At 71.4% G+C, this 57,049-nt stretch carries 53 protein-coding genes, 1 tRNA gene and 1 riboswitch (2 of these 55 running past the window's edge); of the genes, 33 read left to right on the top strand and 21 right to left on the bottom strand.

The features are described 5' to 3' along the window. Positions 1–1,577: the 5' portion of an acetate--CoA ligase gene (gene acs, locus FJ657_RS01035; RefSeq protein WP_141161848.1), read on the bottom strand. 388 nt of this gene lie to the left of the window's left edge; only the first 1,577 of its 1,965 coding nucleotides appear in the window; its start codon is at positions 1,575–1,577; its stop codon lies off the left edge, out of view. A 590-nt stretch (positions 1,578–2,167) separates the two neighbouring features. Here acs and FJ657_RS01030 point away from each other — a divergent pair. From FJ657_RS01030 to FJ657_RS16960, 14 genes are all read left to right on the top strand, one after another. Next, positions 2,168–3,292: a TadA family conjugal transfer-associated ATPase gene (locus FJ657_RS01030; RefSeq protein WP_141161847.1), complete on the top strand. Its 1,125-nt coding sequence runs from the start codon at positions 2,168–2,170 to the stop codon at positions 3,290–3,292. After that, on the top strand, positions 3,289–4,347 hold the full coding sequence (locus tag FJ657_RS01025) for a type II secretion system F family protein (RefSeq protein ID WP_141161846.1): 1,059 nt from the start codon (positions 3,289–3,291) through the stop codon (positions 4,345–4,347). The genes FJ657_RS01030 and FJ657_RS01025 overlap by 4 nt, the downstream gene beginning before the upstream one ends. A gap of 250 nt (positions 4,348–4,597) precedes the next feature. Further along, the gene (locus FJ657_RS17245) at positions 4,598–4,786 is read left to right on the top strand and encodes a DUF4244 domain-containing protein (protein ID WP_255447161.1); all 189 of its coding nucleotides are present in this window, start codon (positions 4,598–4,600) and stop codon (positions 4,784–4,786) included. Positions 4,787–4,881: 95 nt separating this feature from the next. Further along, the gene (locus FJ657_RS17150; RefSeq protein WP_255447061.1) at positions 4,882–5,262 is read left to right on the top strand and encodes a TadE family type IV pilus minor pilin; all 381 of its coding nucleotides are present in this window, start codon (positions 4,882–4,884) and stop codon (positions 5,260–5,262) included. A gap of 3 nt (positions 5,263–5,265) precedes the next feature. After that, positions 5,266–5,670: an Rv3654c family TadE-like protein gene (locus FJ657_RS01010; protein ID WP_141161843.1), complete on the top strand. Its 405-nt coding sequence runs from the start codon at positions 5,266–5,268 to the stop codon at positions 5,668–5,670. A gap of 134 nt (positions 5,671–5,804) precedes the next feature. Beyond that, positions 5,805–8,534: a type I DNA topoisomerase gene (gene topA, locus FJ657_RS01005; RefSeq protein WP_181408817.1), complete on the top strand. Its 2,730-nt coding sequence runs from the start codon at positions 5,805–5,807 to the stop codon at positions 8,532–8,534. Continuing rightward, positions 8,531–9,214 carry a dTMP kinase gene (gene tmk / locus FJ657_RS01000; RefSeq protein WP_255447060.1) on the top strand — a complete coding sequence of 228 codons (684 nt, stop codon included), beginning with the start codon at positions 8,531–8,533 and terminating at the stop codon, positions 9,212–9,214. Before topA ends, tmk begins: the two co-directional genes overlap by 4 nt. Before the next feature lie 202 nt (positions 9,215–9,416). Next, entirely contained in the window at positions 9,417–10,574 is a 1,158-nt protein-coding gene (locus FJ657_RS00995) for a DNA polymerase III subunit delta' (RefSeq protein WP_141161842.1), read from the top strand. Next, positions 10,571–12,175, top strand: a complete 1,605-nt coding sequence (locus tag FJ657_RS00990) for an alpha/beta hydrolase (protein WP_141161841.1) — start codon at positions 10,571–10,573, stop codon at positions 12,173–12,175. Before FJ657_RS00995 ends, FJ657_RS00990 begins: the two co-directional genes overlap by 4 nt. Further along, positions 12,175–12,843 carry a TetR/AcrR family transcriptional regulator gene (locus FJ657_RS00985; RefSeq protein WP_141161840.1) on the top strand — a complete coding sequence of 223 codons (669 nt, stop codon included), beginning with the start codon at positions 12,175–12,177 and terminating at the stop codon, positions 12,841–12,843. The genes FJ657_RS00990 and FJ657_RS00985 overlap by 1 nt, the downstream gene beginning before the upstream one ends. 110 nt (positions 12,844–12,953) lie before the next feature. Then, positions 12,954–13,026 (top strand) — tRNA-Thr (locus tag FJ657_RS00980). 138 nt (positions 13,027–13,164) lie between these two features. Further along, a complete protein-coding gene (locus tag FJ657_RS00975) occupies positions 13,165–14,385 on the top strand; it encodes a Fic family protein (protein ID WP_141161839.1) in 1,221 nt (406 codons plus the stop codon). Positions 14,386–14,440: 55 nt separating this feature from the next. After that, entirely contained in the window at positions 14,441–15,346 is a 906-nt protein-coding gene (locus tag FJ657_RS00970) for a DUF1444 domain-containing protein (RefSeq protein ID WP_141161838.1), read from the top strand. Then, a complete protein-coding gene (locus tag FJ657_RS16960) occupies positions 15,343–16,170 on the top strand; it encodes a luciferase domain-containing protein (protein ID WP_181408816.1) in 828 nt (275 codons plus the stop codon). Before FJ657_RS00970 ends, FJ657_RS16960 begins: the two co-directional genes overlap by 4 nt. 38 nt (positions 16,171–16,208) lie before the next feature. Here FJ657_RS16960 and FJ657_RS00960 read toward each other — a convergent pair whose 3' ends face one another. From FJ657_RS00960 to FJ657_RS00950, 3 genes are all read right to left on the bottom strand, one after another. Next, entirely contained in the window at positions 16,209–16,610 is a 402-nt protein-coding gene (locus tag FJ657_RS00960; RefSeq protein WP_141161837.1) for a cupin domain-containing protein, read from the bottom strand. Continuing rightward, on the bottom strand, positions 16,610–18,040 hold the full coding sequence (locus FJ657_RS00955) for an NAD(P)/FAD-dependent oxidoreductase (RefSeq protein ID WP_141161836.1): 1,431 nt from the start codon (positions 18,038–18,040) through the stop codon (positions 16,610–16,612). The genes FJ657_RS00960 and FJ657_RS00955 overlap by 1 nt, the downstream gene beginning before the upstream one ends. A 131-nt stretch (positions 18,041–18,171) precedes the next feature. Beyond that, complete coding sequence (locus tag FJ657_RS00950; protein WP_141161835.1) at positions 18,172–19,230, bottom strand: CobW family GTP-binding protein; 1,059 nt, start codon at positions 19,228–19,230, stop codon at positions 18,172–18,174. Positions 19,231–19,349: 119 nt separating this feature from the next. Here FJ657_RS00950 and ykgO point away from each other — a divergent pair, with 119 nt between their 5' ends. The 6 genes from ykgO (at position 19,350) to FJ657_RS00920 (ending at position 24,473) form a co-directional block, all read left to right on the top strand. Beyond that, the gene (ykgO, locus tag FJ657_RS00945; protein ID WP_141161834.1) at positions 19,350–19,472 is read left to right on the top strand and encodes a type B 50S ribosomal protein L36; all 123 of its coding nucleotides are present in this window, start codon (positions 19,350–19,352) and stop codon (positions 19,470–19,472) included. 202 nt (positions 19,473–19,674) lie between these two features. After that, positions 19,675–21,042, top strand: coding sequence for an aminotransferase class V-fold PLP-dependent enzyme (locus FJ657_RS00940; RefSeq protein ID WP_141161833.1), 1,368 nt, complete (start codon positions 19,675–19,677; stop codon positions 21,040–21,042). Beyond that, entirely contained in the window at positions 21,039–21,488 is a 450-nt protein-coding gene (sufU, locus tag FJ657_RS00935) for a Fe-S cluster assembly sulfur transfer protein SufU (protein ID WP_141161832.1), read from the top strand. Before FJ657_RS00940 ends, sufU begins: the two co-directional genes overlap by 4 nt. A gap of 194 nt (positions 21,489–21,682) precedes the next feature. Further along, a complete protein-coding gene (locus tag FJ657_RS00930) occupies positions 21,683–22,054 on the top strand; it encodes a histone-like nucleoid-structuring protein Lsr2 (protein ID WP_141161831.1) in 372 nt (123 codons plus the stop codon). Between the two features lie 161 nt (positions 22,055–22,215). Then, positions 22,216–23,859 (top strand): D-alanyl-D-alanine carboxypeptidase, encoded by a 1,644-nt coding sequence (locus FJ657_RS00925; RefSeq protein ID WP_141161830.1) that lies wholly within the window; start codon positions 22,216–22,218, stop codon positions 23,857–23,859. 32 nt (positions 23,860–23,891) lie between these two features. After that, on the top strand, positions 23,892–24,473 hold the full coding sequence (locus FJ657_RS00920; protein WP_141161829.1) for an isochorismatase family protein: 582 nt from the start codon (positions 23,892–23,894) through the stop codon (positions 24,471–24,473). A 36-nt stretch (positions 24,474–24,509) separates the two neighbouring features. On the opposite strand, the gene FJ657_RS00915 is transcribed toward FJ657_RS00920, so the two are convergent. Beyond that, on the bottom strand, positions 24,510–26,414 hold the full coding sequence (locus FJ657_RS00915; protein WP_141161828.1) for an ABC transporter ATP-binding protein: 1,905 nt from the start codon (positions 26,412–26,414) through the stop codon (positions 24,510–24,512). Between the two features lie 144 nt (positions 26,415–26,558). On the opposite strand from FJ657_RS00915, the gene FJ657_RS00910 reads away from it, so the two are divergent. From FJ657_RS00910 to FJ657_RS00895, 4 genes are all read left to right on the top strand, one after another. Continuing rightward, a complete protein-coding gene (locus tag FJ657_RS00910) occupies positions 26,559–26,894 on the top strand; it encodes a CHY zinc finger protein (RefSeq protein ID WP_141161827.1) in 336 nt (111 codons plus the stop codon). 69 nt (positions 26,895–26,963) lie between these two features. After that, positions 26,964–27,899 carry an ABC transporter ATP-binding protein gene (locus FJ657_RS00905; protein ID WP_439653924.1) on the top strand — a complete coding sequence of 312 codons (936 nt, stop codon included), beginning with the start codon at positions 26,964–26,966 and terminating at the stop codon, positions 27,897–27,899. 5 nt (positions 27,900–27,904) lie between these two features. Beyond that, positions 27,905–28,786, top strand: a complete 882-nt coding sequence (locus FJ657_RS00900; protein ID WP_255447059.1) for an ABC transporter permease — start codon at positions 27,905–27,907, stop codon at positions 28,784–28,786. Positions 28,787–28,860: 74 nt separating this feature from the next. After that, positions 28,861–29,640 (top strand): ABC transporter permease, encoded by a 780-nt coding sequence (locus tag FJ657_RS00895; protein WP_255447160.1) that lies wholly within the window; start codon positions 28,861–28,863, stop codon positions 29,638–29,640. 18 nt (positions 29,641–29,658) lie between these two features. On the opposite strand, the gene FJ657_RS00890 is transcribed toward FJ657_RS00895, so the two are convergent. From FJ657_RS00890 to FJ657_RS00860, 7 genes are all read right to left on the bottom strand, one after another. Then, entirely contained in the window at positions 29,659–29,946 is a 288-nt protein-coding gene (locus FJ657_RS00890; protein WP_141161823.1) for a GNAT family N-acetyltransferase, read from the bottom strand. 139 nt (positions 29,947–30,085) lie between these two features. After that, entirely contained in the window at positions 30,086–31,513 is a 1,428-nt protein-coding gene (locus FJ657_RS00885; RefSeq protein WP_141161822.1) for an MFS transporter, read from the bottom strand. A 230-nt stretch (positions 31,514–31,743) separates the two neighbouring features. Further along, positions 31,744–32,238, bottom strand: coding sequence for a 6,7-dimethyl-8-ribityllumazine synthase (gene ribH, locus FJ657_RS00880; RefSeq protein WP_141161821.1), 495 nt, complete (start codon positions 32,236–32,238; stop codon positions 31,744–31,746). After that, on the bottom strand, positions 32,235–33,623 hold the full coding sequence (gene ribB / locus FJ657_RS00875) for a 3,4-dihydroxy-2-butanone-4-phosphate synthase (RefSeq protein WP_141161820.1): 1,389 nt from the start codon (positions 33,621–33,623) through the stop codon (positions 32,235–32,237). Before ribB ends, ribH begins: the two co-directional genes overlap by 4 nt. After that, a complete protein-coding gene (locus FJ657_RS00870; RefSeq protein WP_141161819.1) occupies positions 33,620–34,300 on the bottom strand; it encodes a riboflavin synthase in 681 nt (226 codons plus the stop codon). The genes ribB and FJ657_RS00870 overlap by 4 nt, the downstream gene beginning before the upstream one ends. After that, a complete protein-coding gene (gene ribD, locus FJ657_RS00865; RefSeq protein WP_141161818.1) occupies positions 34,300–35,499 on the bottom strand; it encodes a bifunctional diaminohydroxyphosphoribosylaminopyrimidine deaminase/5-amino-6-(5-phosphoribosylamino)uracil reductase RibD in 1,200 nt (399 codons plus the stop codon). Before ribD ends, FJ657_RS00870 begins: the two co-directional genes overlap by 1 nt. A gap of 78 nt (positions 35,500–35,577) precedes the next feature. After that, positions 35,578–35,700, bottom strand: a riboswitch (FMN riboswitch). Between the two features lie 277 nt (positions 35,701–35,977). Next, the gene (locus FJ657_RS00860; RefSeq protein WP_141161817.1) at positions 35,978–36,961 is read right to left on the bottom strand and encodes a sugar-binding transcriptional regulator; all 984 of its coding nucleotides are present in this window, start codon (positions 36,959–36,961) and stop codon (positions 35,978–35,980) included. Between the two features lie 95 nt (positions 36,962–37,056). On the opposite strand from FJ657_RS00860, the gene FJ657_RS00855 reads away from it, so the two are divergent. The 3 genes from FJ657_RS00855 to glpK all read left to right on the top strand — a co-directional run bounded on the left by FJ657_RS00855 (position 37,057) and on the right by glpK (position 41,322). Then, positions 37,057–38,781 (top strand): glycerol-3-phosphate dehydrogenase/oxidase, encoded by a 1,725-nt coding sequence (locus tag FJ657_RS00855; RefSeq protein WP_141161816.1) that lies wholly within the window; start codon positions 37,057–37,059, stop codon positions 38,779–38,781. Positions 38,782–38,974: 193 nt separating this feature from the next. After that, positions 38,975–39,661 (top strand): MIP/aquaporin family protein, encoded by a 687-nt coding sequence (locus FJ657_RS00850; RefSeq protein WP_439653929.1) that lies wholly within the window; start codon positions 38,975–38,977, stop codon positions 39,659–39,661. 149 nt (positions 39,662–39,810) lie between these two features. Continuing rightward, a complete protein-coding gene (gene glpK, locus FJ657_RS00845) occupies positions 39,811–41,322 on the top strand; it encodes a glycerol kinase GlpK (RefSeq protein ID WP_141161814.1) in 1,512 nt (503 codons plus the stop codon). A 191-nt stretch (positions 41,323–41,513) separates the two neighbouring features. Here the strand turns inward: glpK and FJ657_RS00840 are convergent, their stop codons facing one another. The 5 genes from FJ657_RS00840 to FJ657_RS00820 form a co-directional block, all read right to left on the bottom strand. Further along, positions 41,514–42,335 carry an HAD family hydrolase gene (locus tag FJ657_RS00840; protein ID WP_255447058.1) on the bottom strand — a complete coding sequence of 274 codons (822 nt, stop codon included), beginning with the start codon at positions 42,333–42,335 and terminating at the stop codon, positions 41,514–41,516. A gap of 77 nt (positions 42,336–42,412) precedes the next feature. Continuing rightward, a complete protein-coding gene (locus FJ657_RS00835) occupies positions 42,413–42,991 on the bottom strand; it encodes a GNAT family N-acetyltransferase (RefSeq protein WP_141161813.1) in 579 nt (192 codons plus the stop codon). Positions 42,992–43,003: 12 nt separating this feature from the next. Further along, entirely contained in the window at positions 43,004–44,005 is a 1,002-nt protein-coding gene (gene trpS, locus FJ657_RS00830) for a tryptophan--tRNA ligase (RefSeq protein ID WP_141161812.1), read from the bottom strand. A gap of 156 nt (positions 44,006–44,161) precedes the next feature. Further along, on the bottom strand, positions 44,162–44,995 hold the full coding sequence (locus FJ657_RS00825; RefSeq protein WP_141161811.1) for an exodeoxyribonuclease III: 834 nt from the start codon (positions 44,993–44,995) through the stop codon (positions 44,162–44,164). A gap of 76 nt (positions 44,996–45,071) precedes the next feature. Next, a complete protein-coding gene (locus FJ657_RS00820; protein ID WP_141161810.1) occupies positions 45,072–46,085 on the bottom strand; it encodes a YihY/virulence factor BrkB family protein in 1,014 nt (337 codons plus the stop codon). A gap of 153 nt (positions 46,086–46,238) precedes the next feature. Between FJ657_RS00820 and ptsP the strand changes: the two genes are divergently transcribed. From ptsP to FJ657_RS00800, 4 genes are all read left to right on the top strand, one after another. Beyond that, positions 46,239–47,885 carry a phosphoenolpyruvate--protein phosphotransferase gene (ptsP, locus tag FJ657_RS00815; RefSeq protein ID WP_439653928.1) on the top strand — a complete coding sequence of 549 codons (1,647 nt, stop codon included), beginning with the start codon at positions 46,239–46,241 and terminating at the stop codon, positions 47,883–47,885. A gap of 264 nt (positions 47,886–48,149) precedes the next feature. Then, entirely contained in the window at positions 48,150–49,898 is a 1,749-nt protein-coding gene (locus FJ657_RS00810) for a sigma-70 family RNA polymerase sigma factor (RefSeq protein ID WP_141161808.1), read from the top strand. A gap of 60 nt (positions 49,899–49,958) precedes the next feature. Continuing rightward, a complete protein-coding gene (locus FJ657_RS00805) occupies positions 49,959–50,786 on the top strand; it encodes a DUF433 domain-containing protein (RefSeq protein WP_141161807.1) in 828 nt (275 codons plus the stop codon). Positions 50,787–50,794: 8 nt separating this feature from the next. Further along, positions 50,795–51,196 carry a PIN-like domain-containing protein gene (locus tag FJ657_RS00800; protein WP_141161806.1) on the top strand — a complete coding sequence of 134 codons (402 nt, stop codon included), beginning with the start codon at positions 50,795–50,797 and terminating at the stop codon, positions 51,194–51,196. A 73-nt stretch (positions 51,197–51,269) separates the two neighbouring features. Here FJ657_RS00800 and FJ657_RS00795 read toward each other — a convergent pair whose 3' ends face one another. Genes FJ657_RS00795 through sdhC form a run of 4 tightly spaced genes read right to left on the bottom strand, consistent with a single transcriptional unit; the run spans position 51,270 to position 54,778 of the window. Further along, entirely contained in the window at positions 51,270–52,064 is a 795-nt protein-coding gene (locus FJ657_RS00795) for a succinate dehydrogenase iron-sulfur subunit (protein WP_141161805.1), read from the bottom strand. Positions 52,065–52,104: 40 nt separating this feature from the next. Beyond that, a complete protein-coding gene (gene sdhA / locus FJ657_RS00790) occupies positions 52,105–53,901 on the bottom strand; it encodes a succinate dehydrogenase flavoprotein subunit (RefSeq protein ID WP_141161804.1) in 1,797 nt (598 codons plus the stop codon). A 5-nt stretch (positions 53,902–53,906) separates the two neighbouring features. Continuing rightward, on the bottom strand, positions 53,907–54,350 hold the full coding sequence (locus FJ657_RS00785) for a succinate dehydrogenase hydrophobic membrane anchor subunit (RefSeq protein ID WP_141161803.1): 444 nt from the start codon (positions 54,348–54,350) through the stop codon (positions 53,907–53,909). Further along, positions 54,350–54,778, bottom strand: coding sequence for a succinate dehydrogenase, cytochrome b556 subunit (gene sdhC, locus FJ657_RS00780; protein ID WP_255447057.1), 429 nt, complete (start codon positions 54,776–54,778; stop codon positions 54,350–54,352). The genes FJ657_RS00785 and sdhC overlap by 1 nt, the downstream gene beginning before the upstream one ends. Before the next feature lie 253 nt (positions 54,779–55,031). Here sdhC and FJ657_RS00775 point away from each other — a divergent pair, with 253 nt between their 5' ends. Both FJ657_RS00775 and FJ657_RS00770 read left to right on the top strand, forming a co-directional pair. Then, positions 55,032–56,147 (top strand): mannose-1-phosphate guanylyltransferase, encoded by a 1,116-nt coding sequence (locus FJ657_RS00775; protein ID WP_141161801.1) that lies wholly within the window; start codon positions 55,032–55,034, stop codon positions 56,145–56,147. Between the two features lie 203 nt (positions 56,148–56,350). Then, on the top strand, positions 56,351–57,049 hold the 5' portion of the coding sequence (locus tag FJ657_RS00770; RefSeq protein ID WP_141161800.1) for a BMP family lipoprotein. 432 nt of this gene lie beyond the right edge of the window; only the first 699 of its 1,131 coding nucleotides appear in the window; it begins with the start codon at positions 56,351–56,353; its stop codon lies beyond the right edge, outside the window.

The raw sequence follows: 57,049 nt of genomic DNA, 5'->3' as shown, positions 1-57,049 counted from the left end.
ACGTCGTCGACGCGGCCGAGCAGCCAGATGTCGCCGTCCTCGTCTTTGCGGGCGCCGTCGCCGGCGAAGTACCTCGGCGGCTCGCCGTCGCCGCCCGGGAACTTCGACCAGTAGGTCTCGACGAAGCGCTCCGGGTCGCCCCAGATGCCGCGCAGCATGCTCGGCCAGGGCTCGGTCACGACCAGCAGTCCGCCTTCGCCGTTTCCGACGGGCGTGCCGTCTTCACTGAGCACATCCACCGAGATGCCCGGCAGCGGCACCTGCGCCGATCCCGGCTTCAGCGTCGTCAGGCCCGGCAGGGCGCTGATCATGATGCCGCCGGTCTCGGTCTGCCACCAGGTGTCGACGATGGGCGCCGCGCCCGCGCCGATGATGTCGCGGTACCAGATCCACGCTTCCGGGTTGATGGGCTCGCCCACCGACCCGAGCAGGCGGATGCTCGACAGGTCGTACTTCTGCGGCTCCTGTCGCCCGATCTTCATGAACGAGCGGATGGCGGTCGGCGCCGAGTAGAAGATCGACACCTTGTACTTCTCCACGACCTCCCACCAGCGCGCCGGGTGCGGGGTGTCAGGCGTGCCCTCGTAGATGACCTGCGTGGCGCCGTTCGCGAGGGGGCCGTAGACGACGTAGCTGTGGCCGGTGATCCAGCCGACATCGGCGGTGCACCAGTAGACGTCGGTCTCGGGGTGCAGGTCGAAGACGTTCTTGTGCGTGTACGCCGCCTGGGTGAGGTAGCCGCCGGAGGTGTGCAGGATGCCCTTCGGCTTCCCGGTGGTTCCCGAGGTGTAGAGGATGAACAGCGGGTTCTCGGCCTCGAACGCCTCCGCGTCGTGCTCGTCGCTCGCTTCCTCGACCGTGTCGTGCCACCACAGGTCGCGTCCTTCGGTCCACTCGACGGTGTTCTCGCCGCGGCGCACGACCAGCACGTGCTCGACCGTGCTCGCGCCGTCGGCGAGCGCCGCATCCACCGCGTTCTTGAGCGGGAAGACCTTGCCCTTGCGCCAGCCGCCGTCGGCCGTGATCACGAGCTTCGCCTCGGCGTCGTCGATGCGGGCGCGCAGGCTGTCGGCGCTGAAGCCGCCGAACACGACCGAGTGGATGGCGCCGAGCCGGGCGACCGCGAGCATCGCCACGACGGCCTCGGGGATCATCGGCAGGTAGATCGCGACCCGGTCGCCGTGGCCGACGCCGAGCTCGGCGAAGGTGTTGGCGGCGCGCTTCACGTCGGCGGTGAGCTCTTCGTAGGTGATCGAGCGGCTGTCACCCGGCTCGCCCTCCCAGTGCAGCGCGATGCGGTCGCCGTTGCCGGCCTCGACGTGCCGGTCGAGGCAGTTGTAGGCGACGTTGAGACGGCCGTCGGCGAACCACTTCGCGAACGGGGCCTCGCTCCAGTCGAGCGTCTGGGTGAAGGGGGTGGACCACGAGAGCAGCTGCCGCGACTGGTCGCCCCAGAAGGCGAGGCGGTCGGCGGCGGCGGCCTCCGCGAGCTCCGGCCCGGCCACGGCGTTCTCGACGAACGCGGGGGCGGGAGGGAAGCGGCGGGTCTCGTGGAGCAGGCTGTCGATCGAGTTCATGGACGTCGTCATCCTTGTTTCTCTGGCGTGACGCCGCGACGTGCCTGGTCGCCGCAGCGCTGCGGTGGTTCGGTGTGCTCGATCCTAATCACGGGCGGGTTGCGGGCGGGTTGCGCGGGGGACGCCGCGGGGCTGTCGCGCGGTCGACGCGGGGTCGTCGGAGGGTCGTGACGGGACCGGCGCGGAGGTTGTCGCGGGCTGTCGGGCGCCCGCCGGGCAGCGGGCCGGGCCGGCCGGCCGAGGCGACTCGGCGTGTCGTCGCCCGAGACGGGGTACGTTCACGATCCGCTTTTCGTGCGTTCGCATGAGTTCAGGTCACGATCCCCGGATTTCCGGGGTACAGCCCGTTGCCAAGCCCCCCTTTTGGAGTACACTCGACCCTGCCGAGGGCGACCTCGGTTCTGCAACGCAAGCGATTCCCCCCGATCCTGTGTTGCCGTGGCGGCGCCCGTTCCCCCCGATGGGCGCCGCCCCTCTTTAACCGGCGTTCCTGCCCGCGGTCCGGGCGACGGCGTTCTCCACAGGCGCGGCCTGTCCACCGATCGCCGCGCTCGTCCCCGCTCCGGCCGGCGGCGGCTCACAGTCTGAGGATGCGCGACGCCCCTCCTCTCCTGCCCGCCGAGCCGAGCGTCCGGCACGATGCCGTTCCGGTGCTGCCGTTCGTCGCCCGTCCGGGCGCTGATCCGCCGAGCGCGGCCGTCGCGACGACGGCGTCGCGAACCGCCGACGTCCGTGTGCCGGCCCTCGCGGCATCCCCGCGCCTCGCTTCGGCCGCCGGCCGCGACGACCTCAGCGAGATCGACTTCGGCCCGCTCAGCCCTCTCGTCGCCGACCCGCGCGCGACCGACGTGTTCCTCACCGCCGACGGCGCGCTCTGGGTCGACCGCGGCGTCGGACTGGAACCCGACGGCGACGCCCGGCTCACATCGACTCAGGCGCGGGAGCTCGCCGTGCGTCTCATCGCCGCCGGAGGGCGTCACGTGGATGAGGCGACCCCGTGCATGGATGTGCGGCTGGGCGACGGGGTGCGTGTGCACGCCGTGCTCCCTCCCGTGTCGCCGGGCGGGCCGGTGCTCTCCATCCGGCTGCCGCGGCGGTCGCCGCCCGGATTCCCGGACCTGTGCGAGAACGGCTTCTTCGCGCGTGACGGCGACGCCGAGCGGGTGCGCGAGCTCGTGCTCGCCCGGCGCAACATCCTCGTCACCGGTGCGGGCGGCAGCGGCAAGACCACTCTGCTCGGCGCGCTGCTGGCTCTCGCCCCGCCGACCGAGCGCATCGTGGTGATCGAGGACGTGGGCGAGCTGCGCATCGCGCATCCCCACGTCGTCGCGCTCGAGGCCCGCCAGGCGAATCTCGAGGGGCGCGGCGGCATCGGCCTCGACCGGCTCGTGCGCGAGGCGCTGCGCATGCGACCCGACCGTCTCGTGGTCGGCGAATGCCGCGGTGCGGAGCTGCGTGAGCTGCTCTCGGCGCTCAACACCGGGCACGACGGCGGGGCCGGCACGCTGCATGCCAACTCGCTTGCCGACGTGCCGTCGCGGCTCGAGGCGCTGGCGGCGACCGTGGGTCTCGGCGCTGAGGCGCTGGCCCGCCAGGCGGTGAGCGCGATCGACGCCGTGCTGCACCTCGAGCGGCGGGAGGGACGCCGCCGGCTGGTCGCGATCGGCCGCCCGCTGCTGGACCAGCGCGGCCGGCTCGCCGTGGAGTCGACATGACTGCGGGCCTGACGAGCAGACCGCGACGCCGCCGCCGGCAGCGGCCCGACTTCGGCCGCGCCGCACTCGACGTGCGGCGGCTCGCGGTGATGCTCGACGCCGGCCTCGCTCCCGAGTCGGCGTGGCGGCAGCTCGCCGCAGGACTCGACGACGCGGCGGACGCCGGGCGCGACCGCGACGAGATCGACGGGCCACGATCCGATCGGCCCGCGGCCGCCGCCGGGCGGTCCGGCGTCGGCGGGGTGCCAGGCGAGACGGAGGAGGGGATCGCGGGCGCGGTCGTCGACGGGCTCGCCGAGGGTCACCCGCTGTCGTCGGCGATCACGGACGCGGTCGCCTCCGCCTCGGCAGGGACCGCGCGATCCTGGGCGCCGGTCGCGGCCGCCTGGAGCGTCGCGGCCGCGAGCGGGGCGCCTCTCGCCCCGACACTCGATCGGCTCGCCGTCGTGCTCTCGGGGCTCGACGAGTCCGCCCGCGAGGTCGAGATCGCGCTGGCCGGGCCGGCCGCCTCGGCGCGCATCGTCGTCGTTCTGCCCGTCGTCGGCATCCTCTTCGGCCTGGCGATCGGCACCGACACGATCGGCACCCTGTTCGGCACGGCTCCGGGTCTGATCTGCCTGGCGGTCGGCGTGCTGCTGCTCGTCCTCGGCGCCCTCTGGTCGCGGCGGCTCGTCGGCCGTGCGCGCAGCACCGACCCCACGCCGGGGCTCGCCGCCGAGCTCGTCGCGGTCGCCGTCTCGAGCGGCCTCGGCGCCGAGCACGCCCGCGAGCTCGTGGATGCCGCCCTCGACGAGGCCGGACTGCTCAGCGCCGACCGCACGGTGACGGCCGCGCTCGCCTTCAGCAGGCGTGCCGGAGTTCCTGCCGCCCGGCTGCTGCGCGCGGAAGCCGAGCAGGCCCGGCGTCAGGCCGCGACCGAGGCGCGGCGGCGCGCGGCGGCGCTGGGGGTGCGGCTCATGCTGCCCCTCGGCGTGTGCGTGCTGCCGTCGTTCCTCGCGCTCGGGGTGATGCCCGTCGTCCTCTCGCTCGTCTCCTCCACAGCGCGGGTTCTCTGATGGCATCCACGGATGCGCGGAGCCGACGCCCGGAGAACGTCGCACGAGCGCAGGCTGGACCTGCTCGTGCCGCACTCCATCCGACGTCGACCGACGGCGTCGGAGCAAGACCGATGAACGATCGAGAGAACAAGGAGCAGCGATGAGCGAGCAGAACCGAGGAGAGACGGCCGCGGGCGGCGGAGCAACGTCGGGGACGGCAGCCGGCCGCGGGCGGGCCGGCCACGCGAGCCTCGCGCGGCAGCAGTGGATCGCCCCGGAGCAGCGGGGCATCCGTTCCCGTCTCGCCGACGAGGGCGGAGCGGCGACGGCGGAGTACGCGATCACGATCATGGCGGCGGTCGGCTTCGCCGGGCTGCTGGTCGTCATCCTGAAGTCGGGCGAGGTGCAGAAGATCCTCACCGATCTGGTGCACAAGGCCCTGACGGTCGCGGGATGACCGGGCGAGGGCGGCGGGCCGGCTCCGGCGGCGACGCGGATCGGAGCCGAGAACTCCGCAGCGCGGAAGGACAGGATGCGATTCGCGCGGCGGACGTGTCCGGCTGGGCCGGCCGCCGCGGCCCGTTCGGTCGGGGCGGTCTCGTCAGTGCCCTCCGCGCGCAACACGGAGGAGCCGCGGCCGAGTTCGCGATCGTGCTGCCGGCCGTGCTCGCCGCCCTCGCCCTGTGTCTCGGTGCGGTGCAGCTCGCCGCGACCCAGCTCCGCGCTCAGGACGCGGCAGCCGACGCGGCCCGCGCCTGGGCGCGCGGTGACGACGCGTCGCTCGCCGGGCGCGCGCTCGGCTCTGCGAGCGTCGCCCGCTCCGACGAGGGCGACCTCGTCTGCGCGACCGTGACCGCCCGCGCGGCCGGGGCCGCGGGGGTCCTCGGTCTCGACGTCAGCGCCCGAGGCTGCGCCCTCGGCGGCGGGCTCTGAGCCGTGAGCGGTGGGATCGCCGGAGTCGGCGTCGTCGTGACGACGGCGGGCATCGCGCTCGCCGTGGTCGGCCTCGGCGCCGGGCTCACGGAGCGCCAGCGCGTGATCGCGGCGGCGGATGCGGCCGCGCTCGCGGCGGCCGACACCGCATCCGGAGCCGTGTCCGGCGACCCCTGTACGCAGGCGGCGCGCCTCGCCGCGGCGCACCGCGCCGCGCTCGCCGCCTGCCGGATCAGCGGCGCCGAAGCGACGGTCGAGGTGCACGGCGAGTTCGCCGGAATCCCGCTGACCGCGCGGGCCCGAGCAGGCCCGCCGCAGAGCGATGCCGCCGCGGTCGCCGACCCGTCCGTCGACTCGCCCGACAGCGTCCGCCGCCGCAGCGCACCGATTCGAGGTGAAAGCACTTGACAGTCGGAGATGTGTATGGTGTGGCTCGAAACACCCGGCCGACCGCGCTCACCGCGCCGCCGGTCGAGTCGCACGGGGGCCTGCTTCTTCGAGCACGGCATCCGCGCGTTCCTCTCTTGTTCTTAAGGAGCCCCGTGCCCGCCACGAAGAAGCTGGTCATCGTCGAGTCGCCGGCGAAGGCCAAGACGATCGCCCAGTACCTCGGCGACGGCTACGAGGTGCAGGCGTCGGTCGGTCACATCCGCGACCTGATCGAGCCGAAGAACCTTCCCGCCGAGCTCAAGAAGGGCCCGCTCGGCAAGTTCTCGATCGACGTCGAGAACGGCTTCGCGCCCTACTACGTCGTCAGCGACGAGAAGAAGCGCACCGTCACCGACCTCAAGAAGGCGCTGAAGGAGGCCGACGAGCTCTACCTCGCAACGGATGAAGACCGCGAGGGAGAGGCGATCGCCTGGCACCTGCTCGAGGTGCTGAAGCCCAAGGTGCCGGTGAAGCGGATGGTGTTCCACGAGATCACCAAGGACGCGATCCAGGCCGCCCAGCAGAACACCCGCGAACTCGACACCGCGCTCGTCGACGCGCAGGAGACCCGCCGCATCCTCGACCGCCTCTACGGCTACGAGGTCTCGCCCGTGCTCTGGCGCAAGATCGGACCCGGACTCTCCGCCGGCCGGGTGCAGTCGGCCGCGACGCGTCTCGTCGTCGACCGCGAGCGCGAGCGTCTCGCCTTCGTGACCGCCAGCTACTGGGATCTCGACGTCGAGCTCGCGACCTCGGCCGAAGAGAAGGCCCCGCACTTCGCGGCCCGCCTCGCCCGTCTCGACGGAAAGCGCGTCGCCACCGGCCGCGACTTCACCGACGCCGGCGCGCTCAAGGGCGAGGCCGTCGCCCTCGATCAGGCCGCTGCCGAAGCGCTCGCCGCCGGCATCCGCGATGACCGCGCGAAGCTCACCGTCGCGAAGCTCGAGACGAAGCCCTACACGCGCCGTCCCGCCGCGCCGTTCACGACGTCCACGCTGCAGCAGGAGGCCGCGCGCAAGCTGCGCTTCACCGCCCGCCAGACCATGAGCACCGCGCAGTCGCTCTACGAGAACGGCTTCATCACCTATATGCGCACCGACTCGCCCGGGCTCTCGAAGCAGGCGATCGACGCGGCCCGCGCCCAGGCGACCAAGCTCTACGGCGCCGACACGATCCCCGAGAAGCCGCGCGTCTACAGCGGCAAGTCGAAGAACGCGCAGGAGGCGCACGAGGCGATCCGTCCCTCGGGCGACACCTTCCGCACACCCGACTCGCTCACCGGAACGCTGCGCGGCAACGAGCTCAAGCTCTACGACCTCATCTGGAAGCGCACCGTCGCCTCGCAGATGGCCGACGCCCGCGGATCCACCGCGACCGTCATGATCGAGGCCGCGACGCCCGAGAACGGCACCGCCGAGCTCACCGCCTCGGGTACCGTCATCACCTTCCGCGGCTTCCTCGCCGCCTACGAGGAGTCGCGCGACGACGACCGCGACACCCCGGCCGAGCCCAGCGAGTCGCGGCTGCCCGAGCTGGCCGAGGGCCAGACGCTGCACGCGCAGGACGTCGAGGCCAAGGGGCACGAGACCAGCCCGCCGCCGCGTTACACCGAGGCGAGCCTGGTCAAGACGCTCGAAGAGCTCGGCATCGGGCGCCCCTCGACCTACGCGGCGATCATCTCCACGATCATCGACCGCGGCTACGTCACCCCGCGCGGCACCGCGCTGGTGCCGAACTGGATCGCGTTCAGCGTCGTCCGTCTGCTCGAAGACCACTTCAGCGAGCTCGTGCAGTACGACTTCACCGCCGCGATGGAGGGCGACCTCGACCGCATCGCCGGCGGCGAGCAGGACCGCGTCGACTGGCTCAACAGCTTCTACTTCGGCAACGACGCCCACCAGGGCCTCCGCGGCGTCGTCGACAACCTCGGCGAGATCGACGCGCGCGACATCAACTCGGTGCGCATCAGCGACGACATCACGCTGCGCATCGGCAAGTACGGGCCCTACCTCGAGGTCGTGGAAGAGGGATCGGAGACGCCGCGCCGCGTCAACATCCCGCAGGAGCTCGCGCCCGACGAGCTCACCCCGGCGAAGGCGCGCGAGCTCGCCGACGCCCCCGTGATCGGCGACCGCGTGCTCGGCACCGACCCCGCCAACGGCAAGCAGATCGTCGTCAAGGACGGCCGCTTCGGCCCCTACGTCACCGAGCTCGACCCCGAGCCGGAGCCTGTCGTCGACCCCGCCACCGGCGAGGTCGTCGCGGCCGAGGCCGAAGAGAAGCCGAAGCCGAAGCGCGGCGCGAAGAAGGAGGCCGCGGTCAAGCCGCGCACCGCGTCCCTCTTCAAGAGCATGGACCCGGCCACGATCGACTTCGAGACCGCGCTCAAGCTGCTCACCCTGCCCCGGGTGGTCGGCACGGACCCGGCCGACGACGTCGAGATCACCGCGCAGAACGGCCGCTACGGCGCGTACCTCAAGAAGGGCGCCGAGACCCGGTCGCTCGAGAGCGAAGACCAGATCTTCGCGATCGACCTGACCAGCGCGCTCGAGCTGCTCGCGCAGCCGAAGTACGGCAACCGCCGCGCCTCCAGCGCGCTCAAGGAGTTCGACGCCGACCCGGTCAGCGGCAAGCCGATCAAGATCAAGGACGGCCGCTTCGGCCCCTACGTCACCGACGGCGAGACCAACGCGACCATCCCGCGCGGCGAGGAGGTCGACGACGTCGACTTCGAGCGCGCCGTGCAGCTGATCGCCGACAAGCGCGCCAAGGGACCGGTCAAGCGCAAGGCCCCCGCCAAGCGCGCGCCCGCGAAGCGCAGCACCGCCGCCAAGAAGAAGTGACCGGCGACGGAGTGGCCGACCACGTCGTCGCGAATGCGGCGAGCGGATCGGCACGCGGCCTCTTCATCACCTTCGAAGGCGGCGACGGCTCGGGCAAGACCACGCAGCAGGGCATCCTCGCCGACTGGCTCACCGACCGCGGCGAGACCCTGACCCGCACTCGCGAGCCCGGCGGCAGCGAGCTCGGCCTCGAGCTGCGCGAGATCGTGCTGCATCGGCGCGGGTACATCGCGCCCCGCGCAGAGGCGCTGATCTACGCCGCCGACCGCGCGCACCACATCGCCACCGTCGTGCGCCCCGCCCTGGAACGCGGCGAGGTCGTGCTGCAGGACCGCTACCTCGATTCCTCCGTCGCCTACCAGGGCGCCGGCCGGGTGCTCGACGGCACCGAGATCCGCGACCTGTCGCTCTGGGCCGCCGAAGGGCTGCTGCCCGACCTCACCGTGCTGCTCGACCTGCACGAGGGCGAAGGGCGCGGCCGACTGGATGCCGCGCGCGACCGCTACGACCGGCTCGAGGCCGAGAAGAGCGACTTCCACGGCCGCGTGCGCGCCGCCTATCTCGAACTCGCCGCCGCCGAGCCCGAGCGCTTCCTGGTGCTGGATGCCCGGCGCGCGATCGACGACATCGCCGCCGACATCCGCGACCGGGTCGAGCAGCTGATCGACGCCCGCGCCTGACGGATCCGCGCCCGCACCCCGTGTCCGGACCCGAGCGCGCGCATCGGCTCCGCCGCACCGCACGAGAGAGCCGGGCGTGCTCACCGGATCGCGTCGGACGCGCCGGTTAGGCTGAGCCCGACCCGCCCGGCATCCGCCCCGGCTCGAGCGATCACCGACTCGACCGGCATGCACCCGCCCGCCGGCGCAGCGAGAGGACCCTATGGGCTGGAACGACCTCATCGGCCAGGCCGATGCCGTCGCCTCCGTGCGTCGCGCCGCCGAGACGGGGCAGGGACTCGCCCACTCCTGGCTGATCACGGGCCCGCCCGGATCCGGCCGCTCGACCCTCGCCTACGCCTTCGCCAGTGCCCTCCTGGCGCGGCCAGGGCAGGAGGAGGCGACCGACGCGCAGGTCGACGCCCGCACGCATCCCGACCTCTCCGTGCTCAGCACCGAGAAGGTCGTGATCACGATCGACGAGGTGCGCAAGCTCGTCACGGCGAGCCAGTTCTCACCCTCGGTCGGCCGCTACCGCGTGATCGTCATCGAAGACGCCGACCGGATGCCCGAACGCACCAGCAACGTGCTGCTCAAGGCCCTCGAAGAGCCGCCGGAGCGCACGATCTGGATCCTCTGCGCCCCGAGCGAGGCGGATCTGCTGCCGACGATCCGCTCGCGCGTGCGCAGCGTGCGCCTCGGCATCCCGACCGTCGCCGAGGTCGCCGAGCTCATCGCCCGTCGGGAGAACGTGCCGGCGGATGTCGCCGCGCGCGCGGCCCGCGAGGCACAGTCGCACATCGGCATGGCGCGGCGTCTCGCGACCGACGACGAGGCGCGCCGCCGCCGCAGCAGCACGCTCGACCTCGCGCTCGGTCTGCGTTCCGTCCCCGGCGCCGTGCGCGCCGCCGCCGAGCTGCTCGAGGTCGCCGGCGCCGACGCGAGCGCGATCACCGAAGAGCGCGACCACCGCGAACGCGACGAGGTGCTGCGCTCGCTCGGCATCGAACCCGGTGGCACCGTTCCGCCGGCGCTGCGCAGCCAGCTCAAGAACCTCGAAGAAGACCAGAAGCGCCGCGCCACTCGAAGTCTGCGCGACGGGATCGACCGCATCCTCGTCGACCTGCTCTCGCTCTACCGCGACATCCTGCTGCTGCAGCTCGGGCTCGACCTCGACCGCGCCCAGCTGGTGAACCTCGCGATCCTCGACAAGCTCGAGGCCGCCGCCGCGACCTGCTCGGCGCCGCAGACGCTCGCGACCCTCGACGCCCTGGCTGAAGCGCGCGAGCGCATCACCGGCAACGTCGCCCCCGCCCTCGCCCTCGAGGCCGCCCTGATCACCGCGGTGCGCAGCCGCCCGAGCTCCGGAGCCGCCGCATGAGCCGAGCGTCCACCGCATCCAACCCGTCCACCGCGTCCGATCGCCCTGCCCACTCGCCGCGCGTCGCCCGCCGCCGCGGCCTCGCCGTCGTCGCCCTCGCGGCGGCGCTCGCGGTCGGGCTCAGCGGCTGCGTGCAGTGGTTCCTCCCGCCGCAGGGCAGCCGCACGTCCACGCCGTCGGACGAGAAGGTGGATGCGGCGCTCAAGCCCTACTACCAGCAGAAGCTGGCCTGGAAGGGCTGCAGCGACGGCATGCAGTGCGCGACCGCGAAGGCGCCGCTCGACTGGGCCGACCCGTCCGGGGAGACGATCGACCTGGCGCTGATCCGCCAGCCCGCGACGAGCGGCACCGCGAAGGGATCGCTGCTCATCAACCCCGGCGGCCCCGGCGGATCGGGCTACGACTTCGTGCGCGACAGCGTCGACTACGCCACGAGCAAGAAGCTGCAGGCGAGCTACGACATCGTCGGCTTCGACCCGCGCGGGGTCGGCCACTCCAGCGCGGTCAGCTGCTACACCGACCCGAAGGCCTTCGACGACTACATCTACGGCATCACGCCCGGCGTGCCGGGCAGCGCCGAGTGGCTCGCCGCGGCCGAGAAGAGCAACCAGCAGTTCGGTCAGGACTGCCTGAAGGGCACGGGCGAGCTGCTCGGGCACGTCGACACCGTCAGCGCCGCGCGCGACCTCGACATGCTGCGTGCGGCGCTCGGCGACAAGAAGCTCAACTACCTCGGCTACTCGTACGGCACCTTCCTCGGCGCGACCTACGCCGACCTGTTCCCGAAGAAGACCGGCCACCTCGTGCTCGACGGCGCGCTCGACCCGGCGACAAGCGACTTCGATGTGACGCTCACGCAGGCGAAGGGCTTCGAGAGCGCCTTCCGCGCCTATCTGAAGGACTGCCTGACCCGCAAGGGATGCCCCTTCGCCGGCACCGTCGACGACTCGGTCGCCGAGGTCGAGCAGCTGTTCGCCAGCGTTCAGGCGAGCCCCATCCGCAACTCCGACGGCCGCGAGCTGGGCACGAGCGCGCTGTTCACCGCGATCATCTACCCGCTCTACAGCAAGGAGAGCTGGCCCTACCTCGACCAGCTCTTCGCCGACGTGTTCAGCGGCAGTGCCGAGATCGCGTTCAAGCTCGCCGACGCCTACTACTCGCGCGACGACAAGGGCGACTACGCCGACAACTCGACCGAGGCGTTCATCTCGATCAACTGCCTCGACTACAAGAACGACGACGCCGATCCCGCGACCATGCGGCAGCAGGCTGTGACGCTGGCGGCCGAGGCGCCGCTCTTCGGTCCGCAGATGGCCTACGGCGGTGTCGGATGCGTCGGCTGGCCGTTCCAGGGCACGCGCGACCGCGTCGCGATCAGCGCCGACGGCTCGGCCCCCATCATCGTCGTGGGCACGACCAACGACCCGGCGACGCCGTACGTGTGGGCTCAGGCGATGGCGAAGCAGCTGCAGAACGGCCACCTCGTGACCTACCACGGCGAGGGCCACACCGCCTACAACAAGTCGAACTCGTGTGTGAACGACGCGGTCGACGGCTTCTTCCTCGACGACGAGGTCCCGACGAGAGACCCGGACTGCTGATGAGCGACACGCGCGACACGACCTCCGACCGCGACGCCTCCGAGGCCGACGAGCCGGTCGGCCTGCGCGAGCGCAAGCGCCGTGCGACCCGCCGCGCGATCCTGCTCGCGGCAGCGCAGCTGGTGAAGGAGCGCGGCATCGACGGGGCGACGGTCGACGAGATCAGCCGTCTCGCCGACGTCTCGCCGCGCACCTTCTTCAACTACTTCGCGTCGAAGGAGGAGGCGGTCTCGGGCGAGCTGCCGTCGTTGCCGGCCGCCGAGCACATCCAGGCCTTTGTCGCCGCCCGCGGCCTGCTGCTCGACGACCTCGCCGAGCTGGTCGTCGCCTCGGTGGATGCGACGCTCGCCGACCGCGAGGTCGTGCTGCTGCGCCGTGAGCTGGTCAAGGTGTCGCCGCAGCTCGTCGCCCAGCGCATGACCGGCATGCGCGAGTACGAGCTCGAGCTCGCCGGGGTGGTCGCCCAGCGGCTCGCGGCGCAGCATCCGGAGACCTTCGCCGACGCCGAGGCGGCGTTCCTGCGCGCGCGCCTGCTCGTGTTCTCGGCGTCCGGCGCCCTCCGGCACGCCTGGATCGCGTGGGCCGACCACGAGGGCGACGACGACCTGACGACGATGGTGCGCCGCGCCTTCGCGGCGCTGCGCGAGACGATCCGCCTCGACGGCTGACGCCTCACCGGCGGGCATCGTGCGGGTCGGACTCCGCCCCGCGGACGCGGTGCAGGAGCAGCCGCTCGCATCGGCTATGCTCGTCTGCTGTGCCACCGTTCACGGTGCACGCCGCCTTAGCTCAGTCGGCAGAGCGTCTCACTCGTAATGAGAAGGTCGTGGGTTCGATTCCCACAGGCGGCTCAGATGGAAGCCCCGGTCGTGAGACCGGGGCTTCTCCCTATTTCGGTGCTTCCCGCTTCTTTGGGATCTCCATGTTCATGCAACTTCACGAGCATTGACATCATCACAATGATCGTCATTGGCATCTAAGCTTTCATTGTGGATCTCGAACAGTTTGCGAACTCGGCTCCGGGGAGCCTTGTTCCGATCTTCGGAGCCGACCCCGCCCTGGGAGAGTGGAGCCACAAGGCATTCGTTCCCGATCCGCTTCCTGACAGCACTCCCGAGTTGAGCAACGCGACCTACATGGCGGTCGCCGAGGCCCGGGCGGCGCTTGCCGCGCTCGACAGCACAGCTCGCCAGCTTCCCGACCCGACGCTTCTGCGCCAGCCCACCTTGCGACGGGAGGCGCAGAGCACCTCCGAGCTGGAAGGAACCTATGCGCCGCTCGCCGAGGTGCTCACTGCTGACGAGGACGCACCGGCGAGCGCTGAACTGGTCGAGATCCTCAACTATGTCCGAATGGCGACTTTCGGCTTCGATGGTGTAGTTGCCGGGTGGCCGCTGACCGAGGGATTCTTAAGCGAGCTCCAAGGGCTTCTGATGCTCGGCACTCCGCTGGAATCGGAATCGGGGCATCTCCGGCGAGGTCAGGTCGTCATCGGGCGTCGCGCCGAAGCTGATGCATCCGGATTCCCCGCGCACGCCGCACGATTCGTTCCGACGCCCCCGGGACTGGCCCTGGAGACCGGGGTCCGGGACCTCGTCGATTGGCTCCGCGCAGACCATCGCGCTCAGATCGATCCAGTCGTTCTCGCGGCCATGTCGCACTACCAGTTCGAGACGCTGCACCCGTATCGCGATGGCAACGGCCGCCTCGGCCGTTATCTCGTCGTCATCACGTTCATGCTGACTGGCGTGCTCAGCGAGCCGACGCTGACGGTCTCGCCATGGTTCGAAGCTCGGCGTGCCGAATACTACGACCGGCTCTTCGCTGTCAGCAGCCGTGGTGACTGGGATGGGTTCGTGCGATTCTTCGCAGCCGGTATCCGGCAGTCCGCTGAATCGACCCGACGCCAGATGCTCGGACTCGTCGCAGTTCAGACCGAACTCAACGAACGAGTGCGTCAGTCCCCGCTCCGAGCCGGTACTGCGCATTCGCTGATCGACTTCGCCATCGGGAATCCGTCGTTCACGGTAGGCCGTGTGCAGGCCGAGCTGGGACTCTCCTATCCGCGCGCCAACAAGCTCATCTCGCAGCTGGTCGATCTCGGTGTGCTCGACGTCGTGAACCCCGACGCGTACAAGCGTCGCTTCTTCGCGCCCGATGTGATCCGTGTGCTCATCAATTCGCCGAGGGCAGCGGAAACCGCCGGGTGAGGTCCGCTCAGGCGTCGCCGGCGCGGTCTACGGTGGCGGGGTCGAGGGGATGAGCATGGGCTGGTTCGGCAGAAAGCCGTCGGAGGACGATGTGGTCGCCGAGGTGACCCGTCTGGCGCGCACCGCGCTCGCCGAGCGGGGGATCGAGACGGTGGTCGAGTCGACCGGCGATCCGGCGAATCCGCTGCTGCGCGCGGATGCGAGTACGAGCTACCAGCTGGGCAATCTCATCGCCCAGTGCCACGGAGCGCCGCGACGTCAGTGGGCGGAGCTCGTGCAGAACCACGTCGCGATCGTCGACGCGGCGATGCACGCCGACCGCGACACGGTGCTCGACGCCGATGCGCTGCGCACGCAGATCCGCACCCGGCTGCTCGCCGACCTCGGCCCGGAGGATCCGACCGACCTCGGCTACGCCCGTCCTCTCGCGCCGGGGCTCGTGCTGGCGCTCGGCATCGACTTCCCCGACACGGTCGCGACGCTGACGGGCTCGGCGCTGGGCGATCTCGCGATCGGGGTCGACGAGGCCTACGAGCTCGGTCAGCGCAACGCGGATGCGGAGCCGATCGACGAGCGCGACGCGCTCAGCTCCGAGATCACGATCCTGGTCGGCGACTCGCTGTTCATCGCCACGAAGGTCGCGAACATGGAGAACCTGGTGCGCACCGAGATCGGGCCGGCCCCGAACGGCGTCATCTTCGCGGTGCCGCATCGCAGCCTCATCGCCCTGATCGTGGTGCGCGATGCGCAGTCGCTCGTCGCGGTCGGCGCGCTGAAAGCGGTCGTCGACGGCTTCGCGAGCGGGCAGTACGGGCCCCTGCCGGGCGGCCTGATCAGCCCGGATCTGTACTTCTGGTTCGACGGCGAGATCGAGCGGATCACCGGCAACCCCGACCTGGCGCCCGACGCGGTGGATGCGCGCGGACGCCTCGGCGAGGTCGCGGCGCGGCTCGACGCATGAGCCCCGATCCCGTGCGCCGCTCCGGCGACCGCCCCGAGGTCACGAACGAGGGTCCGCAGTCTCAGCTCACCCAGCGTTCGACGCCGGAGCTCTGGGGGCGCCTCGTCGCTGCGGTGTTCGCGCTGCCCGACGTGGTCGAAGCGCACAGCCAGGTCTCGCCCGCATCCTCGCGCGCGGTCTTCCTCGACGATCGACGTGACCATCGCGCGCCCGAGACCGGTCTCGCCCCTGACGGGCGCCTCGAGCCGGTTCACCTGCACGGCGTGGACGACACCTCGCTCCACCTCGTGCTGCCGCCGGAGCGCGGCGCCGAGCTGACCGGCCTGGGCTGGGCCGAGCCGCATCAGTACGGCGACTTCGGCACCGAGTTCTTCGTCTATGGCCCCCGCGACGATGTCGAGCTGGAGGCCGTTCTCGGCTTCGTGCGCGAGGCACTGGCCTTCGCCCGCGGGGAGGAGCGCTCGGCGCCGGGCGTCGATGCGGCGGATCCCGACGGGCCGCCCGGCGACGCAGCGGATGCCCGCGAGCACGGCGAGCAGTCCGTCGCCGACTGGAGCTTCGCGCTAGGCGATCCCGCGGCGATCGCGACCCCGCCGACGCCGGAGCAGTCGGCGGCACTCGAGCGCGCCGCCGCGAGTCTTGCCCGGGCGCGCGCCGCCTACGCGGCCGCGCGTGAGGCCGCCGCCGACGCGGAGGCGCTCATCATCGCCGCGCACGAGGCGGGAGCCTCCCGCGATGCGATCGCCACGCACCTCGACCTCGCGTACACCCACGTGCCCGCGCTGGTCTCGGGCGAGCGCGGGCTGCTCCCGCCGATCGGGTGATCACGGCGTCAGTCCCGTCGGCCATACGCTGACGCGCGTCACGCGCTCGGCGTCACGTAGACCTTCCGCAGGGGCTCGGTGATCGTCCAGAGGGTGCGCTGGCCGGCGTGCAGGCGCACCACCGAGCCCGCGGCGAGGGTGAGGATGCGGTCGGCGGAGCCGGGGGCGGCATCCAGGAACTCGACCGTGCCGCGGCCCGCGAGCACGACGAAGAGCTCGTCGGCCTCGACGTCGCGGGCGGCGCCGGCGCTCATCTCCCAGATCCCGTAGTCGAGGCCGGAGCCACCGGGCAGCGTCCCGAGCTCCACGATCCCGGCGGTCGGCGCGCCCGCCTCGACCTCGTCGGCGGGCAGCGGCTCGTGCTCGAGTGCGATACTCAGCGCATCCACGTGCGATGCGGGGATGAACCCGTCGCTGGCGTCGCCCGCCGCATCCGCCATCACGAGTCGAACCCCAGCCCGACGGCGTCGAGCGCCTTGAGCAGCACGTTGCGACGCCCCTCGCTGTGGTCGGCGCGGTCGAGCGACCAGCGGGTCGCGTTGATGCCCATCGAGGCGGCCGGCTCGGGCGGGAAGGGCAGCGGACGCTCGCGCACCATCCGCAGTCTCGTGCGCTCGGTGTCGGCGCCGTCGAGCTGGTCGAGCATGACCTGCGCGGCGAAGCGGGTCGCGGCGACGCCGAGTCCGGTGAAGCCGGCGGCGTAGGCGACGCGGCCGCCGCGGGCGGTGCCGTAGAAGGCGCAGAAGCGGGTGCTGGTGTCGATCGCGCCCGCCCAGCGGTGGGTGAAGCGGATGCCCTCCAGCTGCGGGAAGGTCGTCAGCAGGTGCGAGGCGAGCTTGCGGAACGACTCCGGGCGATCCTCGTACGACTCCCGCACGCGCCCGCCGTAGTGGTAGACGGCGTCGTAGCCGCCGAACACGATCCGGTCGTCGGCCGTCATCCGGTAGTAGTGGAACTGGTTCGCGAGGTCGGCGAGGCCCTGCCGGTTCGTCCAGCCGATGGAGGCCAGCTGCGCGGCGTCGAGCGGCTCGGTCGCGAGCACGTAGTCGTAGACGGGCACGGTCATGAGCCGGTTGCGCTTGAGCAGCGACGGGAACACGTTCGTCGCCAGCACGGCCTGCTCGGCGCGCACCGAGCCGCGCGAGGTCGTCACGACGACGCCGGCGTCGGCGGGACCGCTCGGGTCGTCGTCGATCGACCTGGCTGGGGAGTGCTCGAAGATCTCGACGCCGAGCCCGACCGCGACGCGCGCCAGTTCGAGGGCGAGCTTGCCGGGATGCGCGAGCAGCGTGCCGCGCTTGTCCCAGGTGGCGGCGAGGTACGTGGGCGAGTTCACCTCGGCGCGCACGGCGGTCTCGTCGAGGAAGACGTGGTCGTCGTCGACGGGCTCCTCACGCAGCCACTCGACCTGGTGCGGCTCGACGGCGAGCGCGAGGGTTCCCGTGCGCTGCGCATCCACCTTCATGTCGTAGCGGGCGATCGTGGCCTCGATCTCGTCGAGGTTCTGCAGGCCGAGCGCGTCGAGCAGCGGCAGTTCTTCAGGCCAGCGGCGCTGGCCGTTCTCCTCGCCGTGGGTGAGGCTCGCCTCGACGAATCCGCCGTTGCGTCCCGAGGCGGCCCAGCCGACGCGCTTGCCCTCGAGCAGCACCACGGTGAGGGCGGGGTTGCGCTCCTTGGCGACGATCGCCGTCCAGAGTCCGGTGTAGCCGCCGCCGACGATCACGAGGTCGGCGTCGTGGTCGCCCTCGAGGCGGGGATGCGCGGCGCGATCGATGTCGTCGAGCCAGAACACCTCGTGCCGGGTCTCGGCGAGCGCGTGGTCGATCGCGCTCGCGGGCGGGGCCTGTCGTTCGAAGACGGTGCGGTGCACGGGATGTCCTTCCGGCGCGGTCGTTCCCGGCAGGTTAGCGGGCGTCTTCCGGCGGAATCCAGTGGTTTCAGCGGTTTGGCACGACGGATTCCGTGGCGGAGGCCGCGGAGTGCTCGCGGATCGGCGCGTGCTCAGGCTCGCGGCTGCCACTCCGGCAGCGGATCGACGAGCTTCGCCCACAGCTCGGGTCCGGCGAGCAGCTCGTCGGGGCGCAGCGCGCACTCGTCGAGTGCGGCGGTGAGGCCCGCGGCGTCGAGGGCGAATCCGGTGATCGCGAGGTCCTGGCCCACGCTGAGCGGGCCGTCGGCCGTGTCGCGCGCGGCCGGCTCGATGCCGATCGAGCCGCCCGCCTGATCCCAGAACCCGGTCACGCCCGGCCGGGTCGCGAAGCGGCAGAAGCCGGCCGAGCGGATGATCGCGCCGTGATCGCCGTGCGACCAGCCGCCCTGCAGCAGCGCGAGCACGCGGCGCGGGTGGAACGGCACCGGGTTCGTGTAGCGCAGCGTGCTGACGCGCGGGTCGGCGAATGCCGGGGCGTGGTCGCCGTTCAGCACCTTCACCCAGCCGGGTTCGACCGGGATGCGGCGAGGGCCCGCGCCGGCGGCCAGGCCGCGGTGCGAGCTGCTTGCGGCCCCCGGGCCGGCGCCGGCGGATCCGGCCGAACGCGCACGGTCGCGCCAGTGCGCCCCGCGCGGCAGCACGAGCCGCGCGTCGGGTGCGAGGTGGCTGAGCAGCGCCAGCAGGCGGCTGAGCGCATCCGCGTCGGGCGCACGACGGTGGTCGACGACGAGCGCGTCGGCGTGCTCGATCTGCTCGACGAGCACCGACGAACGGGCGATGAGGCTGCCCTGGTGCTCGCCGTCGTCGATGAGGCGCTCGTCGGCGAGCTCGACCAGCAGCAGCGCCGGGTCGACGTGCACGATCAGGCTGGTGTGCTCGGCCGCGCTGCCGAGCAGCTCGAACAGGTGCTGCGGGCGGGTGTCCGACGGGGCGCTGATGACCCGCCCTCGACCTGCTGCGATGCCGGCGTCGACGGCGGCGGCGACGCTGCGGCAGGCATCGGCGCAGCTGTCGTGCGCGTCGTGCAGGTGCGTGGCGCGCACCTCGGTGAGGTCGGCGAGGCGGTCGGCCGTGCGGCGGCGGGCGATCGGATCGGGGCCGAGCACGATGCGGAAGCGCGGGGAATGCATGCCGACGATGCTACGTTATCGACAACAGTTCTCATTAAACGGATGCGTGACGGCCCGTCCGCCCGCTCACCTCGGCTCGCGACCGCGACGCCCGCATCCCCGACCGGAAGGAGGCCGCCATGAAGGTGCGCGCCTCGATCAAGTCACTCGCCCGCCAGCCCGGCGCCCAGGTCGTCAAGCGCCGCGGCAAGATCTTCGTCATCAACAAGAAGAACCCGCGCATGAAGGGCCGCCAGGGCTGAGCCCGGCAGCGGGAGCGGACCCCGGGATCTCGACCGGGAATCCGACCTCGGCGCCGTCGACGCGTGGTGGCGACGACGGCGCCGTCGCGGGCGTGACGCGGTCGGCGTCGCGTCCGCACCGGGCCCGGCGGCATGGGGATGCCGCCGGTACCCTGGAGGGGCGCGTCCAGCGCGGCGAGACCGCCGGCGGCGCGCCCCTCCCATGACTTCCAGCACCGCATCCAACTCCCCTGCTCCCGCCCCGGCGGCCGGCCACGCGTCCGCGGCGCCTCCCGCCGCGCTCCCGCTCACCGACGCCGGGGTGGCCCGCATCCGCGCCGACTTCCCGGCCCTCGCGCGCGAGGTCAACGGGCATCCGCTCGCCTACCTCGACTCGGGCGCGACGGCCCAGCGGCCGCTCGCCGTGCTCGACGCCGAGCGCGACTTCCTCCTCAGCTCCAACGCCGCCGTGCACCGCGGCGCGCACCTCATGGCCGCCGAGGCGACCGAGCTGTTCGAGGAGGCGCGCGAGACCGTCGCCCGCTTCGTCGGCGCCGACCCCGACGAGATCGTCTGGACCTCGAACGCGACCGAGGCGATCAACCTCGTCGCCTACGGCATCTCGAACGCGAGCCTCGGCCGCGGGGGAGCGGCCGCCGAGGGCTTCCGCCTCGGTCCGGGCGACGAGATCGTCAGCACCGAGGCCGAGCACCACGCGAACCTCGTGCCGTGGCAGGAGCTCGCCGCGCGCACGGGCGCGACGCTGCGCATCATCCCCGTCGACGACGACGGCGTGCTCGACCTCGATCACCTCGACGAGATCGTCACCGAGCGCACCAAGCTGCTCGCGTTCGCGCACGTGTCGAACGTGACCGGCGCGATCGCCCCGGTCGCGACGCTCGTCGCGCGCGCCCGACAGGTGGGTGCGCTCGTCGTGCTCGACGCCTGCCAGTCGGTTCCGCACGCGAGTGTCGACCTTCACGCGCTCGACGTCGACTTCGCCGCGTTCTCCGGCCACAAGATGCTCGGCCCGACCGGCGTCGGCGTGCTCTACGGCAAGCAGGAGCTGCTGGATGCGCTGCCGCCGTTCCTCACCGGCGGCTCGATGATCACGACCGTGACGCTCGAGGCGTCCGAGTACCTGCCCGCGCCGCAGCGCTTCGAGGCGGGCACGCAGAAGGTGTCGCAGTCGATCGCGCTCGCGGCGGCCGTCGACTACCTCACCGCGGTCGGGATGGATCGGGTGGCCGCCCACGAAGCCGCGCTCGGTCAGCGACTGGCCGCCGGGCTCGCCGCGATCCCGGGCGTGCGCCTGCTGGGGCCGGCCGCCGGCATCCCGCGCGTCGGCCTGGCCTCCTTCGATGTCGCCGGCGTGCACTCGCACGATGTCGGCCAGTTCCTCGACGATCTCGGCGTGGCCGTGCGCGTCGGGCACCACTGCGCCCAGCCGCTGCACCGCCGCCTCGGCGTCACCTCGTCGACGCGCGCCTCGAGCTACCTGTACACGACCGACGCCGAGGTGGATCGGGCGCTCGACGCCGTCGCGAAGACCGTCGCCTTCTTCGGCGGACCCGAGGGGAGCGCCGCATGAGCTCGTCAGAACTGCAGTCGCTCTACCAGCAGGTCATCCTCGACCACTCGAAGCACCCGCACGGCAAGGGCGCGCTGAGCGGCGACACGGCCGCGAGCTCGTGCCAGATCAATCCCACCTGCGGCGACGAGATCACGCTCGAGCTGCATCCCGGCGCCGACGGCACCTTCGATCGCGTGTCGTGGGATGGCTCGGGCTGCGCGATCTCGCAGGCGTCCGCCTCCCTGCTCGCCGGCCTCGCCGAGGACTGGACGCCCGCGGTGCTGCGTGAGCGCATCGGCCAGTTCCGCGAGGCGCTGCGCTCGCGCGGCGCGATCGAGATCGACGAGGAGCTGTTCGAGGATGCCGCCGCACTCGGCGGGGTCTCGCGCTACACCGCCCGGGTCAAGTGCGCGATGCTCGCCTGGGTCGCCGCCGAGGACGCGCTCACCCGCCTCGACGCCTGAGGCCGTTCGCTGCGCCCTGTTCCGGTCGGTCGATGACTGTCGCTATCCCGTGCGAATGGCGACAGTTAGCGACCGATCGATTGAGGGATGCGTCGTGGCCTCGAGTGCGGGATTTCGTCGCGATTAGTGCGGCATTTCTCTAATCCTGCGCGGATAATCGATGAATTCGCGAAAGGCGCGTTAGTGTTCGGTTTATGGCGCGACGCACAGTGATCCAGTTCACCGACGACCTCAGCGGCGAGGACCTGCCCGACGGCACCCGCTCGACGACCTTCGCCTTCAACGGCGTGCAGTACTCGATCGACCTCTCCGACGAGAACGTCGCCAAGCTCGAGGCCGCGCTCCAGCCCTTCATCGACGCCGGCACCCGCGTCGGCGCCCCCTCGGGTCTGCGTCGATCCGGCGCCCGCGCCACCGGATCGGGCGGATCGGGATCGAGCGGCAGCGGCCGCAGCCCCGAAGACCTCGCCGCGATCCGCGAGTGGGCGAACGCGAACGGCTACAGCGTCGGCGACCGCGGCCGCGTCAAGGGCGAGATCCTCGAGGCCTACGACAAGGCGCACTGAGCTCGCAGACTTTTCCGTCGCGACGACGGGGCCGCTTCGCGCGGCCGCAGAATGACGAAGAGCCCCGCCGACCGTGGGGCTCTTCGTCATTCCGCAAGGAGTCGCGCCGGGGTCGTGCTTCGCGGCGGGGTCGCCCCAGCCGGCGATCATAGGATGACGGCGTGACGGACGAGACGCCGCCGCGCGACGGCGAGAGCGGGCCACCACCCGGGGTGTCGGCGAGCGCTCCTGACGCCGCGTCGCCCGGATCGGTCGACAGCGCAACGGGCCTCGAGGCCGCCGAACAGGGCGCGACGCCCGCGTCCGCCGGCAGCGGGGCAGAGCCCGAGGTCGCTGCACCCGTCGCGACATCCGTACCCGCCGCCGATCCCCGCACACGTCGCGCCGGCATCCTCGCCCGGCTCCGCAAACGCCGACTGGCGCTCGGCGCGATCGCCTTCGTGGTCGCCTTCGCCGTGCTCGGAACCGGCGCGGTCGCCGCCGGGCACGCCATGGCCGAGAGTCGAGCCGCCGCCGAGCAGAAGGCCGACGTCGCCGAGTCCGCGAAGCCGAGCGCGCGCCCCCGTCCCGACACGATCGCCGCACCGGCCCGGCTGCGCAGCTGCTCGATCAGCCCGCTCGCCGGCGACACCCGGCTCGGCACCTTCGAGGGCACCGTCATCTCGGCGACCGGAGGTGACGCCCTCTACGACCGCGGCGGCGCGACCCCGGTACGCCCCGGCTCGGCGATGAAGCTGCTGACCGCGGGCGCGGCGCTGAGCGTGCTCGGGCCCGACTACCGCATCCCGACCACCGTCATCGACGCCGGCGACGACTCCATCGCGATCGTCGGCCACGGGGATGCGACCCTCAGCGCCCAGCCCGCCGGCAGCGCCTCGGTCTACGCGGGGGCGCCGAAGCTCGCCGACCTGCTCAGCACCGCCGCGAGCACCTGGACATCGCGGCACCCCGGCAAGACGATCTCGACGGTGCTGCTCGACGCGTCGTACTGGGGCACCGGCGACAGCTGGGATGCGACGTGGCCGACGGCGCTGCAGACGACCGGCGTCGTCTCGAAGGTCACCTCGCTGCAGCTCGACGGCGACCGCGCCGATCCGGCCGTCGCGATCAGCCCGCGCTCCGACGACCCGGTCGCCGCCGTCGGCGCGAAGGCGCTCGCCGCGCTGCGGGCGGCGGCTCCGGGTCTCGTCGCCGACGATGCGACGGCGCTCGCCGCGACCGCGCCGGCGGGCGGCACCGAGATCGCTCAGGTGCAGTCGCAGCCGGTCTCGCAGCTCGTCGGTCAGATGCTCTCGCTCGATGACGCCACGCTCGCCGAGACGCTCGGCCGTCTCGTGTCGAAGAAGCAGGGCGACGGTGGCAGCGCCGCCTCGCTGACCGGAACCTACGCGACCGCGCTCGCCGGCTACGGCGTCGCGACGACCGGCATCGTCGTGCACGACGGATCGGGCCTCAGCACCGACGACGCCGTCTCGGCCGTGTTCCTGGCCCGGTTCGCCGCCGAGATCGCGCAGAGCCACGACGACCTCGCGCTGCTGCGCACCCAGCTCGGCCGCAGCGGTCAGAGCGGAGCGCTCGCCGGCCGCTTCGGCGGCACGAGCTCAGCCGACGGCGCCGTCGAGGCGTTCAGCGGCGGCGGCCCCGGCGTGCGCACCCTGATCGGAACCGTGCAGGCCGCCGACGGCACCGCCCTCGCCTTCGCCTTCCTCGGCGTGGGCGACGCCGTGAACGAGACCGCCGATCCCGCGCTCGACGCGCTCGCGGCAGCGCTGCACGACTGCGGCGCGAATCTGTCCAGCATCTGAGCGCGGGCATCCGCGAGCAAGGAGGTAGGCCGATGACGGCGACGACCAGGGCTCTGCTGATCGTGGATGTGCAGAACGACTTCACCGAGGGCGGCGCGCTCGGGGTGCGCGGCGGCGCGGCGCTCGCGGCCGGCGTGACCCGGCTGCTGGGTGACGACCCCGAACGCTACGGACTCGTCGTCGCCTCGCGCGACTGGCACCACGGCGACGACACGAACGGCGGCCACTTCGCCGAGGGCGCCGAACCCGATTACGTCGACACCTGGCCGTTGCACTGCGTCGCTGGCACCCTCGGTGCCGAGTACCACCCCGCGCTCGACGCCTCGCTCATCGACGTGCACGTGAAGAAGGGGCAGGGTGTTCCCGCCTACTCCGCCTTCGAGGGCACACTCGACGACGGCAGCGCGCTCGCGGACGAGCTGACCCGGCGGGGGATCGACGAGGTGGATGTCGTGGGCATCGCCACCGACTACTGCGTGCGTGCCAGCGCGCTCGATGCGCTGCGCAGCGGCCGCCGGGTGCGCATCCTCACCTCGCTCGTCGCCGGTGTGGCGCCCGAGTCGTCCGCGGCGGCGCTCGCCGAGCTCGCGTCCGCCGGGGCCGTGCTCGTCTGACCCCGGCGCGGCCGGCCCCGGGGACGACGGCCGACCTCAGACGAGCAGCTGGTGCCGGGCGAGCTCGCGGTAGAGCGGGGTCGACTCGAGCAGCTCGGCGTGCGTTCCGACGCCGGCGACCCGGCCGCCGTCGAGCACGATGATGCGGTCGCTGTCGACGACGGTCGACAGCCGGTGCGCGATCACGAGCAGGGTGCGGTCGGCGGCGACGCGGTCGATCGCCTCGCGCAGCAGCTGCTCGTTGACGCCGTCGAGCGCCGCGGTGGCCTCGTCGAGCAGCAGCACGGGCGGCGCCGCGAGCAGCGCCCGCGCGATCGCGAGCCGCTGACGCTCTCCGCCGGAGAGCATGACGCCGTCCTCGCCGACGGGCGCGTCGAGGCCCAGCTCGTTCCGCTCCAGAACGGCGCCGAGGTTCACCTCGCGCAGCACGCGGATGCAGTCCTCGTCGCTCGCGCCGGGCGCCGCCAGGGTCAGGTTCTGGCGCAGCGTGCCGGCCAGCACCGGAGCATCCTGCTCGACGTAGCCCAGCTGCGACCGCAGCTCGCCGCGGTCGAGGGCGCGCACATCCCGCTCGCCGAACAGCACGCGGCCGCCGTCGGCGTCGTAGAAGCGCTCGATGAGGGCGAGGATCGTGCTCTTGCCCGCGCCCGACGGCCCGACGAGCGCCGTGCGCTGCCCCTTCGGCACCGCGAAGGAGACGCCCTTGAGCACGGTGCGATCGCGCGGCTCGGCGACGGTGCCGACCGCGGCGGCGATCTCCTTCTCGCGCTCGGTGCGGTGCGCGGCCTCGGGGTAGCGGAACACGACCTCGTCGAAGCGGATCGCCGCGTGCTCGCGCTCGTCGACGGTCAGCGACGTCGGAGCCCCGGTCTCGACCGGCGCGACCGAGAGGCTCGTCGCGCGGGCCGCGGTCGCGGCATCCCCCTCGTCCTCGCTCGGGATCGCGATGATCTCGCGGATGCGACCGAGCGCGCCGAGCGCCTGGTTGACCGAGGTGATCGCGCCGAAGGCCGTGGCCAGCGGCATGATCATGAGGAACAGGAAGAGGATGAACGCCACCAGGCTCGCGACCGTGATCGCGCCGCTCGCGACGCGGAACCCGCCGACGCCGAGCACCACCAGGAACGAGGCCTGCATCGCGATGCCGGCGATCGGCACGATCAGCGCCGACACTTTCGCGACGCGGATGCCGGCGCCCCAGGCCGCGTCGGCGTCCTTCTCGATCTCGGCGCCCTCGCGCTCGGTCGCGCCCGCCGCGCGCACCGTCCGGATCGCGCTGACGGCGCGCTCCACCGACGCGGCCAGATCGCCGACGCGCTCCTGCTGCTGACGGCTGGCGACGCGCACGCGTCCGCTGAGCAGCACGACCGCGACGATCGAGATCGCGACGACCAGCACGGTCAGCCCGAGCAGCACCGGGTCGATCACGGCCATGCCGAAGATCGCGCCGATGAAGACGACGGCGCCGCCGACCGCATCCACCAGACCCTGGGTCATGACGGCGTAGAGCAGCGTCGTGTCGCTGCCGACGCGCGAGACCAGGTCGCCCGTGCGGCGCAGGTCGAACTCGGTGATCGGCAGGTGCAGGATGCGCCGCACCAGCTGCACGCGCGCCGAGCGGACCACGCTGGTTCCGGTGCGCTGCAGCAGGTAGTGCTGCACGGCCGAGATGAGCGCGCTGACCACGACGAGCGCGATGAGCAGCCAGGTCAGCGGCCCGAGGCTCGCGCCCTTCTCGACGCGGCCGATGACGGTGCTCACCAGGGCGGGCTGCGCGAGCGAGGCGGCCGCGCCGACGAGGCTCAGCAGCACGACCGCGACGAGCGCGCCGCGGTGCTCCGTCAGGTAGGGGAGCAGGTCGCGCAGCGAGGCGCGGGGTCCGTCGTCTTTCGCGGGTCGCGCGAAGGGGCTGCGGCGGGCAGAGGATGCGGGGGAGCTCACGGTTCTCTCCAGTGCGCGAGGGTGGGGGCGGGTCGCGCGCCGGGCGCGGTCCACCGTAGAGCGTCCCACATCCTCGCTCGGAGGCACCCGACGGCGCGGGGACCCGCGTGCGTTCCGAAGCCTCGCGCGTGGCACGATGGCGGCATGACGACCGCCGCTCCCGCACCCCGCGTGCTCGGGCCGGTCGTCGACGACGCGACCCGCTGCATCCACTACCGCGGCGAGCTGGATGTCATCGCGATCCGCTTCGCCTGCTGCGGCGACTACTACCCGTGCCACGCCTGCCATGCCGAGAGCGTCGACCACGCCGCCGCGGTCTGGCCCCTCGACGCCCGCGACACCCGCGCGGTGCTGTGCGGGGAGTGCAAGGCCGAGCTGACGATCGCCGAGTACCTCGCGGCCGACTCCTCGTGCCCGCGCTGCGGCGCCGGCTTCAACCCGGGATGCGCGCTGCACACGCACCTCTACTTCGCCGTCTGAGGGGGTCGACACCCACCTCGCTCGCCGACGGCGTTCCCGATGTCGCACGCGCTGTCTAGGGTGAACGACGTGAGCGAACCCGTCATCCACGCCGCCGGTCTCACCAAGGTCTACGGCGACACCGTCGCGGTCGGCGGCATCGACTTCGACGTGCCGCCGGGGGAGTCGTTCGGACTGCTCGGGCCGAACGGCGCGGGCAAGTCGACGACGATGCGGATGGTCGGGGCGGTCTCGACGCGCACGGCCGGCGAGCTGAGCATCCTCGGGCTCGATCCCGATCAGCACGGCCCCGAGATCCGCGCCCAGCTCGGCGTCGTGCCGCAGCAGGACAACCTCGACATGGAGCTGCAGGCCCGCGAGAACCTGCTCGTCTACGGCCGCTACTTCGGGCTGCCGCGCCGGGTCATCGCCCAGCGCGCCGACGAGCTGCTCGCCTTCGCGCAGCTGGAAGACAAGGCGAAGAGCAAGGTCGACGACCTCTCCGGGGGCATGAAGCGCCGGCTCACGATCGCCCGCGCGCTCATCAACGATCCGCGCATCCTGCTGCTCGACGAGCCGACGACCGGTCTCGACCCGCAGGCCCGGCACATCCTCTGGGATCGGCTGTTCCGGCTGAAGGAGCAGGGCACGACCCTCGTGCTGACGACCCACTACATGGATGAGGCCGAGCAGCTCTGCGACCGGCTCGTCGTGGTCGACAAGGGGCGGATCATGGCCGAGGGCAGCCCGTCGGCGCTGATCCGCGAGCACTCCACGCGCGAGGTGCTCGAGGTGCGCTTCGGCTCGGATCGCAACGCGGATGCGGCGAAGCGCATCGGCGCGATCGCCGGCCTGGGCGAGCGCATCGAGGAGCTGCCGGATCGGGTGCTCGTCTACGCCGACAACGGCGAGCACGCGCTCGCCGCCGTGATCGAGAGCGGGCTCGAGCCGGTCACGTCGCTCGTGCGGCGCTCGAGCCTCGAAGACGTCTTCCTGCGGCTCACCGGAAGGTCGCTGATCGAATGAGCGCCGTGACTTCGAACGCGGGCTCCGGATCCGGCGCGCAGCCGAGCGCGGCCGGCCGCGCGTACCCGACCCGCGACGAGCTGCTCGCCACCGGCGCGCGCCCGCGCCGCCTCGGTCCGCTGTTCGTCGCCGAGCACCAGCTGCGCACGATGAGCAAGTTCGGCGTCACGATGATCGCGACCGCGACGGGCACGCCGCTCATCTACCTCTTCGCCTTCGGCGTCGGGCTCGCGACGCTCATCACCGGCAACGTCGGCCCCGGCGGTGCGAACGGGCCTGTCAGCTACATCGAGTTCGTGGCGCCGGCGCTGCTGGTCACCGCCGGCACACTCGTCGCGACCGAGGAGTTCACGTTCGGCATCCTTCTCGGGCTGAAGTGGAATCCGGTGTTCGTCGGCATGAACGCGGCGCCGATCTCGGGCCCGCAGATCGTGACCGGCCACTTCCTGTTCGCGGCCGTGCGCATGACGATCACGGTCACGATCTATTACCTCGTGATCCTGCTGTTCGGGGCGATGCCCTCGCCCGCCGGGGTGCTGCTCATCCCGATCGGACTGCTCGCCGGCTTCTCGTGGACGCTCGTCGCGGCCTACGCGGCGACGATCACCGAAGACAAGGGGCAGTTCGCGGTGCTGCAGCGCGTCGTCATCCTGCCGCTCACCCTGTTCAGCGGCACCGTCTTCCCGCTCACCCAGCTGCCCGTCTACCTGCAGCCGATCGGCTGGCTCTCGCCGCTGTGGCACGCGAGCGAGCTCGGCCGCCAGGTCGCCTACGGCCCGACCGAGCCGCTGTGGCTCACGCTCGTGCACCTCGCCTACCTGCTCGCGCTCGCCGCGGTCGGCTGGATGCTGTGCCAGCGGATCGTGAAGCGGAGGCTCGACAAGTGAGCAGCACCACGGCCCGCGTCGCCGCGGCACGCTCGCGCGGCGAAGGATCCGGTCCGCGCCGGCGCGGCGGAGGCGTGCGCGCGCTCTACGCCGGCAACGCCCGCTCGGTCGTCGTGCGCGGGCTCGTCGCGACGCGCAGCACCAACTGGATCGTCGTGCTCACCGGCGTCGTCGAGCCGGTGTTCTACCTGCTCTCGCTCGGCGTCGGGCTCGGCGGCTACGTGACCGGCGTCACCGACCCGGCCGGTCATCCGATCAGCTACGCCGCGTTCATCGCGCCGGCGCTGCTCGCGGTCTCGGCGATGAACGGCGCCGTCTACGACTCCACGTGGAACGTCTTCTTCAAGATGCACTTCGGCAAGCTCTACCAGGGCATGCTCGCCACGAGTCTCGGGCCGCTCGACATCGCGCTCGGCGAGATCCTGCTCGCGCTGCTGCGCGGCGGCGTCTACGGGACGATCTTCCTCGTCGTGATGACCGCCCTGGGGCTGAACCTGTCGTGGACGGCCGTGCTCGCGCTGCCCGCGCTGCTGCTCATCGCCTTCGGCTTCGCCAGCATCGGCATGGCGATCACGAGTTACCTGAAGACCTTCCAGCACATGGACTGGATCCAGTTCGTCATGCTGCCGATGTTCCTGCTCTCGGCCACGTTCTACCCGCTGACCGTCTACTCCGAGCCGATCCAGTGGTTCATCCAGGCGATGCCGCTGTGGCACGGCGTCGAGCTCGTCCGCAGCCTGACGACCGGGGCGATCGGGCCGATGCTGCTCGTGCACGTCGCCTACTACGCCGTGATGGTCGCGATCGGCATGGTCTTCACGACCCGGCGACTGCGGGCGCTGTTCCTCGACTGAGGGGATGCGCCGGCCGCCTCAGCGCGCGAGCAGCCCTGCGCGGTCGGGGTGCGCGTCGAACCACTGCGCCACGTACCAGCACATCGGCACGACACGCCGCTCGGAGTTCTGCTCCACGTCGTCGATCGCGAAGTCGACCAGCTTCTCGGCCCAGCCGTGTCCGCGGTGCTGCGGCTTGGTGAAGGTGTGCGGGAACGAGATCTGCTCGCCCAGAACCCGGTAGTCGAGCACGCTCACCAGCTCGCCGTCGACTCTGAGCGCGTAGCGCGACGCATCCTTCTGGTCCTCGATCACGACATCCACCATGACCCCAGTGTGCGCGAAAGCGCGGCGGCGCGCTGGATGCCGGCGCGCTGGACGCCGAGAGCCCGGCGCCGCGAGTGCGGTACCGGGCTCTCGGCGCGAGTCGACAACCGAGTCGGCCGCCGACGTCAGCGCAGGTCGGTCACTCGACGATCGTCGCGAAGTCGCTGTGCTTGGTCTCCTTCGACAGCCGCAGTGCCGCGAAGGTCAGCACCGCGGCGAGGCTCAGGTAGATGCCGACGAGGATGATGCTGCCGCCCGCGAGTCCCCACAGCGCCAGGGCGATGATCGGGGCGACGGCCGCGCCGATGATGCTCGACACGTTGTAGCTGACGCCCGAGCCGGTGTAGCGCACGTTCGTCGGGAACAGCTCGGGCAGCGTCGCGCCCATCGGGCCGAAGGTCAGACCCATGAGCGAGAAGCCGATGATCAGCCAGAGCATGACGCCCACGAAGCCGGCGTCGGCGAGCGGCACGAACAGGAAGCCGAAGACGAAGATGCCGGCGGTCACGACCGAGAGCATGTTGCGGCGGCCGAAGCGCTCGGCGAGCGGCCCGGCGACGAGCGTGAAGATGCCGAAGAACACGACGCCGACGATCAGCATGATCAGGAAGTCGGTGCGGGTGTAACCGAGTCCCGCGAGGAAGGCGTCGGCGTTGAAGGGCTTGCCGGCCGCATCCGCGGCCGCCTTGCCGGCTTCGACGCTCGAGGGGGTCGTGCCGTAGGTCAGCGTGAACGTGGTCATCAGGTAGAAGAGCACGTAGGTCGCCAGCATGATGAAGGTGCCGAGGATGAGCTGCCACCAGTTGAAGCGGAACACCCGGCCGAGCGGCACGCGCGCGACGGCGTTCTGCTCGACGACCTTCGTGAAGGCGGGCGCCTCGACCAGGCGGAAGCGAACGTAGAGGCCGACGATCACGAGCAGCGCGCTCGCCAGGAACGGCACGCGCCAGCCCCACAGCGCGAAGGTCTCCGGCGTCATCGTCAGGTTGAGGATGAGGAACAGGCCGTTCGCGATGATGAAGCCGATCGGGGCGCCCAGCTGCGGGAAGGTGCCGTAGATCGCGCGCTTGCCCTCGGGGGCGTTCTCGGTCGCGAGCAGCGCCGCGCCGCTCCACTCGCCGCCGAGGCCGATGCCCTGGGCGAAGCGGAACAGGGTCAGCAGCGCCGGCGCGAGCACGGCCCAGCCGGGCGTGGTGGCGCCGGGCAGGCAGCCGATCAGGAAGGTCGCGATGCCCATCGTGAGCAGCGCCGCGATGAGCGTCGTCTTGCGGCCGACGCGGTCGCCGAAGTGGCCGAAGAGGATCGAGCCGAGCGGGCGGCCGATGAAGGCGGCGCCGAAGGAGGCGAACGACGACAGCAGCGAGGTGGTCGCATCCGCGTTCGGGAAGAACAGCGCGGGGAAGACCAGCACGGCGGCGGTCGCGTAGACGTAGAAGTCGTAGAACTCGATCGAGGTGCCGATCAGGCTGGCGAAGACGACGCGCGAGCGCTTGTTGACCGGGGCGGTGGAACCGCCGGGATTGCTGCCGGCGGTGCTGCCGGCGGGCGTCGTGGACGACGCGGACATGCGGGACTCCAGGGAGGGTGAGCGGCGCCACGGGGCCGGAGCCGAGTCGCCGCGAGGGTTCAGCGGCGTGCTCGCTCGACGGCGGGGCGCGAGGTGGTGAGAGGGGCGGTCGCTTGTGGCGACCCGCGGGAAACCTTACGCCTGTTCAGAACCGTGTTCAGACCACTGCCCGACAGCTGTCGACCCCGGGCGCCGTGGCGCGCCGGGGTCGACGGGTGGAGCTGGTGGGGTCAGGCTGGGATGCTGGTGGGCGCGTGGCCCGCGATCTGACGCAGCACGATCGCCGTGGCGAGGGCGGCCGAGGCGGCCTCGGCGCCCTTGTCCTCCTTCGACTCCGGGTAGCCGGCGCGGTCGATGCCCTGCTGCTCGTCTTCGAGGGTGAGCACGCCGAAGCCGACCGGCTTTCCTGTGTCGAGGGCGACGCGGGTGAGGCCGTCGGTCGCGGCGGAGCTGACGTACTCGAAGTGCGGGGTGCCGCCGCGCACGATCACGCCGAGGGCGACGACCGCATCCGCGCCCGCGTCGAGGGCGGCCTTGGAGGCGACGGGCAGCTCGAAGCTGCCGGGCACCTGCACCTCGGTGATCTCGGCGCCGGAGGCCTCGAGCACGCGACGCGCGCCGGCGAGCAGGCCGTCGGCGATCCTGTGGTGCCAGAGTCCGGAGACGATCGTGACCTTCAGGCCGCGGCCGTCGATCTCGTAGGTGGGCTGTCCTTCGCCGCTCATGATGCGGTCCTCTCGGTCGGGGCGGATGCGGTGGTGGTCGTGGATGCGGTCGGGATCGCGCCGGTCGCGTCGCCGACGACGGGCAGGGCGCCCGCACGGCCGACGGCGCTGCGGCGGGCCTCGTCGAGCACCTCGTGCGCGGGGAGCGCGTGGCCCATCCGGTCGCGCTTGGCGTCGAGGTAGCCCTCGTTGAACTCGCCGACGCCGACGACGAGCGGCACGAGCTCGTCGATCGCGATGCCGCGCTCGCGCAGCTGGCGCGCCTTCTCGGGGTTGTTGCTGAGCAGGCGCACTCGCTCCACGCCGAGGTCGTCGAGGATCGCGGTCGCGGCGCCGTAGTCGCGGGCGTCGGCCGGCAGGCCCAGGCGCAGGTTCGCGTCGAGGGTGTCGAGGCCGTCCTCCTGCAGGCGGTAGGCGCGCAGCTTGTTGATCAGGCCGATGCCGCGGCCCTCGTGACCGCGCAGGTAGATCACGACGCCGCCCTGGTCGCGGATCGTCTCGAGCGCCGCATCCAGCTGGGGCCCGCACTCGCACTTGAGCGAGCCGAAGGCCTCGCCGGTCAGGCACTCGGAGTGCACGCGCACGAGTGTGCCGTTCGCGGGTGCGACGCCATCGGGGCCGTCGGAGATCCAGGCGACGTGGTCGGCGCCGGTCGAGCGGTCGCGGTAGGCGCGCACGCGGAAGGTGCCGTGCTCGGTCGGCACGGTCGTCTCGACCTCGAAGGTCACGCGCTGCCATTCGCTCACGTCGACGACCGGCTCGGGGTCGGTCTCGCAGCGGTTGGCCTCCATGAAGCGGATGAGCTCCTCGATCGTGATGACCGGGATGCCCTCGCGCTCGCCCAGCGCGATGAGACCGGGCAGGCGCTCCATCTCGCCGTTGTCGGCGACGATCTCGCTGATCGCGCCGACGGGGATGAGCCCGGCGAGCTTCATCAGGTCGACCGCGGCCTCGGTGTGGCCGTCGCGCTCGCGCACGCCGCCGTCGACGGCGCGCAGCGGCATGATGTGACCCGGACGCGACAGCGAGGCCGGCGTCGAGGTCGGGTCGGCGAGCACGCGCAGGGTGTTGGCGCGGTCGCTGGCGCTGATGCCGGTGCTGAGCCGGTCGGCCGCATCCACGCTGACCGTGTACGCGGTGCCGCGCGGGTCCTCGTTGTGCTCGACCATCGGCGGCAGGTTCAGCCGATCGGCGATCTCGTTCGTCATCGGGGCGCAGATGAAGCCCGAGCTGTGCTTCACCGTCCAGGCGATCCACTCCTGGCTGGCGCTCTGCGCGGCGAGGATGACGTCGCCCTCGTTCTCACGGCCCTCGTCGTCGGCGACGATGACGGGCTTGCCCTCCCGCAGGGCCTGGAGTGCTTCGGGGATGCTCGCGAGGCTCATGCGCGCACCTGCTCTTCCTTCTCGGTGGTGGCGCCGGCGCTCGCCGCGTCCGCGGTGAGCGCACTGCCCGCCACGGTCTCGGGCAGCCGGCCCAGGTCGGCCAGGCGCAGGATGTGCCGGGCCAGGATGTCGGTCTCGATGTTGACGGCGGCGCCCGCTTCGAGCGCGCCGAGCGTGGTGGCGGCGAGCGTCTCGGGGATGAGCGAGACCTCGAACCAGTCGGCGCCGACACCGCTCACCGTGAGCGAGACGCCGTCGACCGCGATCGAGCCCTTGCGGGCCACGAGCGGCGCGTGCTCGGGGTCGAGGCTGAAGCGCAGCACGCGCCAGCCGTCGGCCTGCTCGACGGTGAGAAGACGTGCGGTTCCGTCGATGTGGCCCTGCACGATGTGGCCGCCGAGGCGGTCGCCGGCGGCCATCGCGCGCTCGAGGTTGACGCGGTCGCCGGGGCGGCGCTCGCCGAGGGTGCTCATGGCGATCGAGACGCCCATGACATCCGCGGTGAACCAGTCGGCGCCCTGGTCGACGACGGTCAGGCAGACGCCGCTGACCGAGATGGAGTCGCCGTGGTGGGCGTCGGAGGCGGCGAGGGGCGCGCGCACGGTGATGCGGGCCGCGTCGCCCTGCGGCTCCCAGGCGATGATCTCGCCGCGCTCTTCGATGATTCCGGTGAACATCAGTTCTCCTCGGTGCTGGGGACAGCGGTGGTGCTGGCTGCAGTGGTGCTGACAGCGGTGGTGGATGCGGGCGCGGCGCTCGCCGCGGGGTCGACGGGTTCGGCGGGTTCGGCGGGTTCGGCCGTGATGAGCAGATCGTCGCCGAGCTGCTCGACGCCGGTGACGCGCAGGCGGCGCGCCTCGCCGATGGTGCGGATGCCGAGGTCGCCGAGCGCGAGCTTCTCGCCGCCCAGCAGGGCGGGAGCGAGGTAGACGAGGTACTCGTCGGCGTAGCCGGCGGCGATGATCGCGCTCGCCAGCGTCGGTCCGCCCTCGACGTAGACGCGGCGGAGGCCGCGCGCATCCAGGTCGGCGAGCACGGCCGCGAGGTCGCGGGTTCCGGTCTCGATCAGTCCGCGCGGATGCGAGCGCAGCACGGCATCCGCGGGAACGGCGGTCTCGCCGATGACGACCGGCATGGGCTGGGCGGCGAGCAGCTCGCCGCCGTCGCCGCGGGCCGTGAGCGAGGGGTCGTCAGCCAGCACGGTGCCCGTGCCGACGAGGATCGCGTCGCTCGCGGAGCGCTGCTCGTGCACGCGCTGCCGGGCGGCGGGGCCGGTGATCCACTGGCTCGTGCCGTCGGCGGCGGCCGCGCGGCCGTCGAGCGTCGACGCCCACTTCACGGTGACCCAGGGGCGGCCGCGGCGCACCGCGGTCAGCCACCGGCGCAGGAAGAACTCGGCCTCGGCCTCGAGCACGCCGCCGTCGACCTCGACGCCGGCCTCGCGCAGGCGCGCTCCGCCCCCCGACGAGTTCGCGCCCGGGTCGGCGACCGCGTACACGACGCGGGCGACGCCGGCGGCGATCAGCGCCTCGCTGCACGGGCCGGTGCGTCCGGTGTGGTTGCAGGGCTCGAGCGTGACGATGGCCGTGAGCCCACGCGCGTCGTGCGGAACGGGGAGCTTCGACAGCGCGTCGATCTCGGCGTGCGGGGTGCCGGCGCCGTGGTGCCAGCCCTCGGCCACGGTGCGTCCCTCGGCGTCGAGCAGCACGCATCCCACCTGGGGGTTGCCGCCGGTGACCGGGCCGAGCGCCGCCAGTTCGAGTGCGCGGCGTACGGCCTGCTCGACGGTCGCGTCGTCGACGCGGCGGGCGGGCGCGGCGTGGGCGGGCGCGGCGTCAGCGCGGCTCGCGGTGCGCTGCGGCGTTGTCTCGGTCATCCGGTCTTCCTGAACTCGTTCTCGAGCAGGGTCCGGGGGTGACGGCATGCGCCGCGGGACGCCCGACACGTCGGACGCCCTGCGCTCCTCCCATCCGGACTTTGACCGTCGGTCCTGGAGTTCCACCAGATCGGCCTCACCGAAGTGAGGTTCGCGGACTATCACCGCCGGCTCGGATTTTCACCGACCCCGGAGCACATTGCTTCTCTCTGCACGATACAACGGGCATCCGTCACGCGTATTCCCGCCCGTCACACGCGGTCGCATGGCGCGCGTGCGGGCAGGGTCAGTGCGCGCAGGGACCGGCGCGCTCCGCGTCGACGAGGTGCCGGCGGATGGCGGCTCAGCCCGAGTCGACGGGCGCGCTCCGCGTCGACCAGGTGCCGCGCGGCTGGTGGCTCCGCCCCGAGCCGACCGCGCTCTCAGGCGTCGACCAGGTGCCGCGCGGCTGGTGGCTCCGCCCGAGTCGACCGCGCTCTCAGGCATCGACCAGGTGCCGCGCCGTGTCCTCGTCGACCACGAGGTCGGTCATGATGCCGGCCTCGAGCGCCCCGCGCAGGCTGTCGAGCTTCGAGAGCCCGCTGACGACGCAGAGCCGGCGGGGGATGGCGCGCAGCTCGTCGAGGCTCGGCCCCGACGAGCGGGCGTTGAGCGCGATCCCGTCGTCGGAGCCGTCGGCGCGGTAGAACACGGTCGCGACGTCGCCCACGACGCCCTCGTCGCGCAGGATCGCGTGATCGGCCTGGTCGAAGTAGTCGCCGGCGTAGACGTGGCTGGGCACGACGGCGGCGGGGGAGCCGAGCCCGAACACGGCCAGGTCGGTGCGGCGCTGCAGGTCGAGCACGCGGCGGATGCTGCGCTCGCGGAACAGCGCCTTCTTCGTCTCCGGGTCGTCGAACAGCGCCGGCACCGGGAACTGGTGCGGTTCGGCGCCGAAGGCGAGGCCGAAGCGGCTGAGGATCTCGCCCGCGTAGGGGATTCCCGAGGTGCGCGTGTTGGCCGCGCCGTTGAGCTGCACGAGGTGCACGTTGTGCGTCTTCTTGCTGAGCAGGTGGCGTCCCATCGCGCTCAGCGTCGAGCCCCAGGCGATGCCGATCGTCATGTTCGAGTCGACGAGGCCGCTGAGAATGCGTGCGGCTGAGATGGCTACGCGCTCGAGTCGGTCGACCTCGCTGATGCGGTCGGGCACCGGGACGACGTGCGCGGTGACGCCGTGGCGGGTGCGGATCTCGTGCTGCGTGCGCGTCGACAGATCGAGCGGCGAGTGGATGCTGATCTCCACGAGTCCCGTCTCGCGGGCGAAGCTGAGCAGCCGCGACACCGAGGAGCGCGAGGTGTGCAGCTCGCGGGCGATGGCATCCATCGTCAGGTCCTGCAGGTAGTAGAGCTGGGCGGCCCGCAGGGCCTCCCGCGACTTGATCGAGTCGGGTGCGCTGCTGCGCTCGACACTCTGGATCGTCATCGTCCGTCCCTCTGCACGTTCGTTCAAACGGCTTGCAAGATCGTGCGCCGCCGGTATGACTGTACCCAGAAACCACCCGAGGAAGGCAGATCCACGTGAGCCCGTCGACGCCGACGTCCCCCAACCGCTCCGACCTGGAGGCGCTGCGCGCCCGCCCCCGAGCCCAGGTGCTCGTCATCGGCGGCGGCATCAACGGCATCGCCACGTTCCGCGACCTCGCGCTGCAGGGCGTGGATGTCGTGCTCGTCGAGCGCGGCGACTTCGTCTCGGGTGCGTCCTCCGCCTCGTCGCACATGGTGCACGGCGGCATCCGCTACCTCGAGAACGGCGAGTTCCGTCTCGTCAACGAGTCGGTCGTCGAGCGCAACGGGCTGATCCGCATCGCGCCGCACTACGTCAAGCCGCTGCAGACCACCGTGCCGATCTTCTCCACCTTCAGCGGCATCCTCTCGGCGCCCCTGCGCTTCATCACCCACAAGCAGGGCAAGCCGAAGGAGCGCGGCGCCGCGCTCATCAAGGTCGGCCTGACGATCTACGACACCTTCTCGCGCGACGGCGGCTCGGTTCCCCGGCACCGCTTCCTCGGCCGCAAGAAGGCGCTCGCCGACCTGCCCGAGATGAACCCCGGCCTGAAGTACACGGCGACCTACTACGACGCGTCCATGCACGACCCGGAGCGCATCGCCCTCGACGTGCTGCACGACGGCGTCGTCGCCGGCGGCGACCGGGCCCGCGCGGTCAACCACCTCGAGGCGGTCGGCGCGGTGGACGGCACGGTCACCGTGCGCGACACCGTCACGGGCGACACCTTCGGGATCACGGCCGACCTCGTCGTCAACACCTCCGGACCCTGGACCGACCTGACGAACGCCGCGCTCGGCACCCCGACGAAGTTCATGGGCGGCACCAAGGGCTCGCACATCGTGCTCGACAACCCCGCGCTCGTCGCCGCGACGAAGGGCCGCGAGATCTTCTTCGAGCACTCCGACGGCCGCATCGTGCTCATCTACCCGCTCAAGGGGCGCGTCATGGTCGGCACGACCGACATCGACGCCGACCCGTCGCAGCCGGTCGTCTGCACCGAGGAGGAGGTCGACTACTTCTTCGACCTGGTGAAGCACGTCTTCCCGAAGATCGCGGTCGACCGCTCGCAGATCGTCTACCGCTTCTCGGGCATCCGCCCGCTGCCGCGCCACGACGACACCGCTCCCGGTTTCGTCTCCCGCGACTACCGAATCGAGGAGGGGAAGCTCGGCGGGACCCCGACGCTCAGCCTCGTCGGCGGCAAGTGGACGACGTTCCGCGCCCTCGCCGAGCACCTGACGAACGAGGTGCTCGAGCGCCTCGGCGCCGAACGCACCGTGTCGACCGCGGGCCTCGCGATCGGCGGCGGCAAGAACTGGCCGGCCGACGACGCCGCGCGCCGCGTCTGGGTGCGCGACAACGCGCAGGGGCTCGACGCCGCGCGCGTCGAGCAGCTGCTCGAGCGCTACGGCACCCGCGCGACCGAGGTCATCTCCGCGATCGCGGGAACGGATGACCAGCCGCTGGTGAACGATCGTGCATACAGCGTCGGCGAGATCGCCCACCTCGTGCGGGCCGAGCAGGTCGTCCACCTCGACGACATCCTGCTGCGTCGCACCTCGCTCGCCTTCGTCGGCGGCCTCAGCCTCGACCTCCTCGACGAGATCGCCGGGATCGCCGCCGCCGAACTCGGCTGGGACGACACCCGTCGCACGGCCGAGGTCGAGGCCGCGGTCACCCTGCTGCGCGACGCCCACGGCGTCGCCCTGCCGCTCGTCACGCCGACGGGGGCTTGAACTCTTCGAGAAATGGACGGATGTGCACGCGTTTCGCTTGTCAGAAAACGCGCACAGTCGTTAGCTTTCCCCTGAAATCACACGGCATCCCGGTGTATCGAAGCTCTGGACGCTTCGCCGGCGAAGCCCGAGAAAGGTCAACGTGGACACCAACCTGGGACTGTATTTCGTCTCCGAGCTGATCGGCACCGCGATGCTGCTCCTGCTCGGTGGCGGTGTGGTGGCGAACGTCGCCCTCACCAAGACCAAGGGCAACGCCGGCGGGTTCCTGCTCGTCAACTTCGGCTGGGGCCTCGCGGTCTTCGCCGGTGTGATCGTGTCGCAGTACTCGGGTGCGCAGCTGAACCCGGCTGTGTCGGTCGGTCTGCTCATCACCGGTGCGATCGGCGCCGCCCAGTTCTTCGTCGCCATCGCGGCGCAGCTGGTCGGAGCGATCATCGGCGCCGTGCTCGTGTTCCTCGCCTACAAGAAGCACTTCGACGAGGAGCCCGACCCGGCGACCAAGCTCGGCGTCTTCTCGACGGGCCCCGGCATCCGCAGCGCCGGATGGAACCTCGTCACCGAGATCATCGCGACCTTCGTGCTGGTCTTCGTCATCCTCGGCTTCGGCGCCGGCAAGCTCGGTGAGGGCGTCAACCTCGGCGCGCTCGGCGCCCTCGCGGTCGCGCTGCTCGTCGTCGGCATCGGCGCCTCGCTCGGTGGTCCCACCGGCTACGCCATCAACCCGGCCCGTGACCTCGGCCCCCGCATCGCCCACGCGATCCTCCCGATCAAGGGCAAGGGCACCAGCGACTGGGGCTACTCGTGGATCCCGGTCGTCGGCCCGCTGATCGGTGGCGCCATCGCCGGTATCGCCGCGCCGCTGCTCACCCTCGGCTGAGCCACAGCCGCATCACGGGCAACCTGCTCCACTGACGGGGTCCGGGCGGTCATCCCGGCCGGACCCCGTCAGCGCTCCAACCGCATCTCCCCGCTCCACTGCATCTCTTAGCCTCACCTCGCACAATCCGACAAAGGAGTCTTCAGCACATGGCTGACTACGTCATCGCGATCGATCAGGGCACGACCTCGTCGCGTGCCATCATCTTCGACAAGAAGGGGAGCATCGTCTCCACCGGTCAGAAGGAGCACGAGCAGATCTTCCCGAAGGCGGGATGGGTCGAGCACAACCCGGTCGAGATCTGGGACAACGTCCGCGAGGTCATCGGCCAGGCCCTCTCCAAGGCCGACCTCACGCGTCACGACATCGCCGCGGTCGGCATCACCAACCAGCGCGAGACCGCCGTTGTCTGGGACAAGACCACCGGTCAGCCCGTCTACAACGCGATCGTCTGGCAGGACACCCGCACGCAGTCGATCGTCGACGAGCTCGCGAACGGCGACGTCGAGCGCTACAAGTCGATCGTCGGCCTGCCGCTCGCGACCTACTTCTCGGGCACCAAGATCAAGTGGATCCTCGACAACGTCGAGGGCGCCCGCGAGAAGGCCGAAGCAGGCGACCTGCTGTTCGGCACCACCGACTGCTGGGTTCTGTGGAATCTGACCGGCGGCACCGACGGCGGCGTGCACGCGACCGACGTCACGAACGCCTCGCGCACCCTCTTCATGGACCTCGAGACGCTGTCGTGGCGCGACGACATCCTCGCCGACTTCGGCGTGCCGAAGTCGATGCTGCCCGAGATCAAGTCGTCGTCCGAGGTGTACGGCACCGTCGAGGCGTCGAACCTGCTGCGCGAGGTGCCGGTCTCCGGCATCCTCGGCGACCAGCAGGCCGCCACCTTCGGTCAGGCCGCCTTCGCCGCCGGTGAGAGCAAGAACACCTACGGCACCGGCAACTTCCTGATCTTCAACACCGACACCGAGATCGTGCACTCCAAGAACGGCCTCCTCACCACCGTCGGCTACAAGCTCGGCGACCAGCCGACCCACTACGCGCTCGAGGGATCGATCGCCGTGACCGGCTCGCTCATCCAGTGGCTGCGCGACAACCTCGGCATCATCTCGTCGGCCCCCGAGGTCGAGGAGCTGGCGAAGTCGGTGGAGGACAACGGCGGCGCGTACATCGTCCCGGCGTTCTCGGGCCTGTTCGCGCCCTACTGGCGTCCGGATGCGCGTGGCGCCCTCGTCGGCCTCACCCGCTACGTCAACAAGGGCCACATCGCCCGCGCCGCTCTCGAGTCGACCGCCTTCCAGACGGCCGAGGTCATCGAGGCCGTCAACGCCGACTCCGGCGTCGAGCTGACCGAGCTCAAGGTCGACGGCGGCATGACCGCCAATGACACGCTCATGCAGTTCCAGGCCGACATCCTCGGCGTGCCGGTCGTGCGCCCGGTCGTCGCGGAGACCACCGCTCTCGGCGCCGCCTACGCGGCCGGCCTCGCGGTCGGCTTCTGGTCGGGCCTCGAGGACCTCGCCGCCAACTGGCAGGAGGACAAGCGCTGGGAGCCGAACCTCGACGCCGACGAGCGCGCTCGTCAGCTGCGCCTCTGGAAGAAGGCCGTCACCAAGTCGATGGACTGGGTCGACGCCGACGTCAAGTGAACCGCGCGCGCTGAGCGGCGCGTGATCTGAGCAGCGCCCCTGCGAAGAAGGGCCCGACGGCGTCACGCCGTCGGGCCCTTTCGCATCCCCGGGCGAGTGTCCACTTCGCAACTCAGCACGGGTCGCGTCTCGTGACCGGGGTGGGTCGTCGTCGGGGATCCGTGCTGAGTCGCGTCAGAGCTCGCGGCTGCTCAGAGGCGCGAGCGGAGGAGCTGAGGGAGCGGGGCGAGGGAGCGGAGGATCGGGATGCCGCGGGCGGCGGCCTCGGCGCGCTCGGCGTCGGTCGCGCGGCCGTGACGGTCGAGCCAGACGCCGGTGAGGCCGGCGTCGGCGGCGCCCACGGCATCCGTGCGGAAGCGGTCGCCGATGTAGGCGGCCTCGTGCGGCTCGACGCCGAACAGCTCGACGGCGTGGCGGAAGATCGACGGATCCGGCTTCGTCGTGCCGAAGTCGCCGCTCGCCACCAGGTGCTCGACGCGCGCGGTCAGTTCGATCTGCTCGATCTTGCGCGTCTGGAAGTCGAGCTCGCCGTTCGTGATGATGCCGATCCGCAGCGGAGCGGATGCGGGTGCAGCGCCGGCGGCTGCGGCGCTGCCGGATGCGGCGCCGGCGGGAGCGATGTCATCGGGTGCCGCGCCGTCGCGGGGGACGTCGTCCGGCGCGGAACGGGTCAGCGCATCCAGGCAGGCGAGCGCATCGTCGTGGAGACGCCACGCCTCGCGGTAGCGCTCGAAGTACCGGGCGAACCAGGTCTCCGCGAGCTCGGGGTCGTCGAGCACGAGCCCGTACGGCGCCGCGAAGTCGCGAGCGCGCGCGGCCCGCTGGCCGAGGAAGTCGAGCTCACCCGCGAGGTACCGGTGGTAGTGGTGTTCTTCGAGCTCGGTCCAGCGCCGGGCTTCGGCCGTGTCGTCGGCGGGCGACCATCCCGGCAGCTCACGGCGATGGCGGGTGATGGCCGCATCCACCGCAGCCCGATGGGCGAAGAGCGTGTCGTCGAGATCGAACAGCGCCACGCGAATGCGCGACGCCGCTGCACCGTCGGCACCAACTGCACCCTCGATGCCTTCGCCGCGGGAGCGATCGACAGCGCTCACACCGGCCACCCGGGCTTGATCTCACGGTCGTCGTCGGGTCCGAGCTCGGCGTGCCAGGTGTCGGAGCGCTGCGCCGGCATCCCTTCGGCTCGGCCGGGCGTCGTCTCGAGGAACGTGAAGCCGAGTCGGCGCGCGATCGCCAGCGATCCGACGTTGCCGGCCACCGCCTCCCAGCGGTACCGCGGCGCGATGCCCTCGGCGAAGCCCCAGTCTACGACCGCGCGGGCCGCCTCGGTCGTGAGCCCGGCGCCTCGGTTCGGCGCGCCCATCCAGTAGCCCAGGTTCCACTGCCCGTCGGTCCAGCGCGGGTCGTCTTCGCGGCGGATGCCGACCACGCCGAGCAGCTCGCGACTGCCCGCTGGGCGCAGTGCCCAGGTGAACTCGCGGTCCTGCTGCCATCCGACGGCCACGTACTCGTTCACGAAGCCGAGCGCGTGCTCGCGCGTGTAGGGCCAGGGCGTCGTCATCCAGTGCTCGAAGACCGGATCGGCGCAGTACTCCGCGATCAGGTCGACGTCGGCGAGCGCCGGCACGTCGAGCACGAGCCGTTCGGTGCGCAGGGTGACGGGCTTCACGAGGCCACGCGGTCAGACCCGCGGCAGCAGGCCGACCCGGTCGTAGGCGAGGCGCAGGGTCTCGTCGGCGATCGCGGCGGCGCGCTCGGCGTTGTGGGCGAGCAGACGGTCGAGCTCGGCCGGGTCGTCGAGCAGTTCGAGCGCGCGGGTGCGCACCGGCTCGAACTCGGCGACGACCGCGTCCGCCGTCTCGGTCTTGAGGTCGCCGTAGCCCTTGCCGGCGAAGTGGTCTTCGAGGGCGGCGACCGGGGTGCCGGTGACGCCGGAGAGGATCGACAGCAGGTTCGAGACGCCCGGCTTCGCCTTCGGGTCGAAGCGGATCTCGCGCTCGGTGTCGGTCACGGCCGACTTGATCTTCTTGGCGACCGCCTTCGGCTCGTCGAGCAGCCAGACGATGCCCTGCGGCGACTCGCCCGACTTCGACATCTTCGAGCCGGGGTTCTGCAGGTCGTAGATGCGGGCGCCGTCGGCGAGCGTCTTCGCCTCGGGGACGACGAAGGTGTCGCCGAAGCGCGAGTTGAAGCGGGTCGCGAGGTCGCGGGTCAGCTCGACGTGCTGCTTCTGGTCGTCGCCGACGGGGACGACCTCGGCGTTGTAGAGCAGGATGTCGGCGGCCATGAGCACCGGATAGGCGAACAGCCCGAGGGTGGTCGCGTCGGCGCCCTGCTTCTGCGACTTGTCTTTGAACTGGGTCATGCGGGCGGCCTCGCCGTAGCCCGTGATCGTGTCGAGCACCCAGGCGAGCTGCGGGTGGGCGGCGACGTGCGACTGCACGAAGAGGATGCTCGATTCGGGATCGATGCCGGCCGCGATGTACTGGGCGGCCGTGCGGCGCGTGGCCTCGCGCAGCTTCACCGGATCCTGCGCGACGGTGATCGCGTGCAGGTCGACGACGCAGAAGATCGCGTCGAAGTCGTTCTGCAGCTTCTTCCACTGGAGGAGAGCCCCGACGTAGTTGCCGAGGTGGAGCGATTCGGCGGAGGGCTGCATTCCAGAGAAGAGTCGTGCGGTCACGGCCCCAGTCTTCCAGGTCGCACGCGTCGGATGCGCGGCTGGTCAGCCGGCTGTGCAGAACCAGCCGTCGCGCGTCCGGGGGAGGACCGAGCGGAGCCGGGAGACGGGAGCCGACGGACGTAACCCGGCCTCGGCAGCCGACTCCGTCGCATCCGCCTACAGCTGGTAGTCGACGACGACCGGCGCGTGGTCCGACCAGCGCTCGGCGTACGACGCCGCGCGGTCGACCGTGTAGGCGACGGCCTTCTCGGCGAGCGCGGGGGTCGCGAGCTGGTAGTCGATGCGCCAGCCGGTGTCGTTGTCGAAAGCCTGGCCGCGGTTCGACCACCAGGTGTACGGGCCCTCGACCTCGCCGTGGAAGCGACGCCCGAGGTCGACCCAGCCGAGGCCGCCGCCGCGGTTGTAGTCGTCCGCATCCTCGGCGCCGATGAAGCGGTCGAGGTAGGCACGCTCTTCCGGAAGGAAGCCGGCCTTCTTCTGGTTGCCGCGCCAGTTCTTGATGTCGAGCTTGCGGTGGCCGACGTTGAAGTCGCCCATCACCACGGCGAGCGGGTTGTGCTCGGCCAGCGCCGGCAAGCGCTCGGCGAAGGCCTCCAGGAACTTGAACTTCTCGACCTGCTTGGGGCTGCCGACCTCGCCCGAGTGCACGTAGGCGCTCACGACGGTCACGATCGATCCGTCGACCTCGTAGTCGGCCTCGAGCCAGCGGCCGGCGCTGTCGAAGTCGTCGGCGCCGAAGGTGACGCGGTGGATGCTGGCCTTGCGTCGCGAGGCGATCGCGACGCCCGCGCGGCCCTTGGCTGTGGCGGCGTCATGCAGGATGTCCCACTCGTCGCCGAGCAGCTCTTCGAGGTGGGACGTCTCGGCGCGCACCTCCTGCAGGGCGAGGATGTCGACGTCGCGGCCGTCGAGCCACGGGCCCATCCCGTTGCGGAAGGCGGCGCGGATGCCGTTGACGTTGACGCTGGCGATGCGGAGGGGGCGGGGCATGACTCCAGCCTAGGGACGGCCGCCGACACCCGCCGCCGCGCGAGGCGAGATCGCGCCGCGACCAGCTGGGGGGACGTCAGCCCAGCGGCTCGCGCTCGATCCGCACCCGCCCGCGCTTCTGCTCGAGGGGGCGCCCGCTCGCGTAGCCGTGGTCGGCGAGCAGGATCCGCGCCTCGACGATCCGCTTCCGAAGGAAGACGGGGTCGGCCACGATCCCGTTGTCGTCGAGCCCGACGACGACCCAGGCGGCGCCGATGAGGATCACCTGGCAGACGAAGTTGAAGAAGATCAGCAGCCCGAGGATGACGGCGAACGACTTCAGCAGCGGGTTGCTGCCGACGCCGCCGATGATCGCCGCCGAGAACAGCACCTTGAGCACGCCGAGCGCGACCGCGCCGATGATGGCCCCGCCGCGCAGTCGCTCGAGCGGGATGCGCACCCCCGTGAGAACGCGGTAGAGCGCCGCGAGGGTGAACGCGTCGAGCGCGAACATGACGCCGATCGTGATGATGCGGGTGATCACGAAGGCGATCACCGAGTCGCTCGAGATGCCGAGCCAGCCGAGCACGGTCTCGGCGCCGGTCGTGCCGAAGTAGGAGAGCCCCGCCGAGGCGACGAGCACGACGGCGAAGCCGAGCCCGACGACGAGGTCGCGCACCTTGAGCAGCACCGGGTTGCCGGTCAGCGCGGGCAGCTCGAAGATGACGCGGATGCCGTCGCGCAGCGATCCGAGGAATCCGAGCGCCGTCACGAGGAGGCCGACGAGCGAGATGACGAGGGTCAGGCTGAATGCGGGTGCCGCCAGCAGCACGTCGGGGTCGATCGCCCCGGCACCGCCGGCGCTCGTCTTGATGAGCCCGGGCACGACGCCGCCGATCGTCGAGATCAGCTGCTCGCGCAGCACCTGGTCGCCGCTGATGACGAGGCCCGCGATCGAGAACCCGGCCCAGATCGCGGCGAAGACCGCGAAGAGCGCCTGGTAGGCGAGGCCGCTGGCGAGGATGGGGCCGCGTTGTGCGCTGTAGCGCTGGAACACCCGCACGGCTCGCGTCTGCTGCACCCACGCCACGAGTCGCTTGATGCCGTCCATGCTCTCGACGCTAGCGAAGCGGCTCTGCGCATCCGTGCGTTCTCATGCCGCGTTCAGCCCGCGCAGTCCGACGCCCCGGGCCTTCTGGCTAGGCTGACCGGTACCCGCAGCGGCGCATCCCACACCACCACCCGGCGCCGCGCAGAAGGAGTCATCGTGGAGCTTCGTGGAGTCGGTGTCGGTCGCGGCGTGGCGGTCGGAACCATCTTGAGGATGCCGGAGCCGCTCGCCGCTCCCGCCGACGAGCAGCACGGCGGTGACGCGGCCGCCGAGAAGCAGAAGGTGCAGGACGCGGTGGCGAAGGTCGCCGCTGACCTCGGAGCCCGCGCCCAGAAGGCCGGCGGCGAGGCGCAGCAGGTGCTCGAGGCCGCCGTGATGATGGCGCAGGACCCGATGCTCGCCGACGACGTGACCGCCCGCATCGACGGCGGCAAGACCGGCGAGCGCGCCGTGCACGAGGCCTTCGCGTCGTTCCAGGAGCAGCTCGTCGCCCTCGGCGGCTACATGGCCGAGCGGGCGACCGACCTCGCCGATGTCGCTCAGCGCATCATCGCCGCCCTCCGTGGCGTGCCGGCGCCGGGCGTTCCCGAGTCGGACACCCCGTTCATCCTCGTCGCCCGCGATCTCGCCCCCGCCGACACGGCCCTGCTCGACCTCGAGAAGGTGCTCGGCCTGGTCACGAGCGACGGCGGCCCGACGAGCCACACGGCGATCCTCGCGCGCTCGAAGTCGATCCCGGCGATCGTCGGCGTGACCGGCGCCCTCGACCTGGCCGACGGCACGAGCATCGTGCTGGATGCCGCCGCGGGCGCCGTGGTCGTCGACCCGAGTTCGGAGCAGGTGGCCGACGCCGAGCAGCGCATCGCCGACCGTGCCGCCCAGGCTGCCGCCCCGATCACCGACGGCGCCCTCGCCGACGGCACCAAGGTGCCGCTGCTCGCGAACGTCGGCTCGGCGAAGGACGGCCCGGCCGCGGTCGAGCTGGGCGCCGAGGGTGTCGGGCTGTTCCGCACCGAGTTCCTGTTCCTCGACGCGAGCGAGGCGCCCAGCGTCGAGACCCAGACGGAGCAGTACACGGCGCTGCTGGAGTTCTTCCCGGGCAAGAAGGTCGTCGTGCGCGCCCTCGACGCCGGCGCCGACAAGCCGCTGAGCTTCCTGAACGACGCCCACGAGGAGAACCCCGCGCTCGGTCTGCGCGGACTGCGCGCCCTGCGGGCCAGCGAGCAGATCCTGCACGACCAGCTGACCGCGCTGAAGAACGCGCAGGACGCGACCGAGGCCGACCTGTGGGTCATGGCGCCGATGGTCGCCGACGCCGAGGAGACGGCCTGGTTCGTCGAGTACGGCAAGAAGCTGGGCCTCAACACGGTCGGCGTCATGGCCGAGGTGCCCTCGCTCGCCGTCGTCGCCGACCAGGTGCTCGAGTCGGCCGACTTCGTGTCGATCGGCACGAACGACCTCACCCAGTACACGCTCGCCGCCGACCGCATGCTCGGCAGCGTCGCGAGCTACCAGGACCCGTGGCATCCGGCGGTGCTGCGTCTCGTGAAGTCGCTCGGCGACGCGGGCGCCGCCGCCGGCAAGGGCGTCGGCATCTGCGGCGAGGCCGCGGCCGACCCGCAGCTCGCGGTCGTGCTCGTCGGCCTCGGCGCGACGACGCTCTCGATGACCCCGGCGGCGCTCGCCGATGTGCGCGCCGAGCTCGCCGGCGTCACGCTCGAGCAGGCGAAGGCCAAGGCCGCGGCGGCGCTCGCCGCGCACTCCGCGGCCGGTGCTCGGGAGGCCGCCCGCACGGCCTGAGGATCACCGTTCGGCCCCCGGGGTCGATCCCGACGCGGGTGGGTGCCCGGCTCACGCGAGCCGCGCATCCACCCGCTTCGTCGTCATCGGCGCGAACCGGACACGAGCGCAGATCAGATCACCCCCGAAGTGGGGCCAACCCGCCGCGTCATGACTCCGAACCCCTCTGGTCTCTTCAGGTGAACGGAGCCGGCCTCGACGGGTTCCGTCCGACCGAGGATGATGGGAAAGAGGCCCACCTCACCGAAGAGAGACAACGGGGGAATGAGCGATCAGGAATCGAAGGTGCAGCCTTCGGATGCGGAGCTGATCGAGCACGCGCGATCGGGGGATCGCCGCGCGTTCGGTGAACTGTGGCGCCGTCATTACCGTCCTGCCGCTCGTGTCGCCCGCCAGATCACGTCGAGTATCGATGCGGATGACCTCGTCAGCGAGGCCTATGTGCGCATCTACCAGCGTGTTCTGGCGGGCGGCGGGCCCGCGACGGCGTTCCGCCCGTACCTCTACACGACGATCCGCAACCTCGCGGCGAGCTGGGGCACGGCCCAGTCGCGCGAAGTGGATGTCGACACGATCGACGAGGTCGAAGACGAGCGGATCCCGCACGATCCCGCCGCCGAGGCGCTCGACCGCACCCTGACCGCCCGGGCGTTCCGCTCGCTGCCGGAACGCTGGCGCACGGTGCTCTGGTACACCGAGATCGAGGGCATGGACCCGCACGAGGTCGCCCCGATCCTCGGCATCACCCCGAACGCGACCGCCGCGCTGTCGTACCGCGCCCGCGAGGGGCTGCGCGCCGCCTGGCTGCAGGCGCACGTCACCGACTCCGACGCCGCGGGCGAGTGCCGCTGGGCCCTCGAGCACCTCGGCTCGAACGCCCGCAAGAGCCTGGCCGCCCGCGAACAGCGCCGGCTGGATGCGCACCTGGCCGACTGTGCGAAGTGCTCGATCATCTCCGAGGAGGTCGAGGAGGTCGGCTCGCACCTCGCGCTCGTGATGATCCCGCTGCTGCTCGGCGGCGTCGTGGGCAGTGCGGTGCTCTCGCAGCTGGCCGCGCCGGGTGCGGCCATGGCGGCGGCGATCCCGGCCGTTCCGGCGGCGCTCGGCGCCAGCGCGACGGCCACCGCGGCCGGAACCGGCGCCGCGATCGCGACCGGCGGAGCCTCGAGCGCCTCGGCGGCGACCGGCGTGGGCACGACCGCCTCGGCGGCTGCCGCGACGTCGTCGGCTGCCGCGACGGCCGGGGTCGGCGCCGGCACGGCGGCGGTGGGGGCCGGGGCCTTCACCGGTCTCAGCTCGATCCTCGGCGGCGCGGCGCTCGTGGTCGTGATCGGCGGCGCCGTCGGCCTCAGCGCGACGACGACCGCGGCGGCGCCCGACCCGATCGCGGCCTCCGCCCCGCCCGCGGCGGCCAGCGCGCTCCGTCTCGGTGCGACGCCGAGCGGTCCGGCGGGCGCGGTCGACGTCGACGCGGGCGCACCCACCGGATCCGGGGATGCCGCGACCAGCGGCGACGTCGCGCCCGGCACCACGACGGGCGACCAGGCCGATTCGGGCGGTCTGGTGAACGGGGTCGTCTCCGGTGTCGGCGACGCGGCCGGCGGCGTCGTGAACGGCGTCGTGGGTCCGGTCGTCGGCGGCGCCGCGGATGCGGTGGACGGCGTCGTGGGCGGTGCGGTCGGCGCGGTCACCCCGTCGACGGCTCCGCCGGGTCAGTCCGCGCCGCCCGGGGCTCCGGTGTCGACGACGGTCGCGCTCGACCTCAGCGGACGCGGCACGCCGGGCGCGACCGTCGCGGCGCAGGCGGCGGGTGTCGTGTGGGCGACGACGACGGTCGGCTCCGACGGCCGCTGGGCGCTGCACATCGACGCGCTGCCGACGACCGCGGGCAGCGTCGCGCTCTCGCAGAAGGCGGGCGGCGCGATCGGCAGCGTGCTGAACCTGCTCGGCCTCACGTCGCCGCTCAGCCTCGACACGGGGCCGCTCGGTGTCGTGGTGAGACTGCTCAACTGAGTTCGCCAGAACTTTCTCGCGTTTCCGCGTCATAGAACGTGGAACGCCCGGTCTCCTCTCATGCGACGGTCCCAGCGTCGCAGCCCTCTGGCGTCGAATCGGGGGCGCAGGACCGGCGTCGACCGAGCGTCCCAGCGCCCGGTCGACGCCGGTCCTTCTGCGTTCTCCACAGACCGGCCCGCCGCCCTGCCCACTGTCTCTGGCGATCGGTACCATCACGACATGGCCCCGGAGATCCCACGTGAGTACCTCATCCCGCTGTACTCGCAGTCGGATGCGGCGCGGATCGTGAGCGCGAGCGGGTCGACGGTTCATCGCTGGATCAACGGCTACCGCGACGGGGCGACCGAGCACCCTCCGGTGATCGGATCGGCCTCGGCTGGTCGAGGGTTGACGATCCCGTTCATCGGCCTCGCCGAGATCTTCGTCCTCAATGCGTTCCGCAAAGCGGGGCTGCCATTGCAACGTATCCGTCCTGCCGTTGAGATCCTCAAGAACGGCATCGGTCTCGAGCACGCTCTCGCCAACGGACAGCTGCTCACCGACGGTGCCGAGATCCTCTTCGACAGCAAGGACCCCGGCGATCGTCGTCTGGTGGTCGTCCGCAACGGCGACGCCGTCTTCAATGAGGTCGTCGAGGACTATCTGCGCCACATCGACTTCGGTGATTTCGGTTACGCGACGGTGCTGCGCCTTCCGCAATATCCCGGCCCGACGGTGCAGGTCGATCCGCGGATCAACGGAGGGCGCCCCTCTCTCGCGTCCCGGTCAGTGTCGGTCGACGATGTGCTCTCTCGCCTTCGTGCAGGAGAGAGCATCGGCGACGTGGCCGACGACTACGGGGTCGGGTACGACGACGTTCTGAACCTCAATCGACTCGCCGCCTGAGCCGTCGGATGGACGCCGAGCTTCGATTCTTCATCGATCGCGGCATCGGGTCGCGGCTCGTGCCTGGTGGGCTCCGCGATGCTGGCTGGGCACTCACCACGATGGATGAGAGGTACGGGTCGACACGCTCTCAGAGCGTTACCGACGTCGAATGGATCACCGAAGCGACGAGCCGGGGAGAGATCCTGATCTGCAAGGATCGCGCGATCGCGAAGCGCCCGCTCGAAGCTGAGGCGATCCGCCTTCACGCCGCTCGAGTGCTGGTCATCGCCTCGGCGCAGCTGACCGGTTCTGAAATGCTGCGGCGACTGATCGCCAATGAATCGGCGATCGGGCGAGCTGCGAGGAATTCCGGGCCTTTCGTTCTCGGTGTCGACGTAGCCAAGCTCCACCGCATCCAACTGCGCTGAGTCCAGCCGGGGACGCGGAACGGCGCGACCCCCACGGGGATCACGCCGTTCCGGATGGTGCGGGTGAGGCCGATCAGGCCGACACGAGGTCGGACTTCGGCACGTCGGGCTTGCCGCGCAGCACGGCCGCCTTGACCTCGGCGATCGCCTTCGTCACCTCGATGCCGCGGGGGCAGGCCTCGGAGCAGTTGAAGGTCGTGCGGCAGCGCCACACGCCCTCCTTGTCGTTGAGGATGTCGAGGCGCACCTGGGCGGCCTCGTCGCGGCTGTCGAAGATGAAGCGGTGCGCGTTCACGATCGCGGCCGGGCCGAAGTACTGGCCGTCGGTCCAGAAGACCGGGCACGAGGAGGTGCAGGCGGCGCAGAGGATGCACTTGGTCGTGTCGTCGAAGCGCTCGCGCTGCGCGACCGACTGGATACGCTCCTTCTCCGGCTTGCCCGAGGCCTGCAGGAAGGGCTGCACCTCGCGGTAGGAGGCGAAGAACGGCTCCATGTCGACGATGAGGTCCTTCTCGAGCGGCAGGCCCTTGATCGCCTCGACGTAGATCGGCTTCGAGATGTCGAGGTCCTTGATCAGGGTCTTGCAGGCGAGGCGGTTGCGGCCGTTGATGCGCATGGCATCCGAGCCGCAGACGCCGTGCGCGCAGGAGCGACGGAACGAGAGCGAGCCGTCCTGCTCCCACTTGATCTTGTGCAGCGCGTCGAGGATGCGGTCGGTCGCGAACAGCTCCACGTCGTAGTCGACCCAGCGCGGCTCGTCGTCGAACTCGGAGTCGAAGCGGCGGATGATCAGCGTCACCGTGAACGACTCGATCGGCGCCTCGTCGGCGGGGGCGCTCGCGCCCTCGAGAACAGCGGACTCGGCCATCAGTGCTTCCTCTCGTCACGGAAGGTCGGCGTGCCGGCCATCAGTACTTGCGCTCCATCGGCTGGTAGTTCGTGACGACCACGGGCTTCCAGTCGAGGGTGATGTGGTCGGCGGCGTCGGCCGAGTGCGGGTCGCCCGTCAGGTACGCCATCGTGTGCTTCATGTAGTTCTCGTCGTCGCGCTTCGGGAAGTCGTCGCGCATGTGGCCGCCGCGGCTCTCCTTGCGGTTGCGGGCGGAGAACACGACGACCTCGGCGAGGTCGAGCAGGAAGCCGAGCTCGATGGCCTCGAGCAGGTCGGTGTTGTAGCGGTGGCCCTTGTCCTGCACCGAGATCTGCTGGTAGCGCTGGCGCAGCGAGTGGATGGTCTCGGTCACCTTGGCGAGCGACTCGTCGGTGCGGAAGACCTGGGCGTTCTTGTCCATCTCCTCCTGCAGCTCCTTGCGGAGGGAGGCGATGCGCTCGGTGCCGGTCGCGTTGCGGGTGCTCTCGACGAGCTCGCGCACGAACTTGGCCGGGTCTTCCGGCAGCGGCGTGAACTCCGCGGTCTTGGCGTAGGCGGCGGCGTTGTTGCCGGCGCGCTTGCCGAAGACGTTGATGTCGAGCAGCGAGTTGGTGCCGAGGCGGTTCGAGCCGTGCACCGAGACGCAGGCGCACTCGCCGGCGGCGTAGAGGCCGGGCACGACGGTCGTGTTGTCGCGCAGCACCTCGGCGCTGACGTTGGTCGGGATGCCGCCCATCGCGTAGTGCGCGGTCGGCATGACCGGAACCGGCTCGACGACCGGGTCGACGCCGAGGTAGGTGCGGGCGAACTCGGTGATGTCGGGCAGCTTGGTCTCGAGCACCTCGGCGCCCAGGTGGGTGCAGTCGAGCAGCACGTAGTCCTTGTGCGGGCCGGCGCCGCGGCCCTCCGCGACCTCCTGCACCATGCAGCGCGCGACGATGTCGCGCGGCGCGAGGTCCTTGATGGTGGGGGCGTAGCGCTCCATGAAGCGCTCACCCGAGGCGTTGCGCAGGATCGCGCCCTCGCCGCGGGCGCCTTCGGTGAGCAGGATGCCGAGGCCGGCCAGGCCGGTCGGGTGGAACTGGAAGAACTCCATGTCCTCGAGCGGCAGCTTCTTGCGCCAGATGATGCCGACGCCGTCGCCCGTGAGGGTGTGCGCGTTCGAGGTGGTCTTGTAGACCTTGCCGAAGCCGCCGGTCGCGTAGATGATCGCCTTCGCCTGGAAGACGTGGATCGCGCCCGTCGCGAGCTCGTAGGCGACGATGCCCGAGGGCTGCTCGACGCCATCCACCTCGGTCATGACCATGTCGAGCGCGTAGTACTCGTTGTAGAACTCGACGCCGAGCTTGACGCAGTTCTGGAACAGCGTCTGCAGGATCATGTGGCCGGTGCGGTCGGCCGCGTAGCAGGCGCGGCGCACGGGCGCCTTGCCGTGGTCGCGGGTGTGTCCGCCGAAGCGGCGCTGGTCGATCTTGCCCTCGGGGGTGCGGTTGAAGGGCAGGCCCATGTTCTCGAGGTCGAGGACGGCGTCGATGGCCTCCTTGGCGAGGATCTCGGCCGCATCCTGGTCGACCAGGTAGTCACCGCCCTTGACGGTGTCGAAGGTGTGCCACTCCCAGCTGTCCTCCTCGACATTGGCGAGCGCGGCGGCCATGCCGCCCTGCGCCGCGCCGGTGTGCGAGCGGGTGGGGTAGAGCTTGGTGATGACCGCGGTCTTGACCTGCGGGCCGGCCTCGATCGCCGCGCGCATGCCGGCGCCGCCGGCGCCGACGATCACGACGTCGTACTGGTGGTAGGTCACGCCGTCGATGACGGCTCCGTCTTCGAAGTCCATGCCGCTCAGCCCTTCGCCGTGCAGAACTGGGCGAGGTCGCCGCCCTGGGCGGCTCCGATGCAGGGGTCGAAGGTGAAGATCACGAGGCTCCCGAGAAGGATCAGCACGATGGTGGAGACGAGGATCGCCCCGAGCAGCACCTTGCGCAGGCGCCCGCGGGCGTAGTCGTTGGTGAGGGTGCGCATGCCGTTGGCGCCGTGGATGAGCGCGAGCCAGAGCATGAGGGTGTCCCAGACGACCCAGAACGGGTCGGCCCACTTGCCCGCGACGAACGCGAAGTCGATCGCGTGCACGCCGTCGCCGGCGACGAGGTTGACGAAGAGGTGGCCGAAGACGAGCACGAGCAGCAGCACGCCGCTGATGCGCATGTACAGCCAGCCCCACTTCTCCCAGTTGACCTTGCGGGGCCGGGAGGAGCTCGAGCGCGGCGCCGGGATGGTGGCGGTCATCAGTGGCCTCCGAAGACGACGCTGAGGTGGCGCGGCAGGAAGCCGGCCATCGTCACGGCCCAGAGGCCGACGACGATCCAGAACATGAGCCGCTGGTGGCGGGCGCCCCAGGCGGTGAGGTCGATGAGGATGATGCGCAGCCCGTTGAACGCGTGGAACACGATCGCCGCGACCAGGCCGGCCTCGCCGAGGCCCATGATCGGCGTCTTGTACGTGTTGATCACGGCGTCGTAGGCGTCGGGGCTGATGCGCACGAGTGCGGTGTCGAGAATGTGCACCAGGAGGAAGAAGTAGATCGCGGTACCGGTGATCCGATGCAGCACCCACGACCACATTCCCTCGCGACCGCGGTACAGGGTGCCGGCGGGGCGCTTCGGTGAGGGGATGCGGGGGGCGGTGACGGGGCCGGACTGAACCTGGCTCGACACGGGAGTCCCTCCTTGGAGCCCCGCCCGTCGCAGGGTGGTGTGCGAGGGATGTCGCGTCTGCTGCGGAGCTCTCCTGAGTCTAGGCCCGCCTCGGGGGCGTCGCAGGTCAGGTGGGCCTAACCTCTCTCGACGTCGAGACATCAGGTCGGCGTCGTGCATCCGACCGACGCGCGTCGCGCTCCTGAACGAGCGCTCAGGCTCCGCGCCGTCGATGTCGCGGGATGCTCAGTCGCGGCCCGGTACCGTGACGGGCATGAGCGCTCCCTCGCCCGGTCTCGACCGCTTCCATGCCGTGATCCCCGCCGGCGGCGTCGGGTCGCGTCTCTGGCCGCTGTCGCGCGCCGGGGCGCCGAAGTTCCTGCACCCGCTGAGCGGCAGCGGCGAGAGCCTGCTGCGCGACACCTGGCAGCGCGTCGCCCCGCTGAGCGGCGAGGGCCGCATCCTCGTCGTCACCGGGCGCGCGCACGCGGATGCGGTGCGCGAGCAGCTGCCCGAGCTCGATGACGCGAACCTGGTGCTCGAGGACGAGCCGCGCGAGTCGTCGGCGGCGATCGGGCTCGCCGCGGCGATCCTGGTGCGCCGCGAGCCCGACGTCATCGTCGGCTCGTTCCACGCCGACCACGTCATCCGCGGCGTCGCCGCGTTCGGCCAGGCGGTGCGTCAGGCGGTCGCGGTGGCGGACGCCGGCTACATCGCGACGATCGGCGTGCCGCCCACCGAGCCGGCGACCGGCTTCGGCTACATCCGCGCGACGAGCGCCCTGGCCGATGTGCCGGGCGTGCTGCAGGTCGACAGCTTCGTCGAGAAGCCCGACCTCGAGACGGCGATCGGCTACCTGGCCACGGGCGACTACCTCTGGAACGCGGGCATGTTCGTCTCCCGCGCCGACGTGCTGCTCGAGCGGATGCGCATCGAGCAGCCGGACCTTGTCGCGGGGCTCGAGGAGCTCGCCGCGGTCTGGGACACGGACGCCCGCGACGAGGCGGTGGCCCGCATCTGGCCCGCGCTGCCGAAGATCGCGATCGACTACTCGGTCGCCGAGCCCGCCGCCGCCGCGGGGCGGCTGGCCGTCGTGCCCGGCAGGTTCACCTGGCACGACGTCGGCGACTTCGCCACCATCGCTCGGCTCGGCGCGGCCGGCCGGCCGAACCAGCTCGTGACCCTCGGCGACGCCGACCAGGTGATCGCCGACGACAGCTCCGGCCTCGTCGTCGCGAGCGGCGGCCGGCTGGTGTCGCTCATCGGCCTGCGCGACGTCGTCGTCGTCGACACCGAGGACGCGCTGCTGGTCACCACGACCGAGCACGCGCAGCGGGTCAAGCAGACGGTCGAGGCGATCAAGGAGCAGGGGCGCTCGCAGCTGCTCTGAGCGGGCCTCGCCGCCCCGCGCGACGGGCTCTCGGGGAGCCCGCGCGGCGCATCCCGTTTCCGTCTCGTTTCGCGGCGGGCGCGGCTTTGTAACGCTTCCGACTCGACCCCGGGACCGGGGCTTTCCTCGCCTGTAACGCGAGGTAACGTGTCCCCAAATCCGGCGGGCGCTCACCATGCCCGCGCTTCCCAGGAGGACCTCACGTGACATTCATCCTGCGCAAGACCGGTCTCGCCGGCCTCGCCACCCTCGGCGCGAGCGTGCTCGTGCTCACCGGCTGCGCCAGCGCGCCCAGCGACTCGGGCAGCGACAGCGCCAAGTCCGACTTCCTGCCCTGCATGGTCTCCGACGACGGCGGCTACGACGACCACTCGTTCAACGAGTCGGGTCTCAACGGGCTCGAGGCCGCCGCCAAGGCGATCGGCTCGAAGGAGAAGCACGTCCAGTCGTCGAGCGAAGACGACTACGCGCCGAACATCGACCAGCTGCTCAACCAGGGCTGCAACCTCATCGTCACCGTCGGCTTCAAGCTGTCGGCCGCGACCGTCAGCGCCGCGAAGGCGAACAGCGACGTCGAGTTCGCGATCATCGACGACGGCCTCGACAACGAGGGTGCCAAGGACAAGGACGGCAAGGACACCGGCGACGGCAAGGTCGACGTCGAGAACGGCAAGCCGATCCTCTTCGACACCGCCCAGGCGGCGTTCCTCGGCGGCTACGCCGCGGCCAGCTACTCGAAGACCGGCGTCGTCGGCACCTTCGGCGGCATCCCGATCCCGCCCGTCACGATCTTCATGGACGGCTTCGTCGACGGCGTGAAGTACTACAACGAGCAGAAGAACAAGGACGTCAAGGTCGTCGGCTGGGACAAGGACAGCCAGAACGGCGTCTTCACCGGCGGC

It is taken from the genome of Schumannella soli (assembly GCF_006517435.1).
Lineage (GTDB): Bacteria > Actinomycetota > Actinomycetes > Actinomycetales > Microbacteriaceae > Schumannella > Schumannella soli.
The sequence above is the reverse complement of the archived record's forward strand: the minus strand, read 5'-3'. Positions and strand labels throughout refer to the sequence as shown.

Coding starts and splice junctions, on each gene's coding strand:
- ribH (WP_141161821.1), bottom strand. CDS start 32,238: ATGAGCGGCGAAGGACAGCCCACCTACGAGATCGACGGCCGCGGCCTG.
- FJ657_RS01025 (WP_141161846.1), top strand. CDS start 3,289: ATGACTGCGGGCCTGACGAGCAGACCGCGACGCCGCCGCCGGCAGCGG.
- FJ657_RS00805 (WP_141161807.1), top strand. CDS start 49,959: ATGCGACGGTCCCAGCGTCGCAGCCCTCTGGCGTCGAATCGGGGGCGC.
- FJ657_RS00825 (WP_141161811.1), bottom strand. CDS start 44,995: ATGCCCCGCCCCCTCCGCATCGCCAGCGTCAACGTCAACGGCATCCGC.
- FJ657_RS00970 (WP_141161838.1), top strand. CDS start 14,441: ATGGGCTGGTTCGGCAGAAAGCCGTCGGAGGACGATGTGGTCGCCGAG.
- FJ657_RS00850 (WP_439653929.1), top strand. CDS start 38,975: ATGCTGCTCCTGCTCGGTGGCGGTGTGGTGGCGAACGTCGCCCTCACC.
- glpK (WP_141161814.1), top strand. CDS start 39,811: ATGGCTGACTACGTCATCGCGATCGATCAGGGCACGACCTCGTCGCGT.
- FJ657_RS00990 (WP_141161841.1), top strand. CDS start 10,571: ATGAGCCGAGCGTCCACCGCATCCAACCCGTCCACCGCGTCCGATCGC.
- FJ657_RS00810 (WP_141161808.1), top strand. CDS start 48,150: ATGAGCGATCAGGAATCGAAGGTGCAGCCTTCGGATGCGGAGCTGATC.
- FJ657_RS00940 (WP_141161833.1), top strand. CDS start 19,675: ATGACTTCCAGCACCGCATCCAACTCCCCTGCTCCCGCCCCGGCGGCC.
- FJ657_RS00930 (WP_141161831.1), top strand. CDS start 21,683: ATGGCGCGACGCACAGTGATCCAGTTCACCGACGACCTCAGCGGCGAG.
- FJ657_RS00860 (WP_141161817.1), bottom strand. CDS start 36,961: ATGACGATCCAGAGTGTCGAGCGCAGCAGCGCACCCGACTCGATCAAG.
- sufU (WP_141161832.1), top strand. CDS start 21,039: ATGAGCTCGTCAGAACTGCAGTCGCTCTACCAGCAGGTCATCCTCGAC.
- FJ657_RS00785 (WP_141161803.1), bottom strand. CDS start 54,350: ATGACCGCCACCATCCCGGCGCCGCGCTCGAGCTCCTCCCGGCCCCGC.
- FJ657_RS00775 (WP_141161801.1), top strand. CDS start 55,032: ATGAGCGCTCCCTCGCCCGGTCTCGACCGCTTCCATGCCGTGATCCCC.
- FJ657_RS00985 (WP_141161840.1), top strand. CDS start 12,175: ATGAGCGACACGCGCGACACGACCTCCGACCGCGACGCCTCCGAGGCC.
- FJ657_RS00795 (WP_141161805.1), bottom strand. CDS start 52,064: ATGGCCGAGTCCGCTGTTCTCGAGGGCGCGAGCGCCCCCGCCGACGAG.
- FJ657_RS00870 (WP_141161819.1), bottom strand. CDS start 34,300: ATGTTCACCGGAATCATCGAAGAGCGCGGCGAGATCATCGCCTGGGAG.
- ribB (WP_141161820.1), bottom strand. CDS start 33,623: ATGAGCCTCGCGAGCATCCCCGAAGCACTCCAGGCCCTGCGGGAGGGC.
- FJ657_RS01030 (WP_141161847.1), top strand. CDS start 2,168: ATGCGCGACGCCCCTCCTCTCCTGCCCGCCGAGCCGAGCGTCCGGCAC.
- FJ657_RS00910 (WP_141161827.1), top strand. CDS start 26,559: ATGACGACCGCCGCTCCCGCACCCCGCGTGCTCGGGCCGGTCGTCGAC.
- FJ657_RS00950 (WP_141161835.1), bottom strand. CDS start 19,230: ATGCATTCCCCGCGCTTCCGCATCGTGCTCGGCCCCGATCCGATCGCC.
- ykgO (WP_141161834.1), top strand. CDS start 19,350: ATGAAGGTGCGCGCCTCGATCAAGTCACTCGCCCGCCAGCCCGGCGCC.
- FJ657_RS16960 (WP_181408816.1), top strand. CDS start 15,343: ATGAGCCCCGATCCCGTGCGCCGCTCCGGCGACCGCCCCGAGGTCACG.
- FJ657_RS00960 (WP_141161837.1), bottom strand. CDS start 16,610: ATGGCGGATGCGGCGGGCGACGCCAGCGACGGGTTCATCCCCGCATCG.
- FJ657_RS00920 (WP_141161829.1), top strand. CDS start 23,892: ATGACGGCGACGACCAGGGCTCTGCTGATCGTGGATGTGCAGAACGAC.
- FJ657_RS00885 (WP_141161822.1), bottom strand. CDS start 31,513: ATGTCCGCGTCGTCCACGACGCCCGCCGGCAGCACCGCCGGCAGCAAT.
- FJ657_RS00995 (WP_141161842.1), top strand. CDS start 9,417: ATGGGCTGGAACGACCTCATCGGCCAGGCCGATGCCGTCGCCTCCGTG.
- FJ657_RS00890 (WP_141161823.1), bottom strand. CDS start 29,946: ATGGTGGATGTCGTGATCGAGGACCAGAAGGATGCGTCGCGCTACGCG.
- FJ657_RS00800 (WP_141161806.1), top strand. CDS start 50,795: ATGGACGCCGAGCTTCGATTCTTCATCGATCGCGGCATCGGGTCGCGG.
- ribD (WP_141161818.1), bottom strand. CDS start 35,499: ATGACCGAGACAACGCCGCAGCGCACCGCGAGCCGCGCTGACGCCGCG.
- FJ657_RS00820 (WP_141161810.1), bottom strand. CDS start 46,085: ATGGACGGCATCAAGCGACTCGTGGCGTGGGTGCAGCAGACGCGAGCC.
- sdhA (WP_141161804.1), bottom strand. CDS start 53,901: ATGGACTTCGAAGACGGAGCCGTCATCGACGGCGTGACCTACCACCAG.